Annotated in this window: 42 protein-coding genes and 2 tRNA genes (1 of these 44 only partly in view); 31 read left to right on the top strand and 13 right to left on the bottom strand. The window is 49.3% G+C overall.

Translation table 11 applies throughout. The features are described 5' to 3' along the window. Positions 1 to 332 precede the first annotated feature (332 nt). Positions 333 to 1472, bottom strand: coding sequence for an MGDG synthase family glycosyltransferase (locus tag AC1VOR_RS05785; protein ID WP_482616348.1), 1140 nt, complete (start codon positions 1470 to 1472; stop codon positions 333 to 335). 49 nt (positions 1473 to 1521) lie between these two features. Further along, positions 1522 to 2049 (bottom strand): phosphatase PAP2 family protein, encoded by a 528-nt coding sequence (locus AC1VOR_RS05780; protein ID WP_482616347.1) that lies wholly within the window; start codon positions 2047 to 2049, stop codon positions 1522 to 1524. 632 nt (positions 2050 to 2681) lie between these two features. Between AC1VOR_RS05780 and AC1VOR_RS05775 the strand changes: the two genes are divergently transcribed. The 9 genes from AC1VOR_RS05775 to AC1VOR_RS05735 all read left to right on the top strand — a co-directional run bounded on the left by AC1VOR_RS05775 (position 2682) and on the right by AC1VOR_RS05735 (position 11096). Then, positions 2682 to 3920, top strand: coding sequence for a glycosyltransferase family 2 protein (locus tag AC1VOR_RS05775; protein WP_482616345.1), 1239 nt, complete (start codon positions 2682 to 2684; stop codon positions 3918 to 3920). 273 nt (positions 3921 to 4193) lie between these two features. Next, a complete protein-coding gene (infC, locus tag AC1VOR_RS05770) occupies positions 4194 to 4688 on the top strand; it encodes a translation initiation factor IF-3 (protein ID WP_482616343.1) in 495 nt (164 codons plus the stop codon). Positions 4689 to 4749: 61 nt separating this feature from the next. Beyond that, complete coding sequence (rpmI, locus tag AC1VOR_RS05765; protein WP_018753037.1) at positions 4750 to 4950, top strand: 50S ribosomal protein L35; 201 nt, start codon at positions 4750 to 4752, stop codon at positions 4948 to 4950. A 43-nt stretch (positions 4951 to 4993) separates the two neighbouring features. Next, positions 4994 to 5353 carry a 50S ribosomal protein L20 gene (rplT, locus tag AC1VOR_RS05760; RefSeq protein ID WP_059051615.1) on the top strand — a complete coding sequence of 120 codons (360 nt, stop codon included), beginning with the start codon at positions 4994 to 4996 and terminating at the stop codon, positions 5351 to 5353. A gap of 432 nt (positions 5354 to 5785) precedes the next feature. After that, entirely contained in the window at positions 5786 to 6868 is a 1083-nt protein-coding gene (locus AC1VOR_RS05755; RefSeq protein ID WP_482616341.1) for a BMP family lipoprotein, read from the top strand. Between the two features lie 122 nt (positions 6869 to 6990). Next, positions 6991 to 8529: an ABC transporter ATP-binding protein gene (locus AC1VOR_RS05750; RefSeq protein WP_482616339.1), complete on the top strand. Its 1539-nt coding sequence runs from the start codon at positions 6991 to 6993 to the stop codon at positions 8527 to 8529. Next, entirely contained in the window at positions 8522 to 9595 is a 1074-nt protein-coding gene (locus tag AC1VOR_RS05745; protein WP_482616337.1) for an ABC transporter permease, read from the top strand. The genes AC1VOR_RS05750 and AC1VOR_RS05745 overlap by 8 nt, the downstream gene beginning before the upstream one ends. A gap of 1 nt (position 9596) precedes the next feature. Further along, positions 9597 to 10556 (top strand): ABC transporter permease, encoded by a 960-nt coding sequence (locus AC1VOR_RS05740; protein WP_482616336.1) that lies wholly within the window; start codon positions 9597 to 9599, stop codon positions 10554 to 10556. Between the two features lie 219 nt (positions 10557 to 10775). Beyond that, the gene (locus AC1VOR_RS05735) at positions 10776 to 11096 is read left to right on the top strand and encodes a hypothetical protein (protein ID WP_482616335.1); all 321 of its coding nucleotides are present in this window, start codon (positions 10776 to 10778) and stop codon (positions 11094 to 11096) included. 7 nt (positions 11097 to 11103) lie between these two features. On the opposite strand, the gene AC1VOR_RS05730 is transcribed toward AC1VOR_RS05735, so the two are convergent. Continuing rightward, positions 11104 to 11559: a GNAT family N-acetyltransferase gene (locus tag AC1VOR_RS05730; RefSeq protein WP_482616334.1), complete on the bottom strand. Its 456-nt coding sequence runs from the start codon at positions 11557 to 11559 to the stop codon at positions 11104 to 11106. Between the two features lie 542 nt (positions 11560 to 12101). On the opposite strand from AC1VOR_RS05730, the gene ilvB reads away from it, so the two are divergent. The 7 genes from ilvB (at position 12102) to AC1VOR_RS05695 (ending at position 19490) form a co-directional block, all read left to right on the top strand. Further along, a complete protein-coding gene (ilvB, locus tag AC1VOR_RS05725; RefSeq protein ID WP_482616332.1) occupies positions 12102 to 13847 on the top strand; it encodes a biosynthetic-type acetolactate synthase large subunit in 1746 nt (581 codons plus the stop codon). Then, positions 13847 to 14332, top strand: a complete 486-nt coding sequence (gene ilvN / locus AC1VOR_RS05720; RefSeq protein ID WP_482616422.1) for an acetolactate synthase small subunit — start codon at positions 13847 to 13849, stop codon at positions 14330 to 14332. The genes ilvB and ilvN overlap by 1 nt, the downstream gene beginning before the upstream one ends. 223 nt (positions 14333 to 14555) lie before the next feature. After that, positions 14556 to 15548, top strand: a complete 993-nt coding sequence (gene ilvC, locus AC1VOR_RS05715; protein WP_059051629.1) for a ketol-acid reductoisomerase — start codon at positions 14556 to 14558, stop codon at positions 15546 to 15548. A 205-nt stretch (positions 15549 to 15753) separates the two neighbouring features. Next, positions 15754 to 16833 (top strand): 3-isopropylmalate dehydrogenase, encoded by a 1080-nt coding sequence (gene leuB / locus AC1VOR_RS05710; RefSeq protein ID WP_482616331.1) that lies wholly within the window; start codon positions 15754 to 15756, stop codon positions 16831 to 16833. Between the two features lie 82 nt (positions 16834 to 16915). Continuing rightward, on the top strand, positions 16916 to 17461 hold the full coding sequence (locus AC1VOR_RS05705) for a peroxiredoxin (RefSeq protein ID WP_482616329.1): 546 nt from the start codon (positions 16916 to 16918) through the stop codon (positions 17459 to 17461). Between the two features lie 222 nt (positions 17462 to 17683). After that, positions 17684 to 18094 carry a hypothetical protein gene (locus AC1VOR_RS05700; RefSeq protein ID WP_018753050.1) on the top strand — a complete coding sequence of 137 codons (411 nt, stop codon included), beginning with the start codon at positions 17684 to 17686 and terminating at the stop codon, positions 18092 to 18094. 292 nt (positions 18095 to 18386) lie between these two features. Beyond that, positions 18387 to 19490 carry an ATP-binding protein gene (locus AC1VOR_RS05695; RefSeq protein ID WP_482616326.1) on the top strand — a complete coding sequence of 368 codons (1104 nt, stop codon included), beginning with the start codon at positions 18387 to 18389 and terminating at the stop codon, positions 19488 to 19490. A gap of 93 nt (positions 19491 to 19583) precedes the next feature. Here AC1VOR_RS05695 and AC1VOR_RS05690 read toward each other — a convergent pair whose 3' ends face one another. The 4 genes from AC1VOR_RS05690 to AC1VOR_RS05675 are packed head-to-tail and all read right to left on the bottom strand — an operon-like array spanning position 19584 to position 22348. Beyond that, positions 19584 to 19805 carry a FeoA family protein gene (locus tag AC1VOR_RS05690; RefSeq protein ID WP_482616325.1) on the bottom strand — a complete coding sequence of 74 codons (222 nt, stop codon included), beginning with the start codon at positions 19803 to 19805 and terminating at the stop codon, positions 19584 to 19586. Positions 19806 to 19825: 20 nt separating this feature from the next. Then, a complete protein-coding gene (locus tag AC1VOR_RS05685) occupies positions 19826 to 20002 on the bottom strand; it encodes a FeoB-associated Cys-rich membrane protein (protein WP_482616324.1) in 177 nt (58 codons plus the stop codon). A 34-nt stretch (positions 20003 to 20036) separates the two neighbouring features. Continuing rightward, entirely contained in the window at positions 20037 to 22094 is a 2058-nt protein-coding gene (feoB, locus tag AC1VOR_RS05680; RefSeq protein ID WP_482616322.1) for a ferrous iron transport protein B, read from the bottom strand. 17 nt (positions 22095 to 22111) lie between these two features. Continuing rightward, a complete protein-coding gene (locus AC1VOR_RS05675) occupies positions 22112 to 22348 on the bottom strand; it encodes a FeoA family protein (RefSeq protein ID WP_482616320.1) in 237 nt (78 codons plus the stop codon). Between the two features lie 185 nt (positions 22349 to 22533). Here AC1VOR_RS05675 and AC1VOR_RS05670 point away from each other — a divergent pair, with 185 nt between their 5' ends. Then, complete coding sequence (locus AC1VOR_RS05670) at positions 22534 to 23499, top strand: aldolase catalytic domain-containing protein (RefSeq protein WP_482616318.1); 966 nt, start codon at positions 22534 to 22536, stop codon at positions 23497 to 23499. Positions 23500 to 23721: 222 nt separating this feature from the next. Beyond that, positions 23722 to 25413: a putative bifunctional diguanylate cyclase/phosphodiesterase gene (locus AC1VOR_RS05665; RefSeq protein WP_482616317.1), complete on the top strand. Its 1692-nt coding sequence runs from the start codon at positions 23722 to 23724 to the stop codon at positions 25411 to 25413. A 111-nt stretch (positions 25414 to 25524) separates the two neighbouring features. Here AC1VOR_RS05665 and AC1VOR_RS05660 read toward each other — a convergent pair. From AC1VOR_RS05660 to AC1VOR_RS05650, 3 genes are all read right to left on the bottom strand, one after another. Beyond that, positions 25525 to 25595: transfer RNA gene (locus tag AC1VOR_RS05660), tRNA-Gly, on the bottom strand. A 9-nt stretch (positions 25596 to 25604) separates the two neighbouring features. Continuing rightward, positions 25605 to 25681, bottom strand: a tRNA-Pro gene (locus AC1VOR_RS05655). 67 nt (positions 25682 to 25748) lie between these two features. Further along, positions 25749 to 25943, bottom strand: coding sequence for a YwbE family protein (locus AC1VOR_RS05650; RefSeq protein ID WP_482616315.1), 195 nt, complete (start codon positions 25941 to 25943; stop codon positions 25749 to 25751). A gap of 508 nt (positions 25944 to 26451) precedes the next feature. On the opposite strand from AC1VOR_RS05650, the gene pheS reads away from it, so the two are divergent. The 3 genes from pheS to AC1VOR_RS05635 all read left to right on the top strand — a co-directional run bounded on the left by pheS (position 26452) and on the right by AC1VOR_RS05635 (position 31624). Further along, on the top strand, positions 26452 to 27486 hold the full coding sequence (pheS, locus tag AC1VOR_RS05645) for a phenylalanine--tRNA ligase subunit alpha (protein WP_482616314.1): 1035 nt from the start codon (positions 26452 to 26454) through the stop codon (positions 27484 to 27486). A 29-nt stretch (positions 27487 to 27515) separates the two neighbouring features. Next, positions 27516 to 29963, top strand: coding sequence for a phenylalanine--tRNA ligase subunit beta (gene pheT, locus AC1VOR_RS05640; protein WP_482616313.1), 2448 nt, complete (start codon positions 27516 to 27518; stop codon positions 29961 to 29963). A gap of 113 nt (positions 29964 to 30076) precedes the next feature. Next, positions 30077 to 31624, top strand: a complete 1548-nt coding sequence (locus AC1VOR_RS05635; RefSeq protein ID WP_482616312.1) for a cell division protein ZapA — start codon at positions 30077 to 30079, stop codon at positions 31622 to 31624. Positions 31625 to 31675: 51 nt separating this feature from the next. On the opposite strand, the gene AC1VOR_RS05630 is transcribed toward AC1VOR_RS05635, so the two are convergent. Together AC1VOR_RS05630 and AC1VOR_RS05625 are read right to left on the bottom strand one after the other, a co-directional pair. After that, positions 31676 to 32059 carry a cupredoxin domain-containing protein gene (locus AC1VOR_RS05630; protein ID WP_316245757.1) on the bottom strand — a complete coding sequence of 128 codons (384 nt, stop codon included), beginning with the start codon at positions 32057 to 32059 and terminating at the stop codon, positions 31676 to 31678. Between the two features lie 184 nt (positions 32060 to 32243). Next, positions 32244 to 32606: a phage holin family protein gene (locus AC1VOR_RS05625; RefSeq protein ID WP_482616310.1), complete on the bottom strand. Its 363-nt coding sequence runs from the start codon at positions 32604 to 32606 to the stop codon at positions 32244 to 32246. Between the two features lie 154 nt (positions 32607 to 32760). Between AC1VOR_RS05625 and AC1VOR_RS05620 the strand changes: the two genes are divergently transcribed. The 3 genes from AC1VOR_RS05620 (at position 32761) to AC1VOR_RS05610 (ending at position 36271) form a co-directional block, all read left to right on the top strand. Continuing rightward, the gene (locus AC1VOR_RS05620; RefSeq protein ID WP_482616309.1) at positions 32761 to 35127 is read left to right on the top strand and encodes an endonuclease MutS2; all 2367 of its coding nucleotides are present in this window, start codon (positions 32761 to 32763) and stop codon (positions 35125 to 35127) included. 28 nt (positions 35128 to 35155) lie between these two features. Further along, complete coding sequence (locus tag AC1VOR_RS05615; protein ID WP_187377794.1) at positions 35156 to 35572, top strand: DUF350 domain-containing protein; 417 nt, start codon at positions 35156 to 35158, stop codon at positions 35570 to 35572. Between the two features lie 114 nt (positions 35573 to 35686). Further along, positions 35687 to 36271, top strand: a complete 585-nt coding sequence (locus AC1VOR_RS05610) for a hypothetical protein (protein WP_059051834.1) — start codon at positions 35687 to 35689, stop codon at positions 36269 to 36271. A gap of 85 nt (positions 36272 to 36356) precedes the next feature. Here the strand turns inward: AC1VOR_RS05610 and AC1VOR_RS05605 are convergent, their stop codons facing one another. Next, positions 36357 to 37583 (bottom strand): NAD(P)/FAD-dependent oxidoreductase, encoded by a 1227-nt coding sequence (locus AC1VOR_RS05605; RefSeq protein ID WP_482616307.1) that lies wholly within the window; start codon positions 37581 to 37583, stop codon positions 36357 to 36359. Between the two features lie 209 nt (positions 37584 to 37792). Here AC1VOR_RS05605 and AC1VOR_RS05600 point away from each other — a divergent pair, with 209 nt between their 5' ends. From AC1VOR_RS05600 to AC1VOR_RS05570, 7 genes are all read left to right on the top strand, one after another. Next, positions 37793 to 38293 (top strand): Lrp/AsnC family transcriptional regulator, encoded by a 501-nt coding sequence (locus tag AC1VOR_RS05600; protein WP_059051668.1) that lies wholly within the window; start codon positions 37793 to 37795, stop codon positions 38291 to 38293. 13 nt (positions 38294 to 38306) lie between these two features. Continuing rightward, the gene (locus AC1VOR_RS05595; RefSeq protein ID WP_482616306.1) at positions 38307 to 39515 is read left to right on the top strand and encodes an aminotransferase class I/II-fold pyridoxal phosphate-dependent enzyme; all 1209 of its coding nucleotides are present in this window, start codon (positions 38307 to 38309) and stop codon (positions 39513 to 39515) included. 197 nt (positions 39516 to 39712) lie between these two features. Then, positions 39713 to 39904 (top strand): aspartyl-phosphate phosphatase Spo0E family protein, encoded by a 192-nt coding sequence (locus AC1VOR_RS05590; protein ID WP_082673082.1) that lies wholly within the window; start codon positions 39713 to 39715, stop codon positions 39902 to 39904. A gap of 153 nt (positions 39905 to 40057) precedes the next feature. After that, positions 40058 to 40630: a cob(I)yrinic acid a,c-diamide adenosyltransferase gene (locus tag AC1VOR_RS05585; RefSeq protein ID WP_482616305.1), complete on the top strand. Its 573-nt coding sequence runs from the start codon at positions 40058 to 40060 to the stop codon at positions 40628 to 40630. After that, the gene (locus tag AC1VOR_RS05580; RefSeq protein ID WP_482616304.1) at positions 40627 to 41604 is read left to right on the top strand and encodes an RluA family pseudouridine synthase; all 978 of its coding nucleotides are present in this window, start codon (positions 40627 to 40629) and stop codon (positions 41602 to 41604) included. The genes AC1VOR_RS05585 and AC1VOR_RS05580 overlap by 4 nt, the downstream gene beginning before the upstream one ends. 31 nt (positions 41605 to 41635) lie before the next feature. Beyond that, a complete protein-coding gene (locus tag AC1VOR_RS05575) occupies positions 41636 to 41998 on the top strand; it encodes an arsenate reductase family protein (protein WP_482616303.1) in 363 nt (120 codons plus the stop codon). A 94-nt stretch (positions 41999 to 42092) separates the two neighbouring features. Then, positions 42093 to 42720 carry the 5' portion of a 5'-3' exonuclease gene (locus AC1VOR_RS05570; RefSeq protein WP_089153480.1) on the top strand. It continues 230 nt past the right edge of the window, so only the first 628 of its 858 coding nucleotides appear in the window; the start codon lies at positions 42093 to 42095; its stop codon lies beyond the right edge, outside the window.

Below are 42720 nucleotides of genomic sequence, written 5' to 3'. Positions count from 1 at the left end.
AAACTCCCGTTAAACCGCTTAAATCCGCCACAAAGCGAGCTTTATAGGGATTTTCTCCTGCTAATCTTAATAGAATCGTTTATTTCTGGGAAAAATCTCAAAATTAACATGAGAATTTCCTGTTAAATAGGGAATTTAGGCGAATATAGGCGAATTAGAGGGAGCATTTCCCGTTAGTGGTGGATTCAATTCGTTTACGAAAGGCTTCTAAGCAGGAGCATGTAACCTCTGTTTTTTGTGGTGCCCCTGTTTTAGACAAAAAACCTTCAACTGCACGATCCTGATCAACAAGGTCACGATCTAGCGAAGTTGAAGGTTTTTTTGATAGGTGTTCATTTTCGGATAAAGTTCGTATTCCCAAGAAGATCGATGATAGCTTGAGCGCTTTGCATAGGACGATACCCGGCGATGTGGTTAATCACCTTTTGCCGTGAACGTACAACCTCATCATAATTCTCCGTCAGGCGCTTAATCCAAGAGGTGATATCATCGAGTGAATTGATGGGTGTTCCCCAGCCCTGCTGCGTGAAATAGTGGGAATTCTCCTCTTCTTGTCCTGGAAGCGGCTTGTGGAACAGCATGGGAATTCCCTTCGCCAAACCTTCGGAGCAGGTCATGCCGCCGGGCTTGGTAATCAGTAGATCGGAAGCCTCCATCAGCTTATCGATTTCTTTCGTGAATCCGAGAAGATGGATATTTGGATGATCATAACGGGGATCCTTCTTCATCTTCTCCAGCGACTTCTCATTGTTGCCGAAGCAGAAGATAAGCTGGATCTGTTCCCGGTACGAGGCGAGTAAGGAATAAACAGCCTCGTCCTTCATAAATCCCCAACCTCCGCCCATCACGAGGACCGTAGGCATATTGCCAAGCGCAAGTTGTTGGCGGATATCCTCCTTCCGGTGCCGCTCCCAAAAGTTCGGGTGTACGGGAATACCGGTGATGAGAATCTTGTTTCTTTCGACGCCCCGCTCCAATAATTTCTGCTTCACTTGATCCGTCGAGACCAGATAACAGTTAACCTCACGGCTTACCCATGCCCCATGCACGTCATAATCTGTAATGACCGTGGAGAGTGGGACATTCAGCATGCCAATCCTCTTCAAACGTGAGATTACCGCACTCGGGATCGGGTGAGTGCACACGATAACATCAGGATGCAGTTGACGAATAATCTGAATGGTACGGGTATAAAAAATCCGATGGAGAGCAAGTGTCGTCAATCGGTTCAAGGACTTCTTGTAATTGCTGCGATACATCATACGAATCAGCCGAGGTTGTGAGGACACCGTCTTCTTGTAGGCGGTAATGATGAGTGGCGCCACTCTTGGATTCAAAAAACTGCCCAACTCCAGCACTTTCGTTTGTACATTCGGCGCGAGCTTTCGCAAACTGCTGGAGAGCGCGTAGGCCGCTTGCGTATGACCGGCTCCAAACCCCTCGGATAAAAGCAAGACTCTTTGTTTTTGCACTGGTTTCACCTTTTCCTGCAAGGTTTTCCTATTGTCTACAATATCCCCTTTAGCTCCACAATGCAACCGTGCCAAGCGCCACAGAAGAGCCGATGACAGCCCCGGCTAAGGTATCGGATGGGTAATGCAAACCCAGGTAAATACGGGAAATTGCTACAAGCAGAGACAAGGGCATTAAGGCCAGAATTAGTCCGGGAGCAAATGCCATGAAAGGTACGGTCACCGAAAAGATTGCCGTTGTGTGGCCGGACGGGAACGAATGGTCGGTTAGTGGATTGCGAAAGGTGTTCGTGCCAGGCAAGGTCAGATAAGGACGCACACGCGGATAGATTTTCTTAACCAGAGCCACGGGAATGTGGCTGACGGCAAGCGCAACACACGATTGCAGACCGATTTTGCTCCATGGCTGCGGCGCCGCGATCCAGATAAGTAAGGAGGCAAGAATCGTAAACCATGCTCCACCCAGATGAGTTAAATGATAAAGCCAAAAATTTAGGAAACTGCGATGCAAGCGACCATTAATTCCTACAAAAAGCTTTCGGTCGAGTTGTTGTAACTTATGAAATAAACGAATCATGAAATCCCTCCGCATGATGTTTGACCGCATGTTGCGGCCTGAAGTGCCTTGCAGCACACCTCTCAAAATCGCTGCCCATCTAAAGTAGCATGGCATTTTCAGGTTAGACTTATCATATTTTTAATCCATGGCCTTTTCAAGGACGTTTTTTCGTATTTGGAGCCACGGGGACAGAAAATGACCTTCTTTTTACAATAGGCTGATTCAAATGATAGCAAAAAAGTTTAAAGAAGATGGTGCGGAATTGTAAACTTTTTGCCGGGAAGCTTCGTCTGTATACATGTCATGCCGATGAAAACCTTGCCGATCATGAAAAAAAACAGAAAAAAGAAATAAAAAATGCCAAAAGTGATGAAAATAAGATGTAACCGTCCCTGAATGCAGCAAGTAGGGGCCCTATGTGCCCTAATTGACTAACTTCAAGGTATTTGGGCTGCGAAGGGGTCAGAGTCGTTTTGACAAAAGACGTGAAGTCATGGAAAATCGTAATGGTTTACTTCAACAGAGCAAGGCAGGTAAGAAACAGAGAGAAAAAATGAACCAAAAGACAAAACAAGGGTCATGACAACAAAACAAACTCCAAACAAAGAGAGAACACAACAACAAAAGGGGTTAAAAGGGGGCAAGAAATCATGTTGGGAGTCTTTTTGATCGCACTTCAGGTCGTGCTAGCAGTGATCGGGGTATATCAATTCGGCTTGGCTTTATTCGGCATGTACAGGAACAAACACAAGGAGCAGTTCGCTCCGCGTAAATCATTTGCCGTGCTGGTAGCGGCGCATAACGAGGAAAAAGTAGTTGGGGCTCTCATGGAAAATCTGAAGCATCTCAACTATCCGAAAGAATTGTACGACGTTTTTGTCATTTGCGATAACTGCACCGACAATACGGCAAGCATTGTCCGTAGTCACGGAATGAATGCCTGCGTGCGTAGCAACCCGAACTTGCGGGGGAAGGGCTATGCGATTGAATGGATGCTGAAGGAGCTCTGGAAGATGCCACGGCAATATGATGCCGTAGTCATGTTTGACGCCGATAACCTGGCGCATCCGGATTTCCTGCGTGAGATGAACAATGATTTGTGTAGTGGCGCCCGAGTTATTCAGGGCTATATCGATACGAAGAATCCTGAGGATTCATGGATCACTGCTTCTTATGGTATCTCCTACTGGTACTGCAACCGTTTGTGGCAATTGTCCCGGACGAATCTGAAGATGGCCAACTTCCTGGGCGGTACGGGGATGTGCTTCGAAACCGAATTGTTGAAGGAAATGGGTTGGGGTGCAACCAGCCTAGTGGAGGATTTGGAGTTTACGATGCGTTGCGTTGAGCGCGGTGTATACCCGGTCTTTAATTACGATGCCAAGCTATTTGATGAGAAGCCCCTCACGTTCAAGGCGTCAGCTCGTCAGCGTTTGCGCTGGATGCAAGGGCACTTTACGGTTGCCCGCCGTTATTTCTTCCCGCTGCTCTGGAAGAGCATCAAGGAACGGAATATGGTGAAGCTGGATATGGCTTTGTATGGTGCCAATGTGTACGTGGTGTTGCTGACCTTCCTGCTGACGGCATTTATCTGGGTTGATCAAGCTTTGCTGAACGGTCCGCACTTTGACACGCTTTACGGCTATTTACCGCTGTGGGTTTCTTTTGTGGCCATATTGGCTAACGTATTTATTTTCTTGGCAGCTATGATTTTGGAGAAGGTCACGTTCAAGAAGGTATATGCTTACCTGATCTTGTTCCCGGTGTACCTGGTCTCATGGTGGCCGATTACGTTTTATGCTTTCTTCACTCAGAACAACAAGCAATGGAGTCACACGCAACACACGCGGGTGGTCCGCCTGGAAGAAGTACAAAGCAAACAAGGATAATTGCTGCTTGACGGACTATTCTTGAATGTGATATAGTATCTAAGGTTACAAGAACGACTTTGATACTTGGATTGCAAGTAGAGGCCCTGGCTTCTCACCTGATCGACTTTATGTCGGCTGGTTTTGATCCGTTGATTTGTGAATGGTATGTTCATGAAGATTAACGATCAATGAGGGATGCAGGCACATGTCTGTATCCCTTTTTTAGTGTGTAAGCCCGGTCACGGTAGATTTAACACTATTTGGAGGTGGAGAATTATCAGTAAGGAACACATGATCAATGACGAGATTCGTGCGAAAGAAGTCCGTCTGGTGGGTGCCGAAGGCGAGCAAATCGGTATTACGCCTCTGCGCGAAGCGCTGCAGATGGCAATTGACCTGAATCTGGACCTGGTGAACGTTGCGCCAACTGCCAAACCGCCGGTTTGCCGGATTATGGACTATGGCAAGTTCCGCTATGAGCAACAGAAGAAAGAGAAGGAAGCCCGTAAGAATCAGAAGATCGTGGACATTAAGGAAGTATGGTTCCGAGCTAATATCGAGGAACATGATTATCAGACGAAGTTTCGCAATGTGGTCAAATTCTTGAAAGAAGGCGACAAGGTAAAATGCTCAGTTCGCTTTCGCGGACGGGAAATTACCCATGCTGATATCGGGAAGAAGATTCTCGATCGCGTAAGAGAAGAAGTTGCAGAGATTTCCGTCGTCGAGCGCTTTCCAAAGCTGGAAGGCCGCAGTATGATCATGATTTTAGCACCGAAAAACTAACGTTTGTTTTCTATAATATAGTGAAGAAAGCGGCGTTCACAAACTCTGAGGGGGAAGTACAATGCCTAAAATGAAAACTCACAGCAGCCTGAAAGGCCGCTTCAAGATTACCGGAACTGGTAAAGTAAGACGTTACAAAGCGAACCGCAATCACTTGCTGTCCCATAAGTCGAAACGTGGTAAACGTGTTTTGGCCAACAGCCCTGTTGCTTACGCCGGTGACGTTAGCCGCATGAAGCAACAACTGGCAAACCTGAAATAATTAAATCAGACAAATAAACACAATTACCTGGGAGGTTTTATAAATGGCAAGAGTTAAAGGCGGATTCGTCGTTCGTCGTCGTCATAAAAAAGTATTGAAATTGGCTAAAGGTTATTTCGGTTCCAAACACCGTATTTTCAAAACAGCAAACGAGCAAGTAATGAAATCCTTGCTTTACGCTTATCGCGATCGTCGCACGAAGAAACGTGACTTCCGCAGATTGTGGATCGTGCGTATTAACGCTGCGGCTCGTATGAACGGTTTGTCTTACAGCAAGCTGATGCATGGTTTGAAGCTGGCTGAAGTCAACATCAACCGCAAAATGCTGGCAGATCTTGCTGTCAATGATCTGAACGCATTTAATTCCTTGGCTGCTGTTGCGAAGGAAAAGATCAACGCTTAAGTGAGATATAATCAAGGCGCTGTCTCCGGTAAGACACCGGGGCAGCGCTTTTTTTGAGAATTGAAGAATCCCTTGTGTATGGAAAAAACAGGTTTTGCTTGCTTGGTAATTGATGGTGCTCTGGCATGGAAATGCAGGGAATTTGGAACGCTATAGGCAAGAAGCCAGAACCAGGGCCAATAGACAAGAACCATAGAGATGGCTTATATACTGTACCCTAAAACAAAACGAGTCCGAATTTGGACGAAGTTCACATGAAGCGAACATTAAATGATATTTTTGTCGAAGGAAAGCGCTTTAAAATGAATAAACACGAAAATTATTTGACCAAGGGTTGTTAAAGGTATGGATTTTAGCACATTTTGCAGGTATAATCTGTCTGTGTGGTGAAACCTAGACAGACCACAATATCTTAAGGGGGATATAATCGCAATGAACAAAGCCTTCAAACTATCTTTACTTATGGTGCTGGCACTCACTTTGGTTCTGGCGGGATGCGGCAACAATGCAGCAAACAACGGTGGAGCGGCCAATACAGGGAACACAGGTAACGCTGACAACACGCAAGCGGGCAACGGCGGGGACACCGCGTCTGATGCATCCAAGTTTAAAATCGGTCTCGTAACCGACGTAGGCGGCGTAAACGACAAATCCTTCAACGAATCTGCATGGGAAGCTCTTGAAGCATTGAACGAAGAGCAAGGGATTGGACACAAGTATTTGCAAAGTAATCAAAGCTCGGACTATGTTCCGAACCTTAACCAATTTGTGCAAGGCGGTTATGACCTGACTTGGTCTATCGGCTTTGACCTGGGGGATGCAACCAAACAAGTAGCTGATGCTAACCCGAACTCCAAGCTGGCGATCATTGACAGCGTAGTTGAAGCACCTAACGTAGAATCTGTTACTTTTGCCGAGAACGAAGGTTCGTTCCTCGTTGGTGTTGTGGCAGGTCTTACGACAAAGACGAACAAAATCGGTTTTATCGGCGGTGCTGAAAGCCCGGTTATCAAACGTTTTGCAGTTGGATTTGAGGCTGGTGTAGCTGCAGTTAACCCGGATGCCGAAGTGAAAATTACCTATGCCGGTGCTTATGATAAGCCGGATATCGGTAAGTCCCTGGCAGGCCAACTGTTTGACTACGGCGCTGATATTGTATTCCCGGCGGCAGGCCAAACGGGGAATGGCGTATTTAACGAAGCAACAGCACGGAACAATGCTGGTGGGGCAAATAAAATGTGGGTTATCGGCGTCGACAAGGACCAATCCATCGAGTTTGGCGACGATGTGACGCTGACTTCCATGATTAAACGTGTAGACGTTGCAGTTAAGAACGTGACGCAACAAGTCATCGACGGTACTTTTGAAGGTGGTAAGGTTACAACCTTGACGCTGAAAGAAGATGGCGTTGGCTTGCCTGAAGAAAATCCGAACGTAAGCCAGGAAATCCTGGATAAAGTAGAAGAGTACAAGCAAAAAATCATCAGCGGTGAAATTACGGTTCCTGCTGAGTAATGAAGGATAGCAGGTGAACTTAAGCCTGCGTCGAAAGTAGAATACAGATTTCAAGCAGGCAAGGCCAGTGGATCAACTGGCCTTGTTGCTTGCGTTAATCCCAATATGGTGAGGGTGATTTCATGAGTGCTGAGGCTCCGGTAGTCGAGTTAAAGCAAATCACAAAGCGTTTTCCAGGTGTAATCGCAAATGACTCTATTAGTCTGGCTCTGCGCAAAGGGGAGATTCATGCCCTGCTCGGCGAAAATGGTGCGGGCAAATCAACGCTGATGAACATTCTGTTTGGTCTCTATCAACCGGATGAAGGTTCGATTGAGATGAACGGCAAGCCGGTGACCATTGATAACCCCAACAAAGCAATCAAGCTTGGAATTGGGATGGTTCACCAGCATTTCAAGCTGGTACAGCCTTTTACGGTAACCGAGAATATTATTCTTGGTATGGAACCCAAAAAAGGTCTTAATATCGACTATAAATCCGCGTCTGCTCAAGTGGCGAAATTGTCGGAGCAATACGGTCTTCAGGTGAATGCGAACGCTAAAATCCAGGATATCTCTGTCGGGATGCAGCAACGGGTGGAGATCATGAAGATTCTGTTCCGCGGCGCGGATGTACTTATATTTGACGAGCCCACTGCTGTGCTTACGCCGCAAGAGATTCAAGAACTCATGGAAATCATGAAGCGATTGGTTGCAGAGGGAAAGTCAATCATACTCATTACCCACAAGCTGAAGGAGATCATGGACATTTCTGATCGCGTGACGATTATTCGTCGCGGGAAGGTAATCGACACGGTGGATACGGACAAGACTAACCCGCAGGAATTGGCGGAGAAGATGGTTGGTCGGGACGTCTCTTTCAAGGTGGACAAGCAAGAACCGCAGATTGGACAGCCTGTATTGCAATTAAGCCAAGTAACGCTTAAGGGCAAACATGGTATATCTGTTCTGAACGGACTGAATTTGGACGTGAAGGCTGGCGAGATTGTCGGTATAGCTGGGGTAGACGGGAATGGTCAAAGTGAATTGATCGAGGCTATCACCGGATTGCGTAAAATCGATTCCGGCTCCATTTTGCTAGGGGGCAAGGAAATTGCTAATTTGCCTGCGCGAAAAATCATTGAAAACGGACTCTCGCATATTCCCGAGGATCGTCACAAGCATGGCCTAGTGCTGGATTTTTCGGTGAGCGAAAATATGGTCCTGGAGACATATTACAAGGAACCCTATAGCAAACGTGGTTTCCTGGATCACAAGACGATTGACGAGCACGCCAAGGCACTGGTTGAAGCCTTCGATGTTCGTACGCCAAGTGTCGAGACGAAGGCGCGCTCCTTGTCTGGCGGGAATCAGCAAAAGGCAATTATTGCGCGGGAAATAGACAAAAATCCGGATCTGCTCATTGCTGCACAGCCGACGCGTGGTCTGGATGTGGGCGCGATTGAATTTGTTCACAAGCAACTAATTGAGCAGCGCGATCAAGGAAAAGCGGTATTGCTTGTTTCCTTTGAGCTGGATGAAATTATGAATGTGTCGGATCGGATCGCGGTCATTTACGAGGGACGCATTGTGGGTGAGGTACTCCCACAGGAGACCAACGATCAGGAACTTGGCCTGATGATGTCGGGAAGCCTGGAACGGGGAGGTCATAACGTTGGATAAATTACGCAAAATATTCACGATGGACAGCCTGATTTTACCGCTGGTCGCCATTATCCTTGGTTTACTCGTCGGTGCGGTGGTTATGCTGATTGGCGGCTATAATCCGCTGACAGCGTATGGCGCGCTGATTCAGAGGGTTATTGGAAATCCCTATGACTTCGGGGAAACGATTCGTCAGATTACACCGCTGATCTTTACTGGTTTAGCTGTTGCCTTTGCCTTCCGTTCCGGTATGTTTAATATCGGTGCTGATGGTCAGGTATTGATTGGCATGACCTCGGCTACGGCAGTATCGCTATCCTTGTCGGGCCTTCCCTCAGCAGTGGTTGTACCTCTGGCTGTCATCGCAGGCGGGCTGGGAGGTGGCCTATGGGCGGCCATCGCCGGTTATCTGAAGGCTAAACGGGGCATTAACGAGGTTATTACCACGATCATGCTTAACTGGACGGCGCTGTACTTATCGAATTATGTTATTCGTCATTTCTTCCTGCTCAAGGGGCAGAATCGCTCCGAGAATATCGAGGCTTCTGCAGCGATGACATTTTTGAACGACATTTTTAATAATGCGCGAATCCATTGGGGAACATTAGTCGCGCTCTTGGCTGCGGCATTCTTCTTTATTTATCTCTGGAAAACCAAGCAGGGTTACGAAATGCGGTCTGTAGGCTTAAATCCAAACGCTGCTGAATATGCCGGTATGAATGTGGGCCGTAATGTAGTCAAAGCCATGTTTATCAGCGGCGTGTTCGCTGGACTGGCCGGCACCTTTGAGGTGCTTGGGGTGTTCCACTATCAATCTGTCTTTGCTGCTTCGCCAGGATATGGCTTTGACGGAATTGCCGTAGCGCTGCTGGGGATGAATCACCCCTTCGGTGTAGTGCTAGGCGCTATTCTGTATGGTGTGCTGACTTATGGTGCGGCTGGTATGAGCTTTGGCGCAGGGGTTCCCCCGGAGATCATCAAGATCGTTATTGGCTCAATCATATTCTTCATTGCGGCTCAAGGCATCGTCAAACTCATAGTGAAGCCTTTGGTTCTGAAGCGCAAGAAAGAGAAGGTGTTGTAACATGGATGTGCTAACACTACTTGGTCAACTGCTTAATTCGACCCTGGTCTTCTCGACGGCCCTTATTTTCACGGCTCTAGGGGGGATTTTCTCGGAGCGCTCAGGCGTAGTTAACATCGGGCTGGAAGGCTTGATGATCTTCGGCGCATTTGCCGCTGGAGTAGGCACCTATTACGCCCAAGAGGCGGGAATGGGGGCGTTTGCTCCATGGGTGGGGGTACTGGCTGCCGTCATTATGGGGGGGCTTGGTGCGCTTATTCATGCAGTAGCTACGATTACATTTAAAGCGGATCAAACGATCAGCGGGATTGTCATCAATTTCCTCGCCGCCGGCCTGACCGTTTATATTGTGAAGCTCTTGTTCGACGGCTCAGCAGAAACGCCGCTGATTAATGTATTTCACAAGGTTCCGATTCCATTCCTTCGCGATATCCCAATTATCGGTGAGGGCTTGTTCAATGCCTATCCGACGACCTATCTGGCCTTGATTCTTGTGGTTGCCATTTATTTCGTCTTGTTTAAGACGCCGTTTGGGCTACGGCTGCGTTCTGTTGGTGAGCATCCGAGTGCGGCAGACACGCTGGGAGTTAACGTCACCAAGATGCGTTATATCGGCGTGCTGCTCAGTGGGATGCTGGGCGGTATTGGTGGTGCGACCATTACGTTGACCACGACCAGTACATTTGCGCATAACACCATTTCCGGGCAAGGTTTTATTGCCATCGCGGCTATGATCTTCGGTAAATGGAATCCACTGGGCGCCTTTGGTGCAGCGGTATTTTTCGGCTTCTCTCAGGCGATCCGCAACTACGTGCAGTTGTTTGAATGGTCCAGAAGCATTCCGCAAGAATTCATATTCATGATTCCTTATGTACTGACCATTATCGTGCTTGTTGGAGCGGTGGGACGTTCTTCCGCGCCATCAGCATTGGGGACTCCGTACGATCCAAGTAAAAGATAATAGGGTTTAAGCCAGTAGGGTTCCGTCTTTGACGGAGCCTTTTTGGCATGAGCGAAATTAGCGGGAGACAAGCCCGATTTAGTCTGGTAAAGGCGATGGCGCAAGCACAGGAGGGGATTTGCGAATAGGTTAGGTTGAACACAACATAGTCGGCTGGGATGTTCGGACAGGGATGGATGTTCACGACTATAGGATGTAACCTGACAGGAGGAGTTTGCGATGGGCAAATCGGTGACAAGAAGAGAAGCCGGGAAATGGCTGGGCAAATCAATCACGGCTTATAAAAAAGATGGTACTGTGGTGACGGGCAAGCTGGTAAAAATCAGCGGCAACCGCTTGATTATTCGTCAAGCCCCTGGGAAAAAAGTGAAGACTAAGGCGCTCATTCCCCTCGTTCTATTCGACTTGCTGGCAATCGGTACGGCTCCGGGCTTTGGTGGTGGCTATGGCGGTTACGGTGGTTACGGCGGTGGCCCCTATGGAGGTCCGTATGGCCCTGGTCCCGGTTATGGCGGTTACCCCTACCCTTATTTCTGGTAAATTCTGCTCAGAAACGGGCGGGCAACGTCTTCTCCAGTTCATAACATTGGGACGTTTGAATAAAGCGCAGCGTTCGGTAGCCCAATTTGCGGTAAAACAGGTGGGCTCGGGGATTACTCCGGTCCACCATAACTTTTGCCCGCTGGCAGCCGCGAGACAAGGCAAAGTTCTCAGCGTGGGCCATTAGTGTTTTGCCGATGCGCTGACGCTGATAGGATGAGGCTACGGCCATCATGTCGATATACAGTAGCTCGCCATGAATCAGAAAATGAATGAAACCGACCGGGTCAGCCTCATAATAAGGCGAGGAGACGAGTGATACCCCTCGTGACATACGTGTAGGGAGCTCTCGTAGAGCCGCTTCGACTTCATGGGAGGGCATATGAGAGAAGGGGACGAGCTCTTTACGGATTAAATCATAGATAAAGGGATCGTCTTGCTTGGGCCTTCTATAACGAATCATACGCTGCTTCTCCTCCTTGCTGTACGTGTCTGGGCACTATCCTTTATCATATGTTTGGAAGGAAGGAAAGGGTTCCGCATAAAAAACTTTAATTCATTAGGGTATTGACTCGATGTGTGAACTAATCATATAATGTTCCTAAACATTTTAAGACTATATTATGTATCGGCGATGAAGAGGACGAAGGTTTAAGGGCTCTTTGCTCAGAGAGTGTGTGGAATTGCTGAAACCACCACCAAAATCCCTTGAATGCGAGCTCACCTCGGAGCTGTTTTCCTGAAAGGCTGCAAGCTATTCCGCGGTAGTGCTTGCACTGAAGCTTATTAGGGAAAATCGTCAGGTCTGCGTTACGGACCACGAGTAAGGCGGCACACGTCTATACTCGTCAAGGCTCGGCATTGCGAAGTGTCGGGTGAAAATGGGTGGTACCACGAAGGATCAAACCTTTCGTCCCTCGGAATAGGAAACTGTTCCGGCGGACGGAAGGTTTTTTTGATTTTATTGCAAATACAATACACGAGAATTTGGAAGGAGGATGACTGATGAGCGCGCAAATACCAGAAGTGCGATCTACAGAACAATTACGTGAGAAATGGATGAAACCGGAAGTCATTTCGGGTTCGGAAATACTGCTTCGCAGTTTGCTTTTGGAAGGTGTCGAGTGTGTCTTCGGGTATCCGGGTGGGGCGGTATTGTACATCTACGATGCGCTGTACGGGTTCACCGATTTCCATCACCTGCTGACAAGACATGAGCAGGGAGCCATTCATGCAGCAGATGGTTATGCACGGGCCACCGGCAAAGTTGGCGTATGCATCGCTACCTCCGGTCCAGGGGCAACCAACACCGTAACCGGAATCGCTACAGCGTTCATGGATTCGGTACCGCTCGTTGTCATCACTGGCAACGTCGTGTCGAGCTTGATCGGCACAGATGCTTTCCAGGAGGCGGATATTACCGGCATTACGATGCCGATTACGAAGCATAGCTACTTGGTGAGAGATGTAGAAGATCTGCCAAGAGTGATTCATGAAGCGTTCCATATCGCCAATACAGGCCGCAAAGGTCCGGTCCTGATCGATATTCCGAAGGATGTATCGGCGAACAAAGCTCGCTTTGAACCGGTGCAATCTGTTAATCTGCGGGGGTATAACCCGACGGTTACTCCAAATCGTCTGCAACTCGACAAGCTGGCAGCGGCCATCCAGGAAGCGGAGCGGCCGGTAATTATCGCCGGAGGCGGTGTCGTGTATTCCGGTGGACATGAGCAGTTGTTCGAGTTCGTGAACAAAACGCAAATTCCGATTACGACAACCTTGCTCGGGTTAGGTGCTTTCCCAAGTGGACATGAGCTATGGATGGGTATGCCGGGAATGCACGGCACGCTTACGGCTAACAAGTCCATTCAGGAAGCGGATTTGTTGATTAACATCGGGGCCCGCTTTGATGACCGGGTAACGGGCAAACTGGATGGATTCGCTCCGAAGGCGAAGATCGTCCATATCGACATCGACCCCGCTGAAATCGGCAAAAACATCCGTCCGGATATTCCGATTGTTGGCGATGTGAAGACGGTACTGGAACTGCTGAACCCGCTGGTAGCGCGTGCCGATAAGGCAGATGCGTGGAGAGCGCAAATCAGCCAGTCCAAAATCGACAAACCGCTGAAATACAAGGATTCCGACGAAGTGCTTAAGCCACAATGGGTCATTGAACTATTGAATGACACGACAGGCGGAGATGCGATTGTCACCACGGATGTGGGGCAGCATCAAATGTGGGCGGCGCAATATTACAAGTTCAATAAACCTCGCTCATGGATTACCTCTGGTGGACTTGGCACGATGGGCTTTGGCTTCCCTTCCGCCATCGGTGCTCAAATGGGCTTCCCGGACCGATTGGTAATCTCAATCAACGGTGATGGCGGGATGCAGATGTGTGCTCAGGAACTCGCGATTTGTGCCATCAATAACATTCCGGTCAAGGTAGTTGTCATCAACAACCAGGTGCTGGGGATGGTTCGTCAGTGGCAGGAATTGATCTATAACAATCGTTACAGCCATATCGATCTCGAAGGCAGTCCGGATTTTGTGAAGCTGGCTGAGGCCTATGGTGTTAAAGGCTTGCGTGCTACCAACAAAGAGGATGCCAAGCGCGTCTGGCAGGAGGCGCTCGATACCCCGGGACCTGTGCTGGTGGAATTCGTAGTCAGCAAAGGGGAAAATGTATATCCGATGGTCCCTCAAGGTTCTACCATTGATCAAATGCTGATGGGGGACAGTGAATGATGAGAAGAAACCATGCGATTGCCGTATTAGTTAATGATCAGCCAGGTGTGTTGCAGCGTGTAGCGGGCTTGTTTGGCCGCCGCGGCTTCAATATCGAGAGCATCACCGTGGGCCAATCCGAGGAGCAGGGACTCTCCCGGATGGTCATCGTAACGCAAGGTGATGACAAGACGCTCGAACAAATCGAGAAGCAGCTATATAAGCTGATTGATGTCATTAAAGTGGTGAATTTAAGTTCTCGGCCGATGGTGGCACGTGAGCTCGCCTTGATCAAGGTGAAGGCCGAGCCGGCTGAACGCCCAGAAATTATGGGGGTTGTGGAGACCTTCCGCGCTGCGGTGGTCGATATTGGAACGGCCAGCATGATCGTACAGGTTGTTGGGGATACGGAGAAGATTGATGCGATGATTGAATTGCTTCAGCCTTATGGTATCCGTGAATTATCAAGAACAGGCGTAACCGCTATGATTCGGGGTAACGCTTGACGTAAGAACAGGTGTATAGTTAATCTATGAGTTCACCGCAGTACGCGGCTTATATCCTCCGTCAGGGATGGCTGGTGTTTGAGGGGATCGAAGGTATTAGGATCTTGCTTTATTGCTTCAAGGCGTCGGTCCGTTGAAACACCCGCTCATCATCTGGCGGAGGAACCATACCAAATCAAGGGCACAGCTTGACTGTCCCGCAAATTTTAGGAGGGCACTAGAAATGGCAGTTACTTTGTACTATGAGCAGGATGCAGAACTTAGCGTATTGAAAGGAAAAACGATCGCAATTATCGGTTACGGTAGCCAAGGACATGCCCATGCGCAAAACCTGCGCGAAAGCGGACTGAATGTAATCATCGGTCTGCGCGAAGGTAAATCCTTCAACAAAGCGAAGGAAGATGGGTTTGAGGTATTGCCTGTAGCAGAAGCAACCAAACGTGCAGACCTGGTGCAAATCCTGATGCCGGACGAAACACAAGCTGCAGTTTATAATAGCGAAATTGCTCCTAACCTGAAAAAAGGTGCTGCATTGCTGTTTGCGCACGGCTTCAACGTACATTTCGGCCAAATCGTTCCTTCTCCGGACAACGACGTATTGCTGGTTGCTCCGAAATCTCCGGGCCATATGGTTCGTCGTACTTACGTAGAGGGCTTTGGTGTACCTGGTCTGATTGCTATCCATCAGGATGCAACGGGCAAAGCGAAGGAAATCGGTTTGGCTTATGCTAAAGGTATCGGTTGTACGCGTGCCGGGGTTATCGAAACCTCGTTCCGTGAAGAAACCGAAACTGACTTGTTTGGCGAACAAGCCGTACTTTGCGGAGGCGTAACTGCCTTGATCAAAGCAGGTTTTGAAACGCTGACCGAAGCCGGATATGCTCCGGAAATGGCTTACTTCGAGTGCTTGCATGAGATGAAGCTGATCGTCGATCTGATCTATGAAGGTGGCATGGCTACCATGCGCGATTCGATCTCCAACACGGCAGAATATGGTGACTATGTAACAGGTCCTCGTATCGTTACGGAAGAAACGAAGAAGGCAATGAAGGAAGTGCTTGCGGATATCCAGCAAGGTAAATTCGCTCGTGACTTTATTCTGGAGAACCAATCCAACCGTGCGTTCCTGACGGCTACTCGTCGCAACGAAGCCAACCATCCAATCGAGGTTGTGGGTAAAGAGCTGCGCGAATTGATGCATTGGATCAAGAAATAAGCTATAAACCTTAACAGAACTCCATGGTGGCGTGCGCTGAGCACACCACCTTGGAGTTTTTTAATTTGTTTGAATGAAATAGCTGAATATGTTGAACTACCTTATAGGAGAAACCTATTAGTCTAATAGATACTATATCTTTGTTAATCCTCCCCCCTTATGTTACAACAGTAGGAGATGATGTTTACGAAGGGGAGCGGTAGGAATGGCTGAAGTAAAAAAAATCGCAATAATTGCGGGCGACGGTATTGGCCCCGAAGTGGTGGCCGAAGCGGAGAAGGTATTGAAGCGTACGGAGGAACTATTCGGTTATCGCTTTGAAACGGAACATGCCTTGTTCGGCGGGATCGCGATCGACGAGAAGGGGACGCCGTTACCGCAAGACACGCTTGAGGTGTGCCAGCAAGCGGATGCTGTACTGCTTGGGGCAGTTGGCGGTCCAAAATGGGATAACAATCCGAAGGAGTTGCGTCCCGAAACGGGTCTGCTGGGTATTCGCAAAGCGTTAGGATTGTTCTCGAATCTGCGTCCGGCAGTCGTGTTTGATTGCTTGAAGGATGCTTCGACGCTTAAGCCTGAAGTGCTGGAAGGTACGGATCTGATTGTGGTACGCGAGCTTACCGGGGGCATCTATTTTGGTGAGAAATACCGCCGCGAGACTGAGTATGGACAAGAAGCGGTGGATACTTGCGCATACAATGTTACCGAGGTAGAGCGTATTGTTCGTCAGGCGTTCGAAATTGCCGGTAAACGTCGCAAAAAGCTGGCCTCTGTGGACAAAGCGAATGTACTGGAAAGCTCGCGACTGTGGAGAGAGGTTGTCAATCGCGTAGCTCCGGAATATCCCGAGGTCGAACTGGAGCATGTACTTGTAGACAACTGTGCTATGCAATTGCTGCGTCGTCCCTCCAGCTTCGATGTCATTGTGACGGAAAATATGTTCGGGGATATTCTCAGCGATGAAGCAGCCATGCTGACGGGTTCAATCGGCATGTTGTCCTCGGCTTCTCTGGGTGAAGGCAGCTTCGGATTGTACGAGCCGGTCCATGGCTCGGCACCGGATATTGCTGGACAAAACCTGGCGAATCCGATTGCTACGATTCTGTCGGTTGCCCTGATGTTCCGTATGACCTTCGGGTATGAAGATGCTGCGAACGCGATTGAAGCCGCTGTAGCGAATGTCCTGGATGCGGGTCACCGTACAGGCGATATTGCGGTGGACAAGAGCAAAGCCATCGGTACCCGCGAGATGGGCGAGTTGATTATTGCCGCCATTAAGAAATAAGCCGCACGAACAAGGCTTGTTTGACTTTAAAAATAGCCGATGATACCATGTGAGTTGTAGGTTTGCAAAGGAGGTTTTTGAAGTGGCAGAACGTTTGGTTGGAAGACCCGCACCGGATTTTGATATGGCCGTGGTGACCGGGGACGGTAAGGAATTTGGACGTAAGAAGCTGTCCGATTATCGTGGCAAGTGGTTGGTATTTTTCTTCTATCCGCTTGATTTTACCTTTGTATGTCCGACTGAAATTACTGCATTGAGCCAGGCATACGAAGAATTTCAGAAGCTGAATTGTGAAATTCTTGGTGCCAGTACGGACTCGGAGCATAGTCATAAAGCATGGATTAACACACCGAGGGATAGTAACGGCCTTGGCCAGTTGAACTTCCCGCTCGCTTCTGACATTACGAAGAGTGTAGCGCGCGATTATGGCATCCTCATTGAAGAGGAAGGTATTGCTCTTCGCGGCTTGTTCATTATTGATCCGGAAGGCGAATTGAAGTATGAAGTAGTTAACCATAACGATGTGGGCCGTAGCGTGGATGAGACCCTTCGTGTCTTGCAGGCGCTGCAATCCGGCGGACTATGCGCCATGAATTGGAAGCCGGGCGACAAGAATTTGAACGGATAACATCTATATTTTAGCAGTACCCCCTGTTTGGGCAATGCCCCCGCAGGGGGTTTTTTGCCCCACAATGCATGGTTTGAGCCCCCTGGCGGAAAAGTAAACATAAATGAGATTTTATTAATTTTCGCAGGAATTTGCAGAGGGCTCCACGAATAAATTATATGACATCCCTGCTTGTGTGCACGAATTGGGGAATGAACCAAACGCGGGAAAGGGTGAAGGGGAATGAGTTTTTGCTGCGGAGCCAGTATGTTGGGAACAAAGGGAACATTGAAGCATTATCGTACGCAGGTTCATAATGTGCCCCTTTTATTTTGCCCGGTATGCCATCGGGTTGAGGTTCATTATAAAGTCGAAAATGAATATGAAATTTTGGCCGAGTACGCTCATAGCGATGGCGTTTCCGAGATCGACTTTCAGGATTTTGTCATGGAGGACGATGATTCGATCTTCGGTAATTGCGTCAATCGGGAGGATGAAGATCCACTCGTTATCGTACAAAGTCAAATTGATATTTCTCTCGATCTTCTGTCTGTAGCCAAGCAAATTGGCGATGAGAAGTGGGAAGATGAGCTGAAGAAGAGGCTGGCCGTGATGAGCCGCCGCAGAGCCAGACTACAGCATAATAACCGCTAAATCCGCAAAATAGTCTTCCGGGAGGAAGGCTATTTTCTTTTTTTAGGACCAGGGTCGTTCTTTTGCGTTGATCCAACCTTTTTCGACAGTATCTCTGGTTGACGGTATTTGGAAAACTTTACTATGATTGAAGCAGGATGCTCTGGGGGACGGCACAGTCAGCGTTATGGCAAGCAGAATCAATAGACATTGCTAATTATTTATGTGCGCCGGTTAGGGTAAAGTTCTTCTCAGGTAGTGATCGTATGTTGTCGGTAGGCAAGTACATCATTTGTGTAAAGGGGGAACCAACTTGTTGAGTGAATTTCAAGAGACACTGCTCCAGTCCGTCAAAGCATTCCAATCAACCCAACTCGTCAAAAACAAGTATGAAAACGTGCTCCAGCACCTGGACAGCGGTATTATGCTGTTTGATAGCGACGGGGTTCTAACCTTCATCAATGTTCAAATGGCCAAGCTCCTCGAGCTACCGCGCCAGTCCCTTATTGGCTGTAACTTGCTGCATATGCTCAGGCATCCGCACCTGAACTCCTTCAAGAAGCGCAAAATTATGCGGATTTACCGAGAGACCATTTTTCACCGGAAGAAATATCATGAATTAATTGATGAATACGGGAGGCACTGGTTAATCACGGTTACCTATGGGGATCAAATGGACGGAGATTTCTTACTCAGTGTCAAGGATGTCTCTGACTTTAGAAGAATTGAAGAGGCTGCTTACCAAAATGATAAGATGGCGATGCTGGGCAAAATATCAGCCGCAATCGCCCATGAAATTCGCAACCCGTTAACAGCCATTCGTGGATTCATTCAATTGCTGCGACCGCATCTTATGGAGTTGGGCAAGGATGAGTATGCCCGGATTATCTTGACAGAAATCGACCGGGCCAATGATATTATTCATGAATTCCTGAACTCGTCCAAGCCGTCAGCTCCGCAGAAATCGGCGGAGAGTGTATCTTCTTTGCTGAAGGAGGTTGTGCTGTTAACCGAGAGTGAAGCGGTCATGAAGGGCTGTCAAATGATACTGCATGCCCCTTCAGAGGAATTGTTCGTCTCCATTGATGTAAAGCAGATCAAGCAAGTGCTGCTGAATATTATCAAGAATGCGATGGATGCTATTGCGGAAGTGGAAGGTGAACATCAGGGAGTTATTGATGTGGGAGCAGAAATGGATGGGAAATTCGTGAAAATCTCCATCCAGGATAACGGCAACGGAATGGATAAGGGGATGCTGGTTCGTCTCTTCGACCCGTTCTTTACTACGAAGGAAAAGGGGACAGGCCTGGGGTTATCGGTGAGCTATCGCATTATCCGTAACCATCGGGGAACGATATCTGTGGACAGCCTGAAGGGAGCCGGAACCATCTTTGTGATTTCTCTGCCGGTAGCATAAGCATAATAATGAAGCGCAAGAAAACCAATTGAAAAGGCGCCTTGCTCCGCCGTTGTGGCTCTGGAGCAAGGCGCCTTCATTGTTATTGTTAGGTTAGGGAGCCAGCGTGATGTATAACTGACTGGCAACGCCCTTGCTTAAGGCAAGCCGGGAGCCCTTGACGTTAACAATCAAGTTGCCGCCGGTTTCACTGACTACTGTAATGGATGCTCCAGGTACGATACCCAGGCCCTCAAGAAACTTACGGGTAGCCTCAGAGGCTTTACAATCGCGGATGATAGCTTCCTGACCTGGAGGCAGCATAGTTAGTGGCATGTCATGAGTTCCTCCTTGATTTAAGGGCGGTGAGTTGAAGCTTCAGAGTGCTTCTTCGGCTCGCAGCAGGAGCTGAACTGCTCGCAGGAGCCACTACACCCGGCACAGCCCCCGCCTGATTTCTGACGCTTGATATAGCGATACACAGTGAAGCCGATGATTCCGGCCAAGACAGCAACGATCAAGTAATCAATCATGAAGATTCCTCCTTAAATAAGGATACGTATGGATTCAGGCAATACCGATTCCGAGTAAATGCCCGACTTGATAGACCAGCATGGATATCACCCAGGCAAGCCCGCATTGATAGGCCACCGTGAACAAAGTCCATTTCCAGGAGCCCAGTTCTTTCTTGGCGGTGGAGATCGCCGCCACGCAAGGGGCATACAGCAAGACGAACACCATAACCGAGAAGGCGGCCAGCGGTGTGAAATGTGCTTGCAAAGCTGTACCCAAAGCGGTGGTAAGCTCTTCGGTTCCTGTATTAATGTAGAGAATTCCCAGTGTACTGACAACGGCCTCCTTGGCAATCAAGCCCGTTAGCAAAGCAGCTCCAATCTGCCAATGAACGACTGTTGAATCCTTGACGAAGCCAAAGCCATTCCAACTGAAGAGTGGAGCAATCACTTTGCCGATGGCACCGAATATACTTTGGGAAGCATCGTCCACCATTTGAAAAGAGAAGTTGAAGCTTTGCAGGAACCAGATGACGACGGTCATAGATAGCAGAATGGTTCCGACTTTGATGACATATCCCTTGGCCTTTTCCCAGGTGTGAGATACCGTTGATTTGAGGGTAGGAATACGGTAAGGTGGGAGCTCCATCACAAATGGAGCAGATTCGCCACGCATGACAGTTCGGTTGAGCAGCAGACAAGACAGCATGGCCATCATAATGCCCAGGAAATATATGCTGAAGACCACAAGTCCCTGATGAGCGGCAAAAAAGGCCCCGGCAAATACGGCATATACAGGAATCCGTGCGCTACAGGACATGAACGGCATCAAGGTAATTGCTAAGCGGCGGCTTCGCTCATCCTCTAGCGTACGCGTAGCCATAATGGCGGGAACTGCACAGCCATAGCCCATTAATAGAGGAACAAAGGCTTTGCCAGAAAGGCCAAAATGACGGAAAATCCGGTCCATGACAAACGCTACTCTGGACATATAACCGATGTCCTCCAAAATAGAGAGACACAAGAAGAGAATAACGATTTGCGGGAGGAAGGAGAGGACGTTGCCGACGCCTGTAATGACTCCACCCACTACGAGGCCTTGAATGACCTCAGAGGCCCCGGCCCATTCAAGGAAACGGGCGGCTACATCTGGCAGAACCTCGGTCACGAGGGCTCCGAAGGGATCGACGATCAACGCACCGATCGACCCTACAGCCATCTCGAAGATCAGATACATGATGGCGAAGAAGATGGGGAGTCCCAATAGACGATGGGTCACAATTTTATCCACTTTATCGGAGAAGGAGAGCTGGCCTGGTTGAGCTCCTTTCTTGACATGACGGGAGATAGCGTCACTGATGTACTGGTAACGCAAATCCGCAATCAAGGTTTCTAGCTCGCCATTCGCTGCCCGTTCGGCTTCATTAACGATATGGTCAATCGAGGACTCCAGAGCAGCAGAGAGCTTCAGTGTTGGCTTGATCTTCTCATCCTTCTCCAGCAGCTTGATGGCATGGAACAAGGTATTTTCGTAGCCACCTGCCTTCAATGCCTCGCTAATCTCCATCATCGCCCCATATAACTTCGTGTTCTTGAGTGGGCCTTCGGGAGCAGATTGGGACTGATGATGAAAGGCGATGGCCTTCTCCAGCAATTCCTTGATGCCTTGATGCTTGGTGGCCACAATCGGAACAATAGGGACTCCCAGGCGTTGTTCCAGACCCGCAATGTCGATCTGATCTCCGCGAAGCGCCACTTCATCCATCATATTAAGTGCGATGATGCTGGGGATTCCTAATTCCAGCAGTTGTGTCGTCAAATACAAATTACGCTCGATGTTGGTGGCATCAACAATGTTAATGATGACGTCAGGCTGGTCGTTAGCCAAAAAATCCCGGGCAACAATCTCTTCAGCGGTGTAGGGGGAAAGAGAGTAGATTCCGGGCAAGTCGATAATTACGATATTTTCTTGGCTCTTCTTGCATCTTCCCTCGCGTCGTTCCACCGTGACACCAGGCCAGTTGCCGACATGGGCATTATTGCCTGTCAAATGATTGAAGAGGGTTGTCTTACCGCTATTGGGATTTCCCGCTAATGCAAACCGGTATGCCATGGTTCTTCATCCTTCATTTATAGATTTACTTTCTCTACTGTGATTTGGTCTGCTTCTGATTTGCGTATGCTTAGATCATAGCCGCGGATGTGGATCTCCAGTGGATCGCCAAGGGGAGCGACTTTTTTCATTATAATCGTGGCTCCCGGAGTAATTCCCATATCCATCAGCCTTCGACGGAGAGGACCGCTGGCTCCGATGCCTTTGATAATGCCGCTTTCTTTAGGTTTAAGCTCTTTCAAGGATACAATCATCTGGATAACCTCCAAAATACCAGTATAAACTTAAATGAGAATCAATCTCAATTAGATCCAAATGTAATATATCATGCAGTTTGAAGCGGTACTGTGAACAAAATCATATCGAGAACGGCTTTACTTTTGGAAGCAGCATCAAGTAAGATGAATAGTAAAACCAAGACGGAGAGGAACATGCAGGGATGAAGGCCAATCAATGCAAGATTGTGGACTGCACCATACGAGATGGTGGTTTGGTGAACAACTGGGATTTCAGCGTCGAATTTGTCCAAAAATTGTACGCCGGGTTAAATGAAGCAGGCGTCGACTATATGGAAATCGGCTATAAAAACTCCCCCAAATTGTTAAAGGGGGCTGATGAGGCAGGACCTTGGCGGTTCCTGAATGATGATTTTCTGCGTAAAGTCATTCCGCAAAAGGGAACAACCAAGCTGTCTGCGCTGGTAGATATCGGCCGCGTAGACGAGAGTGATATTTTACCGCGGAGCGAAAGCCTGCTCGATTTGATTCGGGTAGCTTGCTACATTAAAGATGTGGATAAGGCGCTGCAATTGGTTCAGTTATTCCATGACCGCGGTTATGAGACGACGATTAACATCATGGCACTTTCTAACGTAATGGAGAATGAGCTGCTGGAAGCCTTTGAGATGATTAAGCAAAGCGTCGTTGACGTCGTTTATATCGTCGATTCTTATGGCAGCCTTGATTATAAGGACATGGAATATCTGGTGAACAAATTCAAGACCCATCTGCCCGACAAGCGGCTAGGGGTGCATACGCACAACAACATGCAACTGGCGTTCTCCAACACGCTGGTGGCAGCCGATCTTGGCGTTGAACTGCTGGATGCATCTGTTTATGGTATGGGACGTGCGGCGGGGAACTGCCCTACAGAGCTTTTGGTCACGCATCTGAAGAATACGAATTATAACTTGCGTCCGGTACTCAGCGTATTGGAGGAACTGCTTATTCCACTTCGGGAGAAGGAAGAATGGGGTTACTTGATTCCTTATATGATTACGGGCACGCTTGATGAGCATCCACGTTCAGCAATGGCGCTTCGGGCTTCGGACGACAAGGACAAAGCCGTTGATTTCTATGACAAGCTGACGACCCCGGAAACGACAGTTATTCGTACCAAAAAATAAGCAGAGCAGGGTATCCCTGAGCTATGCAAGAGTCTTCATTCCCTGGCAATGGGGGGATTGAAGACTCTTTTTTTAATGTTTTTATTTAAACCAGCTGGAAAAGTTGTCCTTTTTCTCGACAAAGTTAGATGGGAAGGCAGGAAAAGAGAGGAAAATGTTGAATTAATAGCATTAGGTACTTTCAGTGCATCGAACGTAACCTACCTTTGGAGGATGATGGACATGAGGATGGGGACAGAAGAGAAAGCAACAATCATCCAAGGGATTATTGGTTTGGCGGCGATGATTGCCATTATTCGTTTGTCGTCTGCAATAACTTGGCCTGAATCGGCCCGATGGCCTGTTGTGATTGGTCTGCTCCTGCTGTATTTAGCGGCAGGATTAGTAGTGTGGCTGCGCCAACGTCAGCAGGGACTGCGTTCCCTGGCTAGGTTGACGCTTATTCGTGCGTTGGTGTTTATGTCTATGGGGCATTTATTGCTGATCCTGCCACCGGAAGAGGGTTATGGGTTGGCTCAAGCGGCTGGGCTGTGTTATATGTTTGTCTCCTATTATATTGTATTGAAAAGTACGTATCGCCTGTCCGTAGAGGAACCGGTGCGTAGCGGACAACAGGTCGAAGCACAGATGAAGCAAATAGTTTATTATGATGACTTAACTGGACTGCCCAATTTGCGGCAGATGAGAGAGAGCCTTGGCGAGTCGTTGGGAATGCCTCATACCTCGACAGGAGTAGGGGTAATCCATATTGATCGGTTCAAGGCAATCAATGACTCGTTGGGGTATGGAGCGGGTGACAAGCTGCTAACCGAACTTGGCAGCCGTCTGGTAGCGCTGTGTCAGGGAGGAGAGCAGGTTTATAGAATGAGTGAGGCCGAATTTGCGGTCTTATTACCTGATATGCCCGATATTGACATGCTCGAAGACCGGGCGAAGCAGCTAATCCATGCTGTAGATCCAGCGGTGGTTATTGATGATACCGAGTATCATATCACCTTGAGCATGGGCTTGTCGGTCTACCCGGACGATGGCAGCTCCGTTGACCAGATGATCCAGTATGCCGATATGGCGGTGTATCAAGCCAAAGAGCAAGGTCATGATTTTATGCGATATAACGCTACTATGAAGCAACGCACCCAGCTCCGCGTAGAGCTGGAGAACGACATGCGAAAGGCACTGGAGCGTGAGGAATTTTTCCTGGAGTTTCAGCCGCAAATCAGTCTGGATACGGGAAGAATGGTCGGTATCGAAGCGCTCGTTCGTTGGAATCATCCCAAGCGGGGGCTGCTTCCGCCTAATGAGTTCATACCGCTGGCTGAGGATAGTGGCCTGATCGTCCCGCTTGGCGAGTGGGTGTTGAGGATGGCTTGCAGCTACAACAAGCAATGGCAACTGGAGGGATATGAGCCGATATGCGTATCCGTCAATTTGTCAATGCGGCAGTTCCGGCAATACAATTTGGCTGAGCGGGTGGGTACCATTATACGCGAGGTTGGCCTGGATCCGCGGTACTTGGAGCTGGAAGTCACGGAGAGCATGACGTATGATATCGACACGGCGTTAGAGCAATTAAACGCTTTAAAGAAGCTGGGAATACATATTAGCATTGATGATTTTGGCACAGGCTACAGCTCACTATACTATTTGAAGAGCTTGCCCATCGACCGACTGAAGATTGATCGTGCGTTTGTTCGGGAGGTTATGTATGATGGCAATGATGCGGCGATTGTATCCACGATTGCCACGATGGCCCATCATTTGAAGCTTAAAGTTACCGCCGAAGGTGTAGAGAACGAGGAACAACTTGAATTTCTGAAGTTGCAGAAATGCCACGAAGCTCAGGGCTACTTATTCAGCAGGCCGGTATCCGCAGGAGTGCTGGAACGGGAGTTTCTAATCCGGTCAGTTAGCTAATGTAATTGGGACGGTGGATTTGCGTGCTTGCGCAAGCCACCGTCTTTTTAATGGTTGTTATAGAGAAAGGCCCCTTGTAAGAACAAGGGGCCTTTCTACGAATCAAGCGAAAGCGGGTGATGGGAATCGAACCCACGCTACCAGCTTGGAAGGCTGGAGTTCTACCATTGAACTACACCCGCAACATATAATGGTCGGGATGACACGATTTGAACATGCGACCCCCTGGTCCCAAACCAGGTGCTCTACCAAGCTGAGCTACATCCCGAAAGCAAAAAAATTAGCGAAGACAAAACATAATATACCACTTCCCAGAAAGAGATGCAAGAACTTTTTCATGGATGAATGTTCTTCACTCGGCCGACCTGCCCGTCCTGCAGACGGACCTTGATTCCGTGCGGATGCTTGGGGGAGTTAGTCAAGATATCCTTGACGATGCCGCGGGTTAGTTTGCCGGTGGGTTGATCTTTTTTTAATACAATATCCACGGTTAAGCCGGGAGCGATATTTTTACGTTCGTTGCCGTTCATAGTTGAGAACTCCTTTGATTTAAAGTGTGAATCCAAGATTCGCCTTTTAAAGGATATCACATTAAGGCCACAGCTTGCCAATGCCATGGCCTTTAGCTTATAATAGCAGGGTGAAAGCCGCATATTGGTCGGCTGAGGTGCTCTGAGACAGGATAGAGCCATAGTGATATATATGCAATGATGGAGAAGAGTAAGCAGTAGCCTCCTGACAGGGAAGAGACGCCAGTGATTGAGAGCGCCTCTAAGGGAAGACGGCTTTGCCGAAGTTCACTCCGGAGCAGTTCCTTGAACCGCTGCTTACAGGACGTTTGCCGGCCTGATGGCGCAAAGGCGCAGTAGAGGATACCGGTCTGCGAGCCGTTATCTCGTTAGAGTGAAAGCAGCATAGGCTGTGCCAGTCCATAGAGGCGGCGCATGCGATGCCGTTTTAACAAGGGTGGTACCACGGTCTTTTCGTCCCTTACGGGAGAAAGGCCTTTTTATTTTGTTTTATTAGGAGGAGCTACTGATGAAAGAACGTTTGGAATTACTCAAAGCGGAGGCGCTTAAGGCGCTGGCGGAGACGTCCGATGCGGGACATTTGAATGAACTGCGGGTTAAATATTTAGGTAAAAAAGGTGCATTGACCGAGATTTTGCGCGGTATGGGTGGACTCAGTGCCGAGGAGCGTCCGGTGATTGGCCAAGTTGGCAATGAGGTGCGCGCGGCTATTGAAGCTGTTATTGAAGAGAAACAGTCTTATTTCCAGCGTCAGGAGACGGAGGCGCGTTTGGCGGCGGAGAAAGTAGATGTAACTTTGCCAGGACGACCTCTTAAGCAGGGGAGCGTTCATCCTCTGAATCAGGTGATTCAGGAGATCGAAGATATCTTTATCGGGATGGGTTACCGGGTTGCTGAGGGACCGGAAGTTGAAACGGACTATTACAATTTTGAGGCGCTCAATTTGCCGAAGAATCATCCGGCCCGTGATATGCAGGACTCCTTCTACCTGACCGATGATTTGCTCATGCGGACGCAAACTTCTCCGGTTCAAGTACGGACGATGGAAGCGATGAAGGGCGACGTACCGGTGAAGGTGATTTGCCCGGGCCGCGTGTTCCGCCGGGATGACGATGATGCAACTCACTCGTTCCAGTTTCATCAGATTGAAGGTCTGGTGGTGGGCAAAAGAATTCGTATGAGTGACCTGAAAGGGACCCTTCTGGAATTCACGCGCAAAATGTTTGGGCAGGATACGCAAATTCGTTTGCGTCCGAGCTTCTTCCCCTTCACGGAGCCCAGCGTTGAGGTTGACGTGACTTGCGTGAAATGTAGCGGTCACGGTTGCCGGGTGTGCAAGCAATCCGGGTGGTTGGAGATTCTTGGCAGCGGGATGGTACATCCGCGTGTGCTGGAGATGAGTGGTTATGATCCTGAAGAATACAGCGGCTTTGCCTTCGGGATGGGAGTTGAACGGATCGCCATGCTCAAATACGGGGTGGATGATATCCGCTACTTCTTCAATAACGATCTGCGGTTTCTCCAACAATTTGCCAGAGTTTAATTTTACCGTGAGGAAGGAAGGGAACAAAGATGAAAGTATCAACCGAATGGTTGTCAGACTATATTTCACTAGATGAAGTTAATATTAAGGAACTGGCTGAACGAATTACCCGCTCCGGGATTGAAATTGATTCTGTTGAGAACCGGAACCAAGGCGTAACAGGAGTTGTTGTTGGCTTTGTCAAAAGCAAGGAAAAGCATCCTGATGCGGATAAGCTGAACATATGTACCGTCGATGCCGGCCAGGAAGAGGATTTGCAGATTGTTTGCGGCGCCAAAAATGTGGATGCCGGGCAGAAGGTCCCTGTGGCATTGGTTGGCGCTAAGCTGCCGGGCGGCTTGGCGATCAAGAAAGCGAAGCTTCGCGGGGTTCTTTCGCAAGGTATGATTTGTTCCGCCAAGGAACTTGGAATGAATGACAAGCTGTTGCCTAAGGAATTGCAGGAAGGCATTCTTGTATTGCCTGAGGATACAACAGTAGGAACGCCAATTACTACGTTGCTTGGTCTGGACGATCAGGTGCTCGATTTTGATCTGACGCCGAACCGCTCCGATTGTCTGAGTATGCTGGGAGCTGCTTACGAGGTGGGGGCTATTCTGGGCCGTGACGTCCAGTTGCCGCAGCCCGGTCAAGAGTTGACCGAGTCGGCCCAGCAAGCTAAGGAGCAAATCAAGGTGCATATCGATGCTCCTGAAATTTGCAGCCATTATGCAGTACGCTATATCTCTGGTGTTAAGATCGGAACCTCACCGTTATGGATGCAAAACCGCTTGATGGCAGCCGGCATTCGTCCCATCAATAACATTGTCGACATTACCAACTATGTCATGCTTGAATATGGACAGCCACTGCATGCCTTTGACGCGGATCGAATTCGCGGCGGAGTGCTCGGCGTTCGCGAGGCCAAGGCGGGCGAGAAGCTGGTCACCCTGGATGGTCAGGAGCGTTCGTTGGAAGCTGGAGCCCTCTTCATCGTAGACGGGGAAGATCGGCCGGTCGCTCTGGCAGGTGTCATGGGTGGACAAGATACGGAAGTCACGGAGCAAACGGTCAATATTGTGCTGGAGTCGGCGAAATTCGACGGCGGTACGGTTCGCAAAACCTCCCGTACATTAGGGTTGCGTTCGGAAGCTTCGCAGCGCTTCGAGAAGGAAGTTGATCCGCAGGCCGTTATTCCGGCACTCAACCGCGCAGCGGCATTGATGTCAGCCCATGCGGGTGGCAGCGTCAGTGAAGGTATCGTAGAAGTGGCGCAAGGATCACCCCAGCAATTGGTGATTGAACTGTCGTTGCAGAAGGTCAATGACTACTTAGGTACTGACATTTCCTTAACGGAAGCTAAAGGTATTTTCGATCGTTTGCATTTTGAAACCACGGAGACGCAAGGCGCGTTGAAGGTATCCATTCCAACTCGGCGGGGAGATATTACCCGTGACGTTGATTTGATTGAAGAGGTAGCAAGATTGTACGGCTATGACCAGATCCCGACGACAATGATAGAAGGCGAAACGACGGCAGGAGGCTACACCAAGCCGCAACGCTTGCGGCGTTCCTTGCGCAGTCTGCTCGTACACGGTGGCTGGCAAGAGGTGATGGGTTATTCCTTTATTCGTGAAGGAGCAAGTGCCAGCTTCCCGCGACTTGTCGAAGAGGAGCAAGAGATTCACTTGGCTATGCCGATGAGCGAAGACCGCAGCGTGCTGCGTGGGAGCTTGTTGCCAGGCATGATGGAGATTGCCGCCTATAACCGAAATCGGAAGCAGGATAATCTGGCTTTGTTCGAATTCGGCACGGTATTTCTGTCCCATGAAGAGAAGCTGACTCGGCAACCCCACGAATTCTCAGTGCTTGGCCTGCTCTTAACAGGTGAACGTACGGAGAAGCGTTGGAATGTGGCAGCAGAGAAGGTGGATTTCTTTGATCTGAAAGGGGCACTCGAAAGTCTCTTTGCTTACTTGGGGCTGCAGCAGCATATATCTTATGAAGCGGATCAGCCGAAGGGCTTTCATCCGGGTCGTTCGGCTTCCATTTATTTAAATGGTTCGGAAGGTAAGCAGAAGCTGGGTTCGCTGGGACAACTTCATCCGGAGTTGCAACGTGAGCAGGACCTTGATGATACCTATGTAGCAGAACTGCTCCTGGAGCCATTGTTCGATGATGCCGGGGAAGCGGTGGCTTACCGTGAATTGCCACGTTATCCGGCGATGCAACGCGATATCGCAGTTGTGGTGGATGATGTGGTGGAAGCTGGAGCGCTTATTGCTGCTATCCATGAGACCGGAGGAGAGTGGCTGGAATCGGTGCAAGTGTTTGATGTGTTTACCGGAGCCAAGCTGGGTGAAGGCAAGAAGAGCGTAGCCTTGTCCCTGGTATACCGCGATAAGGAACGGACCCTGACGGATGAAGAGGTGACTACAGTCCATAACCAGGTCGTGGACCGTCTGTCGCAAACTTTTGCGGCTGAGCTTAGAAAATAGCAGGAATTGGGCAAAGTCACATCGAATCAAAGTAAGATAACCGATTCGATGTGACTTTTGTGCATGATCAGACATCATGAGACGACACAGAGGAACAAAGGAGGCACAAAGCTTTGAGTAATCCAGGCCGAATTAGCGTGAATGTAGAAATTTATGGAAATTCTTATAAAATCGTTGGCAGCAGCGCGGAGTACATGAAGCAGGTTGCGCGCCGCGTAGATGAACATATGCGTAGCATCTCTCAAGTTTACACTCATTTGGATACCCCTCGTCTGGCGGTATTGGCCGCCGTGCGGATGGCTGAGGAAGCCATCAAGGTGGAGCAAGTGCAAGCTGAATTGCAGAGCATCAAGCAAGAGAAGGCGGTTCTGGACCAGGAGAATGGCGTCCTCCAAGGCCTGCAAGCCAAGCAAGAGGAGATGTACAAGGCACTCCAGGAAGAGCATCAGAAGGTAAAGGATGAGCGAAAGCAGCTTATTGAGCAGAAGGAGAAGCTGGAGGCCTCATTGCAAGGTCAGGAAGGGGATGTTCGCAAGCTTCGCAGCCGGGTGCAGGAACTGGAGCGTCAGCTTGGGGAGCAGCGGAATAGTAATTCCCAACTTCAAGCCAAGTTGCGCCATGCTGAGCAGCAAACCTCCAAGGAGAAGGAAGCTTCCGCAAAGCTTGGGCAGCAACTTCAAGAGGCACAGCGTAATGAGCAAGCGGCGAAGACCGCAGAACAGCGGGCACAGCACCATAGCGGCAAGCTGGAACAGCAATCCAAGGAGCTTCAGGATACGCTCTTTGGCGTCGAAGCCGAGGCCAAGCAGTTGAGGCAGCAATTGCAGGAAGCCAAGGGCCGGGAGGACAAGCTGCGTTCTGAAGTAGCGGCAGCGGTGCAGAATGAGAAGTCCTGGCAGAAGCTGGCAGAGAAGAGAAATGAGGAGCTTAGCGGATTGGAAATTAATCTGCTGGACGCTGAAGGACACAACGAGCAATTGTCCGAGCAGCTTCAAGCACAGGGCACGGAGCTTGAGCAGACCGTCAACAAGCTTAAGGCAGAGCAGGACAAGGCGGCTACCCTGGCCGGAGATTTGGATGCGTTGCGCTTGAATCTGGAGCAGGGAGATCGAGAGCGGGAAAGCGCTATGCTCTCTGCGAAGTCTGCAGCCGAAGAAATGCGACGTTTGAAGGAAGAACTGGATGAATGGCAAGGCCGCATGCAAGAAATCGAGAACGAGCGCAAGGAAGCTACGGATCTGGAAGAGGAACTGGAGCAATTCAAGCTGTCGGCTGAAGAACGGGAGCAAGTATGGAAGAAGCAATGGGCTTCTGCAGAGCGAGAATTGAATTCCTGGCGCGAGAAGGAAAGTGAAATGCAACGCCAGCTTGATGAATGGCAGCAGGAGAGTGCAGCAGGCAGCGAGCAGGCCTTGACTCTTGTCCAGGACGTAGAGTCCCTGGAGGAACAGAAGCAGCAGCTTGCCGATCAATTGCAGCAGGTGACCGACAGTTATGAGGTTGTCTCGCATGAATACCGACTAATGCAATTAGAACGTGAAAATGAGCGCGAGAAAATGGCCAAGCAGGAAGAGGAATATCAGCGCTTGAAGAACGATTACGCCAAGCTGCAGACCGAATTCAATGAATGGATTGAATTGATTGAGCAGGACCAAACCTGATCCAAACGATCCAGAGCCCCGGCTAGGTGCCGCGGGCTCTGTTTGCATGTCCTATTCAACAATAATGGTGGAGACCATGGAGCCGTGTCCCGAGCCACACATGATCGAGCAGGCAACTTCATATTCCCCTGCCTCGGTGGGCACGATGACGGTAGAATCATTCTTCTGATCTAACTGTACTCTTAGTCCGGGGATAAGTACGCCGTGGTAGCCCGAGTCATTCTTGAAGGTGATTTTGACGGGAACGTCCTTCTTGAGATGATATTGCTGTTGATCAAATTGATAATTGCTGGCTTTGATGAGGAGTTCTGCTTCGGGAGTTATTCCGTTGTTGCCAGTAGTGTTCGCCCCTCCCGCATTATCTGTGTTACAGGCTGTAACAAGGAGTAACAAAACGGAACTCGCGGCGATGGCTATGCTTTTCTTCACATTCATCCCTCGCAATACGGTATATTTGTGACGATTTCAAAAACATCATACCGTATTTTTGCAGCAAGAAAACTTAGCGAGTTTGACTAATTGTTGAACACTCGGAAACCAAGAGATATGTATGAGACAAAAAGGCCCCGGTTCCGTATGAAACGGGAGGAAGCCTCTTTGCCTGAGCGGTACACCCGAATTACCGGGCAGATCTGTCTCTCCCTGCATCAAACGGGGTTGCTACAGGAATGAACAGGTCGATAATACCAATGACCAATGCTGCCAGTAGAGCACCGATGACAGAGACAGATACGCCAGCAATGATGAACTGGGCAAGCCAGATCACAAGCGCGCTTGTAAGAAAGCCGACGATTCCGCGCCCGAAGGGAGTAACCCTTTTGCCGAAGATGCCTTCAATAGCCCAGCCCATAAGAGCAATGACCAAGGAGAGCAACAGAGCGCTGCCAAAACCGCCGATGCTGAATTGCGGTACAAGCCACCCTACAACGAGCAAGACCAGGGCGGAAACAATAAATCTTACAACATGTCCTAGAAAATTCATGTACATAGCCTCCTTCTTGGAAATGTGTATACTGGCTATTACACAATTAGCATGTTCCATGAAACGTGTTCTTATGTGCGCACGGGGGCAAATGGCGAAAAATGAATGGTTTCGTTATAATAAAATCATAGCTTGAGGGGAGTCGTGAACGTTCTTGGATGAGAAAATTTTGAAAACAATGGAATATCGGAAAATTATAGATCAATTAGTCCATTTTTCTCAAACGCCTATTGGCAAGCAAGCGGCGGAAGCCTTGCTTCCTATTAGCGATTTGGAGGATGTCAAGCGCATGCTTCAGGCTACTGATGAAGCGTTTAAGGCGGATCGTCTCAAGGGAGCGCCTAGCTTTGGCGGTATCGTAGATATTACACCCGCGGTCAAGCGGGCTCGAATTGCCGGAACGCTAAATCCGCATGAGTTGCTCGGCATCGCTACCACGCTTGAAGGGTCGCGTCGAATCAAGCGTTATATGGCAGCGATGCATGAGGAGCATGTGTTGGAGCTGTTAGTTACGCTTAGTGAGGCTCTTAGTGATCAGAAGGCTCTTGAGGAAGCCATCAAGCGTTGTATTGATGATAACGGAGAAGTCCAGGATTCGGCTAGCTCCGAGTTGTCGCAGATTCGCCGCGAGCTGCGCGGCGGAGAAGTGCGAATCAGAGAGAAGCTAGATGCGATGATTCGTTCCTCCAGTGTAGCAAAAATGTTGCAGGATCAATTGATCACCATTCGAGGTGACCGCTTTGTGATTCCGGTGAAGGCAGAGTACCGTTCTCATTTTGGCGGTATTGTGCATGATCAGTCCGGATCGGGAGCAACGTTGTTCATTGAGCCAGAATCGATTGTGGCGATGAACAACAAGTTACGGGAGACGAGACTTAGAGAAGAACGCGAAATCGAAGTTATCCTGCAGAAGCTGACAGCGCTTGTGGGAGATCAGGCTGAGCTACTGCTGTATGATAGCGATGTGCTGGGACAGTTGGATTTTATATTTGCCAAAGCCAGATTGGCCCGGGAAATGAAGGGAACGCTGCCGCGGATGAATGACCGTGGCTTCCTGAAGCTGAAGAAAGGGCGACATCCGCTGATTGCATCTGACAAGGTCGTACCGATTGACGTAGAGCTGGGGAACCAGTACACAACGATCATTGTTACTGGGCCGAATACGGGCGGGAAAACAGTGACGCTCAAGACCATCGGCTTGCTTAGCTTGATGGCGATGTCCGGGCTGTTCGTTCCGGTAGAGGAAGGAAGCCAGCTTTGCGTATTCGATGCGATTTATGCAGATATCGGGGACGAGCAGAGTATTGAACAAAGTCTCAGTACCTTCTCCAGCCATATGAAGAATATCATCTCCATTCTATCCAGAATGACGCCCAAGAGCCTGGTGCTCCTGGATGAGCTTGGCGCAGGCACCGATCCTGCTGAGGGCTCGGCCCTGGCGGTAGCGATTCTGGAACATATTCATACGCTGGGCTCCCGGATGGTGGCAACGACTCATTATAGCGAATTGAAGGCATATGCTTATGAGCGGAAGGGTGTCGTTAATGCCAGTATGGAGTTTGATGTGGCTACCCTAAGCCCCACTTACCGTTTGCTAGTGGGGGTTCCTGGTCGAAGCAATGCCTTCGCGATTGCCGAGCGTCTGGGCCTGCCTGTCGAGATTCTCGACTACGCTCGGGGTGAAGTGGACGAAGAGGATATGCGGGTAGAGAATATGATTGCTTCTCTGGAGCAGAATCGCCTGGGGGCGGAGCAGGAAAGAGAGACGGCTGAGCAACTGCGGCGTGATCTGGAAGCTCTGCGCAGCCGCCACACCGCTGAGCTGGAGAAGCTGGAACAGCAGCGGGATAAGCGCCTTGAGAAGGCAGAAGACGAGGCGGCTTCCATCATCGCCAAGGCGCGTCAGGAAGCCGAGAAGATTATTACAGAACTGCGCCGCTTGGCTCAAGAGGAAGGAGCGGCGGTCAAGGAGCATAAGCTGATTGCTGCTCGCAAGCAACTGGACGATGCCGAGCCACAGAAGCGGAAGAAAACAGCAGTGGCACGAAAAGCGGACAAGGCGCCTCGGCAAATCGAGGCGGGTGACGAGGTAATGGTGTACAGCCTCAACCAGAAGGGGCATGTTGTGGAACTATCTGGCAGCAAGGAAGCGGTGGTTCAACTGGGCATTATGAAAATGAAGGTCAGCGTGGACGATATGGAGCTGATCTCGGCCGCAGCGGCGCCCAAGCCGGCACAACGTAATGTGACCAATCTTAAGCGTACGCGGGATGATCAGGTGCGGAGCGAACTCGACCTGCGTGGCTCCAATCTGGAAGAGGCATTGATTGAGGTTGACCGTTTTATTGATGAAGCGTACCTTGGCAACCTGGGCCAAATTTATATTATCCACGGGAAAGGAACGGGCGTTCTTCGAACGGGGATATCTGATTATTTGCGCAAGCACAAGCATATCAAGAGCTATCGCCTGGGCAACTATGGAGAGGGCGGAGCCGGAGTAACTGTAGCAGAATTGAAGTAAAGCACGGAAGCAAGAATGGAGGACGGGCTTGAAACATAACATTGATCCGTTGTTGGAGCAGCCGCTGGGACTTATGCTCGGTTACTTTTCCGTAGCGGTGCTGGAATTGATCGTTTTTCTTTCCTGTTTTGAATTGCTGGCGAGGTATCGTTGCTGGCAGGAAATCAAACGCGGTAATATGGCAGCATCGCTGGCAACCGGAGGCAAGATATTCGGGTTGTCCAACATTATTCGCTATGCGGCGGATCATCCTTCCATTTATGATTTTATGATCTGGTCCTCCGTTGGAGCCGGACTGTTGCTGGCAGCTTATGTGCTATTTGAATTTTTGACGCCGGTATTCCGAATCGACGAAGAAATTGCAAATGGAAATACCAGCGTTGGTTTTATAGCGTTGGCAGTCTCCGTTTCGGTCTCTTTTCTGATTGGGGCTTGGGTGGTTTAGGTTAGATTCGAGGAGGCAGCGCAGGATGAAAAATCTCATAAGAGTATTATTTATCGCCGCCGTGCTGTTTTTGGCCGCAGGAATTATTTTTTTGACGAAGGGATGAGCATTGAGATGGAAACGACAATTTGCCCATGGTGCCAAACGGAAATCGTCTGGGACGAAGAGCTTGGTCCGGAGGAAGAGTGTCCGCATTGCCATAACGAGCTTAAGGGCTATCGGACGCTGAGCATTACCCTTGGGGAGGATAACGACTTTGAGGACGAGGCGGAGGACCATCCCTTCAATGACCGGAAGCATCAGCATGATGAAGAGGATCAGGACGACGACAACGCCTATTGGGATGACGAAGAGGAGACTTCCCAGGTTGGTGGGATACATCGGCTGGGCGCATTGGCGGCTGCCGGAGGCGATTTGCTGAAATATGAATCTGGTGTGGAAAAGCTGCTTGATGGTCAAGAGGAAGTGCCTGAATGTCCACATTGCCGTGAGTATATGCTATATGCCGGCAAGCAACCATTAACGGCGGAGCATGGGTTTGGGGTCGTGCAGCCTGCCGGTCTTAAGGGGCCATTACTGCCGGACTCTGCTGAGCTTAACGTGTATGTATGCACAGCCTGCTTCCATGTTAGCCGTTTTCTGACGGAGGAAGCCCGTCTTTCCCTCATGCGTGTGATTAGTGGAGAAGAAGAAAGCTGATTTTGCAGCTACTTCCCAAACTGGTTAATTTTATAATATTAAGAAGCCCTGTCCAAATAAGGACAGGGCTTCTTTAGTGGTACGTCTATTTCGGATTTGGCCGGGTAGTTCGTGTCAGTGAGAACATAGCCATATCCTTGCGCGGCGTCCCGGTAAGGGTGTCGACGATCATTTCGGCGGCAATCGTGTTGCAGACCGTTCCATTCCCCCCGTAACCTTCCAGGAAATAAACACCGGGAAAATCAGGATGAGGTCCAATGTAAGGCAAGCCGTCCCGAGTTTCTCCAAAAACCGCTCCCCAAGCATACTCGCAGCTTAAAGATTGATATTCGGGAAAAAGACGATGAAGTTCCTCCAGCAGCATTTTACTCTGATGAATTTCCCGGCCTTCTTGCAGCCCATCCGGTGGCAGGGGTTCGTCGAGGCCTCCGGTGATAATTCGTCCGTCCCGAGTCGTACGCATGTAAAGATACGGCCTTGCCGTCTCCCAAATCAGACTATTCTCATACCAAATCTGCTCTTTGTTTACCTGCTCGGTAACAATGGCATAGCTCGCGGTTAAGGTGGCTCCGCTCTCTTTCTTGAACTGCTGGGTTTCATAACCGGTGGCCCAAATGACATGCTTGGCAGAAACGCTGCCTTCCCCGCAGTGCCAGCGGATTCGACCGCCATCAGCTTGCTCGTGCCCGTGGACCGGACTATGCTCAAACACTCGGACACCTTGCTCTTTGACCCGGCAGAGGATGCCGTGAATAAAGGCGAAGGGGTTTAATTCGGCATCTCCCGGGGTATAGATTGCTCCAGGGTATTGGAACGGAAATTTTTCGGTAATGGTCTCAGGTGTCCACCACTCGGCCGGGAAGCCAAACCGCTGTAAGGTTTCAAATTCCTCCTTAAGCTTCTGCGCATCCTGCTCCGAACTGGCCAAATAAACGCTGCTTCGCTCCGTCAGCCGCTCGGCTTCCTTGAGTTCAGCGCTGATCTGTTTTAATGTCTCCAGGGCTTGTTGACTTAGGCGGTAAAAATGGACTGCTGGCTCTTCTCCAAAAGTGTTGATGCATGAGGTTAATGTTTTATCGCTGGCATATTGCAGCAGTCCTGTGCTGGCCAGAGAACTGCCACCCGCGATTTGGCCGCGCTCGACCAATATGGTATCCACGCCTTGCTCAGCCAGCAGGTGGGCTGATAGCGCGCCTCCAATACCGCCGCCTACGATCAAGACTTCACACTTCAACTCTTCTGTAAGCGTGGGGTATTGAGGGACGGGCGGCATTTCTGACGGCCAGTAATAGTGCCCCGTGTGCAGTTTCATAAAATAGCCGCTTCTCCTTTCATCCGGGAAAATGGGATTGTCTAATTATACCCATTCGTCGGACATTTCAAATCCACGTTTCTAAAAGCTAACCTGGCATGGCTTGTTTTTCTAGTCAGATATCATAAATTCATGTAATATAAGTATTAAATTGTTCCGATGGCTACTGGATAACCCGGGGCGTCGGAAGCATCGCTGGAGGATGAGGAATGAAACAACTAAGCGAATTGAAGCTCAAACTGCTGGACCTCCTCAAAGAGGATGCCCGCCGTGATGCGAACTTATTGGCAACGCTTGTGGGCGTTTCGACGGAAGAAGTGGCGGAAGCGATCAAGGAACTGGAAGATGACCATATCATCGTTAAATATGCGACAGTCATTAACCCGAGCAAGCTGGATGACGACAAGGTCACCGCGTTGATTGAAGTGCAAATTACCCCGGAACGGGGACGTGGTTTCGAGGCCATTGCTGAACGAATTTATCTGTTCCCCCAAGTGAAATCTGTATATTTGATGTCCGGGGCTTATGATTTACTTGTCGAGGTAGAAGGCCAGAATTTGAAGGAAGTCGCAAGTTTTGTTTCTGACAAACTGTCGACTTTAGAGTCTGTTTTATCAACAAAAACGCATTTTATCTTAAAAAAATATAAGCAGGACGGCATTATCTTTGAGGACCCGGAAGAAGATCGCCGCTTGCTGATTTCTCCGTAAAGGAAGTAATGAGATGAGCATTCAATCACAAGGTGCCGAGCAGTCTGGGAAAACGATGTCATCCTATTTGGCTCCACTGGTCAGAGAGATTCAGCCTTCGGGCATTCGCCGTTTTTTTGATCTGGTCAGCGGAAGCAAGGATATTATTACACTTGGTGTGGGCGAACCTGATTTTATTACGCCGTGGCATGTACGGGAGGCTTGTGTATATTCTCTGGAGCGTGGTTACACGAGTTATACGTCCAATGCCGGGACGCCTGAGCTACGCGAGGCTATCGCCGAATATTTGTACACGAGCTATAACGTGAAGTACAACCCTAAGGATGAAGTTCTGGTTACCGTGGGAGGTAGCGAAGCTATTGATTTGGCCTTGCGTGCCTTAATCGAGCCTGGTGATGAAATTCTGGTCCCCGTGCCTTGCTATATTTCATATTCACCGATCGCTTCCATTGGTGGAGGTATGCCCGTCGAAGTTGAGACGTATGCCCGCCACGAATTCAAGCTGCAAGCTGAGGATTTGCGGGCCAAAATTACACCTAAATCAAAGGTACTTATCTTGAACTATCCGAGTAATCCAACGGGTGGCATTATGACTTACGAGGATTGGCTACCCATCGCCAAACTGGTAGAAGAGCATGACTTGATCGTCATTTCAGATGAAATTTATTCGGAATTGACGTATGGGCAAAAGCATGTAAGCTTTGCTTCAATTCCGGGTATGCAAGACCGGACCATTCTGGTTAATGGCTTCTCCAAAGCATTCGCCATGACGGGCTGGCGTATGGGCTATGCTTGCGGGCACCCGGATTTGATCTATGCCATGCTTAAGATTCACCAGTATACCGTGATGTGTGCCCCCGTGATGGGTCAAGTAGCTGCTCTCGAAGCATTGAAGAACGGGCTGGAGGAGAAGGACCAAATGATCGAATCCTATAACCAGCGGCGGCGTTTGGTTGTCCAGGGATTACGGGACATCGGTCTGGAATGTCATGAACCGCAAGGAGCGTTCTATGCTTTTCCTAGTATTGAATCGACGGGTCTCGGTTCGGAAGAGTTTGCCCAGCGCTTATTGCTTGAAGCTAAAGTAGCGGCGGTACCAGGTAATGTGTTTGGGGCTGGTGGAGAAGGGTTCTTGCGTTGCTCTTATGCAACCGGGGTCAATCAACTAAGCGAAGCCTTGCATCGCATGGGTGAGTTTGTTCACCGCCTAAAGCAGGGGTAAAAGAAATGAATCGCCGGGAAATGGGGCTTATTAACAATTCTTTCATTTTCTAATTGATCAATCATTGATTACCATGGTATAATTCGATTTTGGAAGAAGCTTAAGTTTCTCAGGGAGGGATTTCTTTGCGCTGTGGTGGATACAACCTGCCATTCAATAACTTTTTAATTGCTGAAGGACATGATACGAATCCATGGATGGACGGACCGGACGGGTCGAATTCACCACATGCTGTTACGTTAGAGGATGAAATTTATCTGCTGCGCAGTAAGATGGAGAAGCTGTTTCTGGAGGAGAAGTCCTTCACCTCGGATATTGTGGTAGAGATCAGCAGCTTGTTGGATCTGAAAATAAATGAGTTTATGAGAATATCCCACAAGAGTAGATAATGATAACTATATATGGATTCACTGAAGAAGGAGACCGGTTCACGGTCTCCTTCTTCATATGATGCAGCCGATTGTTGGGGGAAGTCTCTTATCCAGCGGGACTTGGTTTTATGATAAAATGGAACGGTAGGATGCAAATAGGAGGAATCTCAAATGGCTATTTATACACGTACCGGTGATCAGGGTCAAACTTCGGTCATTGGAGGTAGAGTTGATAAAGATGATGCACAGGTAGAGGCTTACGGCTCGATAGATGAGTTGAATTGCTTTGTAGGTCAGGCCTGCAGTCTGATCCATGAAGAACCGTTTATCAATCTGCGAGAAGAGCTACTGCAAATTCAACAGGAATTGTTCGATTGCGGTTCAGATCTTGCCTTCGTGAAATTGTCGGATAGCCGGCGCTACAAGATGACAGGGGAGCCCATCCAACGTCTGGAGACCTGGATTGACCAGCATCAGGCAGAGAACCCCTCACTGGAGAAGTTTATTATCCCTGGAGGAACACAGCTTGCATCCGCATTACATGTGTGCCGGACCGTATGCCGCCGGGCGGAACGCCGGGCTATTACGCTGAGCCACAGCAAGGAACTTAACCAGGAGGCGCTCAAATATTTGAATCGCCTGTCCGATTATTTCTTTGCCGCTGCTCGTACGGCGAATCGCCTTGCCCAGGTGGCGGATGTTGAATATTTGCGGAGTCGGAAGGTGTTTGGCAATAAATCATGAGTGAATATTATGATCCGATCACTTACCTGGTGACCGAGGCTGAGCAGGGGTGGACGGTCAAGAGCGTGCTGCAGAAGCGGCTTGGGGTATCCCGCAAGCTGATGTCTCGTATTAAATTGACGGAGCGCGGAGTTGAGTTGAACGGAGAACGAGTGTTCATCAGTGTGACGGTCAAGGCTGGTGATATGGTGAGTGTATCGCTGGAGAAGGAAAGCTCCGATGATATTCTCCCAGAGCCAATTCCGTTTGATATCGCCTATGAGGATGAAGCTTTGCTGGTTGTTAATAAAGCTTCCGGAATCATTGTCCATCCGACCCATGGCCATTATACAGGCACGCTGGCTAACGGGGTGGTGCATTACTGGCAGGAGAAAGGTGAACAATTTCGCTTTCGGCCAGTACATCGGCTGGACCAAGAAACCAGTGGACTGATTGCTATCGCCAAAAATGCCTATGTGCATCAGCACATTTCCGAGCAGATGATTGCAGGCAAGGTGATCAAGAAATACACAGCTTTGGTGCATGGCTGCCCGTCATCGGTTGAGGGCACGCTTGATGGTCCGATTGACCGCGATCCCGCCGAGCCTCACCGCCGAATCGTAACACCATCGGGCTATCCGGCGTTAACCTTCTACCAGGTTGCTGAATGTTTTGGAGAAGGGGCGCGCATAGAGTTGCGTTTGGGTACAGGCCGAACTCACCAGATTCGTGTGCATATGACGGAGTTGGGTCACCCGCTTATTGGGGACAAGCTCTATAATCTTCCCCAGAAGCAGGAGTTGGATCATGCGGATAGTCCCGTGATACAGCCTCCTCAAGCATGGAATGAGGCGATAGGCAGACATGCTCTGCATGCTTCAGAACTGGGCTTTCGCCATCCCTTAACGGGGGAAGACCTGCTGTTTCAAGTAGAGCTACCCGAGGATATGCAGCGTTTGCAGCAACTGATGAGGGCGGGAAGACACGTCACCTAATGAATCCATATCAAACCAGGAGGATGACTGAATGAGTAAATTAACCGTGTATCATTATCCGCGCTGCGGAACTTGTCGCAAGGCTATTCAGTGGTTGAATGCCAGGGGGCATGAACTGGATTTGCGTCCTATTCATGAAACGCCGCCAAGCGCCGAGGAATTGAAGGAACTGGTGGAATTCAGTGGACTGGAATTGAAGAAATTCTTTAATACGAGTGGAGAGGTATATAGAGAACTGGGCCTCAAGGATAAGCTGGCCGGGATGACAGAAGCGGAGCAACTTGCGCTCTTGGCTTCGAATGGAATGTTGATTAAACGTCCTATCGTTCGAGACAATCACCAGCTTGTGACGGTAGGGTTCAACGAAGAAGAGTACGAGCGAGTTTGGGGTTAAGGCAAAACCAATACGTAGCAGGAATGGAACCAAAGTGTTCAGGAAGGTGGCTGGGCCGGAAGTGAATTTGGTACAAAGTGGGAAAGATACGATCATGTTGGTCGATGGCATGGCCTTGATGTTCCGGGCTTATTATGCATCGGCGGCTTCGGGCTATATCCGCCGGACAAAAGCGGGATTGCCGACAAATGCAGTGTATGGATTTATGCGTTATTTCTGGGATGCTGTGCAGCGGTTTGGACCAACACATATTGCTTGTTGCTGGGATTTGGGGAGCAAGACGTTTCGAACTGAGCAATTCAGCCAGTACAAAGGGAATCGTTCAGAGGCTCCGGATGAGCTGATTCCGCAGTTTTCCATCATTCGTGAAGTGATGGATAGCTTGGGAATCCCTAATATTAGCTGTCCTGGCTATGAGGCGGACGATTGCATCGGGACCCTTTCTTCCCGTTTTGGACAAGAGGGCATGGATGTGCTGGTGCTGACAGGAGATCATGATATGTTGCAACTGGTCAGCGAGCGTACTCATGTCCTTATTATGAAAAAGGGCCATGGCAATTATATGGTATATACGCCAGAAGTCTTGAAGGAAGAGAAAGGCTTGACTCCAGAGCAGATCATCGATTTGAAGGGCTTGATGGGAGATACAAGCGATAATTACCCTGGTGTGCGGGGCATTGGAGAGAAGACGGCCCTGAAGCTGGTGCAGGAATATGGCTCTA

The organism is Paenibacillus sp. 1SOY10 (assembly GCF_056836745.1).
The sequence above is the reverse complement of the archived record's forward strand: the minus strand, read 5'-3'. Positions and strand labels throughout refer to the sequence as shown.

Excerpts from the sequence above, each read along its gene's own strand:
- AC1VOR_RS05690 (WP_482616325.1), bottom strand. The coding sequence starts at position 19,805 with ATGCCACTAACTATGCTGCCTCCAGGTCAGGAAGCTATCATCCGCGAT.
- AC1VOR_RS05700 (WP_018753050.1), top strand. The coding sequence starts at position 17,684 with ATGAGTTTTTGCTGCGGAGCCAGTATGTTGGGAACAAAGGGAACATTG.
- AC1VOR_RS05630 (WP_316245757.1), bottom strand. The coding sequence starts at position 32,059 with ATGAATGTGAAGAAAAGCATAGCCATCGCCGCGAGTTCCGTTTTGTTA.
- AC1VOR_RS05750 (WP_482616339.1), top strand. The coding sequence starts at position 6,991 with ATGAGTGCTGAGGCTCCGGTAGTCGAGTTAAAGCAAATCACAAAGCGT.
- AC1VOR_RS05670 (WP_482616318.1), top strand. The coding sequence starts at position 22,534 with ATGAAGGCCAATCAATGCAAGATTGTGGACTGCACCATACGAGATGGT.
- ilvB (WP_482616332.1), top strand. The coding sequence starts at position 12,102 with ATGAGCGCGCAAATACCAGAAGTGCGATCTACAGAACAATTACGTGAG.
- AC1VOR_RS05605 (WP_482616307.1), bottom strand. The coding sequence starts at position 37,583 with ATGAAACTGCACACGGGGCACTATTACTGGCCGTCAGAAATGCCGCCC.
- AC1VOR_RS05780 (WP_482616347.1), bottom strand. The coding sequence starts at position 2,049 with ATGATTCGTTTATTTCATAAGTTACAACAACTCGACCGAAAGCTTTTT.
- pheS (WP_482616314.1), top strand. The coding sequence starts at position 26,452 with ATGAAAGAACGTTTGGAATTACTCAAAGCGGAGGCGCTTAAGGCGCTG.
- pheT (WP_482616313.1), top strand. The coding sequence starts at position 27,516 with ATGAAAGTATCAACCGAATGGTTGTCAGACTATATTTCACTAGATGAA.
- AC1VOR_RS05585 (WP_482616305.1), top strand. The coding sequence starts at position 40,058 with ATGGCTATTTATACACGTACCGGTGATCAGGGTCAAACTTCGGTCATT.
- AC1VOR_RS05775 (WP_482616345.1), top strand. The coding sequence starts at position 2,682 with ATGTTGGGAGTCTTTTTGATCGCACTTCAGGTCGTGCTAGCAGTGATC.
- infC (WP_482616343.1), top strand. The coding sequence starts at position 4,194 with ATGATCAATGACGAGATTCGTGCGAAAGAAGTCCGTCTGGTGGGTGCC.
- AC1VOR_RS05755 (WP_482616341.1), top strand. The coding sequence starts at position 5,786 with ATGAACAAAGCCTTCAAACTATCTTTACTTATGGTGCTGGCACTCACT.
- AC1VOR_RS05625 (WP_482616310.1), bottom strand. The coding sequence starts at position 32,606 with ATGAATTTTCTAGGACATGTTGTAAGATTTATTGTTTCCGCCCTGGTC.
- AC1VOR_RS05665 (WP_482616317.1), top strand. The coding sequence starts at position 23,722 with ATGAGGATGGGGACAGAAGAGAAAGCAACAATCATCCAAGGGATTATT.
- AC1VOR_RS05580 (WP_482616304.1), top strand. The coding sequence starts at position 40,627 with ATGAGTGAATATTATGATCCGATCACTTACCTGGTGACCGAGGCTGAG.
- AC1VOR_RS05590 (WP_082673082.1), top strand. The coding sequence starts at position 39,713 with ATGGACGGACCGGACGGGTCGAATTCACCACATGCTGTTACGTTAGAG.
- AC1VOR_RS05675 (WP_482616320.1), bottom strand. The coding sequence starts at position 22,348 with ATGATTGTATCCTTGAAAGAGCTTAAACCTAAAGAAAGCGGCATTATC.
- AC1VOR_RS05595 (WP_482616306.1), top strand. The coding sequence starts at position 38,307 with ATGAGCATTCAATCACAAGGTGCCGAGCAGTCTGGGAAAACGATGTCA.
- AC1VOR_RS05650 (WP_482616315.1), bottom strand. The coding sequence starts at position 25,943 with ATGAACGGCAACGAACGTAAAAATATCGCTCCCGGCTTAACCGTGGAT.
- AC1VOR_RS05685 (WP_482616324.1), bottom strand. The coding sequence starts at position 20,002 with ATGATTGATTACTTGATCGTTGCTGTCTTGGCCGGAATCATCGGCTTC.
- ilvC (WP_059051629.1), top strand. The coding sequence starts at position 14,556 with ATGGCAGTTACTTTGTACTATGAGCAGGATGCAGAACTTAGCGTATTG.
- AC1VOR_RS05575 (WP_482616303.1), top strand. The coding sequence starts at position 41,636 with ATGAGTAAATTAACCGTGTATCATTATCCGCGCTGCGGAACTTGTCGC.
- rpmI (WP_018753037.1), top strand. The coding sequence starts at position 4,750 with ATGCCTAAAATGAAAACTCACAGCAGCCTGAAAGGCCGCTTCAAGATT.
- AC1VOR_RS05610 (WP_059051834.1), top strand. The coding sequence starts at position 35,687 with ATGGAAACGACAATTTGCCCATGGTGCCAAACGGAAATCGTCTGGGAC.
- feoB (WP_482616322.1), bottom strand. The coding sequence starts at position 22,094 with ATGGCATACCGGTTTGCATTAGCGGGAAATCCCAATAGCGGTAAGACA.
- rplT (WP_059051615.1), top strand. The coding sequence starts at position 4,994 with ATGGCAAGAGTTAAAGGCGGATTCGTCGTTCGTCGTCGTCATAAAAAA.
- AC1VOR_RS05735 (WP_482616335.1), top strand. The coding sequence starts at position 10,776 with ATGGGCAAATCGGTGACAAGAAGAGAAGCCGGGAAATGGCTGGGCAAA.
- AC1VOR_RS05600 (WP_059051668.1), top strand. The coding sequence starts at position 37,793 with ATGAAACAACTAAGCGAATTGAAGCTCAAACTGCTGGACCTCCTCAAA.
- ilvN (WP_482616422.1), top strand. The coding sequence starts at position 13,847 with ATGAGAAGAAACCATGCGATTGCCGTATTAGTTAATGATCAGCCAGGT.
- AC1VOR_RS05740 (WP_482616336.1), top strand. The coding sequence starts at position 9,597 with ATGGATGTGCTAACACTACTTGGTCAACTGCTTAATTCGACCCTGGTC.
- AC1VOR_RS05730 (WP_482616334.1), bottom strand. The coding sequence starts at position 11,559 with ATGATTCGTTATAGAAGGCCCAAGCAAGACGATCCCTTTATCTATGAT.
- leuB (WP_482616331.1), top strand. The coding sequence starts at position 15,754 with ATGGCTGAAGTAAAAAAAATCGCAATAATTGCGGGCGACGGTATTGGC.